We start from the raw sequence: 57671 nt of genomic DNA, 5'->3' as shown, positions 1-57671 counted from the left end.
CAAAAAAAAGCGGAGACCATCGTCTCCGCTTTTTTTATGTCTGATTTTCAGACTATCTCTTGTGCGTACTGGAACAGCGCTTTCAGCAGCGCCTGTTTCTCTGCATTCCCTTCGTACTGACCGTAAAGCATCTCCAGCTCCTGGGCGTAGTGGTGCAGATACTCTGGCGTAAACACGTTACGACGATGCTGCAGCCAGCGCTCCTGCTCTGTTTCATCCAGCGTGCCGGGGTAGTTACGTGCGCGGTAATTAAACATCAGCTTTTCGATGCGTTTATCGGCGAAAGTGATGTCCAGCGCCGGCAGGTTGCGCGGCTCGGTTTGCAGGACAATATTCATCGCTGCACGGTCGGCATCGCTGAAGAAGCCGTTGTAGAGCTGTGCATCGACGTTTTCCGACGGCACAAACGGCTCCGCTTCGGCGAAGATCGCGACCACTTTCTCGCGTACCTGCGGATTTTCGCGCAGCACTTTCAGGTTATCCAGGCAGTGCTGACGGTTAATGCCCAGCCTGTCAGCATCCTCCGGGCGCAGCGTATTCGCCTGCGCCAGTACCGGACATTTATTGATATGCACCAGTTTGACCGGCACCGCGGGCAGGTCACCAAGCTCATTTTTCGGGGTGTAGAGCCGTTCGCGCAGGGTATCGCTGTCAAGTTCCAGCAGCGGCGAAATATCGCCCGCTAAATCCACCATGATAACGGCGTTACGGTTGTCCGGATGCCACGCCAGCGGTGCCACCCAGCTTGTATTGCCGCGCCAGGCACCGAACATACCGGAGATATGCACCAGGGGTTTCATCTGCGGCACGTCGATAAGGGTCATGAGCTTCTGCTTGCTGCGATGGCTCAGCAAATACTCAAACAGCCGGGGCTGCGCGGCTTTCACCAGCTTCGCCATGGCAATAGTGGCATAGACGTCCGCCATTGCGTCGTGGGCATTGCTGTGCTCAATGCCATTAGCGCGCGTCAGGTGTTCCAGGCGGAAGCTCGTCAGACCTTCCTCATTTTCCGGCCAGTTGATGCCTTCAGGACGCAGGGCATAACAGGCGCGCATGATATCCAGCAGATCCCAGCGCGAGTTGCGGTTCTGCCAGCTCCAGGCGTACGGATCGTAGAAGTTGCGATAGAAAACGTTGCGGGTCACTTCGTCATCGAAACGGATGTTGTTGTAACCGACCACGCAGGTATTGGGGACGGTAAACAGATCGTGGATGCGGCGGGCGAATTCCGCCTCGTTCACCCCTTTCTCCCGCGCTTCCTGAGGGGTGATCCCGGTGACCATGACCGCGCCTGGCTGCGGCAGGTAATCATCAGCAGGTTTGCAGTAAAAGACCTCAGGCTCGCCAATGATGTTGAATTCGTCGTCGGTACGGATGGCGGCAAACTGCGCCGGTCGGTCCAGCGCCGGGTGCGTGCCAAAGGTTTCATAGTCGTGGAATAAAAAAGTGGGGCGTGCGGCAGAGTCAGACACCAGTAATACCATCCTGTTAAAAAATGACGCCACTATGGTAAACGATCGTGCGGGTCAGACCGAATAAAAAGCGCCGCCGTGGTGCAAATTTGCGAGACAGATTCAGCGTGAAACCTGCGTTCTGTCACATTTTTTTGCAATTAAGCCAGGTAACGACATCAGAACTCCCGTAAAAAGGTCATCGATTTTTAATGACCTGAGGATATACCGTTGAAACGCCGTCTGTTTATTGCTGTTTCTTTACTCGCTTCGAGTATCTCATCTGCTTTTGCGGCCGAACCGCTGGATTTTTCCCCGCAGCCTCCGGCCATTCAGGCGGGCTCCTGGGTGCTGATGGATTACACGACTGGTCAGATCTTAACGGCGGGCAACGAACATCAACAACGTAATCCGGCGAGCCTTACTAAGCTGATGACGGGTTATGTGGTTGATCGGGCCATTGATAGCCATCGCATTACGCCGGATGACATTGTCACCGTAGGCCGTGACGCATGGGCCAAAGGGAACCCGGTTTTTGACGGATCATCCCTGATGTTCCTGAAAGAGGGCGATCGCGTCTCCGTGCGGGACTTAAGCCGCGGGCTGATTGTGGATTCCGGCAACGACGCCTGCGTGGCGCTGGCCGATCACGTAGCGGGTGGGCAGCCGCAGTTTGTGAAGATGATGAACGACTATGTGCAGAAGCTGAACCTGCGCGATACGCACTTTGAAACCGTCCATGGGCTTGATGCGCCGGGTCAACACAGCTCGGCCTATGACCTGGCCGTTCTCTCCCGGGCTATCATTCACGGTGAGCCTGAGTTTTACCATATGTACAGCGAAAAGAGTCTCACCTGGAACGGGATCACCCAGCAAAACCGTAACGGCCTGCTGTGGGATAAAACCATGAACGTGGATGGCCTCAAAACGGGGCACACTTCTGGCGCGGGCTTTAACCTGATTGCTTCCGCCGTTGACGGTCAGCGCCGTTTAATCGCGGTGGTGATGGGGGCGGACAGCCCGAAAGGGCGCGAAGACCAGGCCCGGAAACTGCTGCACTGGGGTCAGCAGAATTTCGATACGGTGCAGATTCTGCACAGCGGTAAAAAAGTAGGGACAGAACGTATCTGGTACGGTGATAAAGAACAGGTAAATCTGGGTACGGATCAGGACTTCTGGCTGGCTTTACCGAAAGCGGAAGTGGCGAACATTAAGGCGAAATACGTTCTGGATAAAAAAGAGCTGGAAGCGCCGATTGCCGCACATCAGCGGGTTGGGGAGATCCAGCTCTATGACCGCGACAAAGTGGTGGCACACTGGCCGCTGGTCACGCTGGAACGTGTTGATAAGGGTGGGATTTTCTCTCGCCTCAGTGATTACCTGCACCAAAAAATCTAACCTTTCTGAGCAGACTGGCAGGGTTGCGAGTCTGCTCACATAATAAACACTCCTCGTTTGCCGATAATATTGTTCCTGTTTTATGGTGTATAAATATACAGTAATAAGCGGAGGCAGTATGGACTACAGCATCAAGCAGCAACAGAAGCGTAAGATTGCGGGTTTTCATCTTGTTGGGCCGTGGGAAAAAACGGTTAAGCAGGGATTTGAACAGCTGGTCATGTGGGTGGACGGACGTCACATTGAGCCGCTGGAGTGGGTGGCGGTCTACTACGATAATCCTGATGAGGTCCCGGCGGAAAAACTGCGCTGTGATACGGCCGTTACGGTACCGGAGGATTTTGTTATCCCGGATAACAGCGAAGGCGTCATGATGACGGAAATCGCGGCGGGTGATTATGCCGTGGCCACGGCGCGTGTGGAAAACTACGACTTTGCAACACCGTGGTATCAGTTCTTCAATTCCCTGTTGCAGGACAATAAATACCAGATGGCGCTCAAACCCTGCTTCGAACGCTATCTCAATGATGGCAACGCGGACGGTTACTGGGATATCGAAATGTTTATCGCGGTAGAGCACAAAACGGCTTAAGCCTGCTAAATGAAGGGTTTTTCAGCCGGGTGTGATCCGCCCGGCTGAAAACACAGTACAATTGTGATTTGCCGTGTAGCTGGAGAGCGGGTGTGCGTCCCGACAAATCATTAACGCCGTTTGAAATTCGTCTATACAAACATTACCGCGTGGTGCATGGGTGCCGCATTGCGCTGGCGTTCGTATTGACCTTTATACTGGTCCGACTGCTGGATGTTCCGGAGGGGACGTGGCCGCTGATCACGCTGGTGGTGGTGATGGGGCCTATCTCATTTTGGGGGAACGTTGTTCCTCGCGCCTTCGAGCGGATCGGCGGTACCGTTCTTGGCTCTGCGCTGGGGCTTATTGCCCTGAAGCTGGAGCTTATCTCATTTCCGGTCATGCTGGCATGGTGCGGTGCGGCCATGTTCCTCTGCGGTTGGCTGGCGTTGGGCAAACGCCCCTATCAGGCGCTGCTGATTGGTATCACCCTTGCGGTGGTGGTCGGCGCACCGGCCGGGGATATGACCACGGCGCTCTGGCGAAGCGGGGATGTCATCCTGGGCTCGCTGCTTGCCATGCTGTTTACCGGCATCTGGCCGCAGCGCGCTTTTTTGCACTGGCGTATCCAGATGGCCAGCTATGTCACCTCGTTTAACCGCGTTTACCAGGCCGGTTTTTCCCCCAATCTGGTTGAGCGCCCCCGGCTGGAAAAGCATCTGCAAACCATCCTTAATGACGTGGTCAAAATGCGCGGCCTGATTACCCCCGCCAGCAAAGAGACCCATATTCAGAAAGCGATTTTCGAGGCTATTCAGACCGTAAGCCGCAATCTGGTCTGCATGCTTGAGCTGCAGATTAACGCGCACTGGGCTTCTCGCCCAAGCCATCTGCTGATGCTCAACGCACATACGCTGAAAGAGACACAGCAGATGACGCAGCAAACCCTGTTGACCATCGCTCATGCGCTCTATGAAGGCAACCCGCAGCCGATACTGGCGAACAGCGAGCGTCTGAATGACATTGTGGCGGAGCTGAAAACGCTTATTAGCGAGCGGCAGGGTGATAACGTGGCGGAAACGCCCATTCATGGCTATGTCTGGTTGAGCCTGGAACTGGCCCGGCAGCTTGAACTGTTATCGCACCTCATTTGCCGGGCGCTGCGCAAATAAAACGCGGATGTGACGCCTGCTGCTTCGATTCAGCAGCAATTGGGGTTATGATAGCGTTAAACGATATAGTCATTGTCATTCGCAGCCGCTGTCAGTAAGGTTATTGATACAACGGTTGCTTTAACGAATCCGAATCTCACATTATCAGGGGTGTAAAAATGGAAACTACCAAGCCTTCGTTCCAGGATGTTCTGGAATTCGTCCGCCTGTTCCGTCGCAAAAACAAACTGCAGCGTGAAATCCAGGACGTTGAGAAGAAGATCCGTGACAACCAGAAACGTGTCCTGCTGCTCGACAACCTGAGCGACTACATCAAGCCAGGCATGAGCGTTGAAGCTATTCAGGGCATCATCGCCAGCATGAAGAGCGACTATGAAGACCGCGTGGATGACTACATCATCAAAAATGCTGAGCTGTCCAAAGAGCGTCGCGATATCTCTAAAAAGCTGAAAGTGATGGGCGAAATCAAAAACGGCGAAGCAAAAAGCGAGTAATCGCAGTGAATGGTGAAAAAGGCTCTCTGGTGACAGAGAGCCTTTTTTATTTTAGTAGGTCGGGTAAGGCGCAGCCGCCACCTGACAATTTTATCAGGCACAGAAAAGCAAAAAGCCTGCTTTAAAAGCAGGCTTTTTAAATTTGGCTCCTCTGACTGGACTCGAACCAGTGACATACGGATTAACAGTCCGCCGTTCTACCGACTGAACTACAGAGGAATCGTTGTGGAGGCTTATCTTAGCGGCGAAAAAACTTTTGTCAAACCTGATCTTAGAGAAAATCGACTGACTGCTGAATCTGTCGTCAGTTTGTTGTAAATCCACACATCTTTTTCAGGAAAATACTTTGCAGGATGAGCATTTCTCCCCCATCATTTGAAATGGAGTTTCAACTTTTCTCGCTAAGGTCCATTTTGAACGTCACTGCTCCTCTGCGCCAGGCGATCATGCGCACGCCCTGGTACGCAAAACGTAAAAGCTATCGTGTCCTCTTCTGGCGTGAAATCACCCCCCTTGCGGTGCCTATCTTTCTGGAGAATACCTGCGTACTGCTCATGGGGGTGTTGAGCACCTTCCTTGTCAGCTGGCTGGGGAAAGAGGCGATGGCGGGGGTTGGGCTGGCGGACAGCTTCAACATGGTGGTGATGTCCTTCTTCGCGGCTATCGACCTTGGGACAACGGTCGTGGTGGCCTTCAGCCTCGGCAAGCTTGACCCCAAACGGGCCCGCGAGGCGGCTCGCCAGTCGCTGATGATCATGACCATTTTTTCGATCGTTCTGGCGGCGGTGATCCACTATTTCGGTAAAGAGATTATCGACGTTGTCGCCGGGGAAGCCACGAACGAGGTGAAGGACCTGGCGCTAACCTACCTCGAAATGACCGTCATAAGCTATCCGGCCGCAGCCATCGCGCTGATTGGCAGTGGCGCGCTGCGCGGGGCAGGTAACACCAAAATCCCGCTGCTGATCAACGGCGGGATGAATATCCTGAATATCATCATCAGCAGCGTGCTGATCTACGGCGTGTTTTCATGGGATGGGTTGGGGTTCGTCGGTGCCGGTCTGGGGCTAACCATTTCTCGCTACATTGGTGCTGCGGCGATTATCGGGGTGCTGATGACGGGCATCACGCCTTCGCTGTGCCTTACGCTGAAAAGCTACTTCCGACCCTTTAACTTCGCCATTATCTGGGAAGTGATGGGGATTGGTATTCCCGCCAGTATTGAATCAGTGCTGTTTAACGGCGGTAAGCTGCTGACGCAGATGTTTGTCGCCGGTATGGGGACCGACGTTATCGCCGGTAACTTTATCGCCTTCTCCATCGCCTCGCTGATTAACCTGCCGGGTAACGCGCTGGGTTCTGCCTCGACCATCATCACGGGCAAACGGCTCGGGAAAGGGCAGATAGGCCAGGCGGAACGTCAGCTGCGCCACGTGTTCTGGCTGTCAACGATTGGCCTAACGGCGATCGCCTGGGGAACCGCCCCCTTTGCCGGGCTGATGGCCGCGTTTTATACCCATGAACAGGATGTGAAAGAGGTTGTTAAGATCCTTATCTGGCTCAATGCCGCGTTTATGCCCATCTGGGCGGCCTCATGGGTGCTACCCGCGGGTCTGAAAGGGGCGCGTGATGCTCGTTTTGCGATGTGGGTGTCGATGCTCGGCATGTGGGGATGTCGGGTTGTGGCGGGTTATACGTTAGGTGTGGTACTTGGCTGGGGCGTGGTGGGTGTCTGGCTGGGAATGTTCCTTGACTGGGCCGTGCGCGGGGCGCTGTTCTACTGGCGTATGGTCAGCGGGCGCTGGCTATGGAAATATCCGCGACAAAATGCCTGACAAATGTGCGAAATGGAGAATAAATCGGCAAACGATCGGAAATCTGCATTCTGCCTTTGACATCCCGGGGGAGCATCGATAATATGCGCCCCGTTCACACGATTCCTCTGTAGTTCAGTCGGTAGAACGGCGGACTGTTAATCCGTATGTCACTGGTTCGAGTCCAGTCAGAGGAGCCAAATTTAAAAAGCCTGCTTTTAAAGCAGGCTTTTTGCTTTTTAATCTCTGGAAGTATTGCCCGGTGGCGCTGCGCTTACCGGGCCTACTTGTTCCGTAGGCCGGGTAAGGCAAAGCCGCCATCCGGCAAAAGCCGCACTATCGAGCCAAACTAATCGGCGCCGTCGCCTCAATCAGCCACGGACGCGCCTCGCTATTCACCAGCGGTGACAGCGCCTCGCGAACCTGCTGATGATATTCATCCAGCCACTGCTTTTCCTGCCCGGTCAACAGCTGCAATTCCACCTGGCTTAAATCAATCGGGATCAGCGTTAGCGAAGAAAACGTGCAGAACCCCGGGCGGCTTTCAACAATTTCCACCTGGTTTTCAATGCGGATACCGTGGCTGCCGCCCAGATAATACCCCGGTTCAATGGTCATGATATTGCCCGCCACCAGTGGCCAGGGGTTAACCTTTTTGGCGATGCGGTGTGGGTTTTCATGGATAAGAAGCTGATGCCCCACGCCATGTCCCGTTCCGTGATCGTAATCCAGCCCCATTTCCCACAGCGGACGTCGCGCGAAAGCGTCCAGCTGATGCCCGTGTGTGCCGGATGGGAACTGCAGGGTTATCAGCGACAGAAAGCCTCTCAGTACGGCGGTATAATGCATACGCTGCTGCGGGGGAACATGACCCCAGGCAAGCGTGCGCGTGGCGTCGGTGGTGCCGTTAGTGTACTGACCGCCAGAATCATTCAGGTAAAAATGATCGTGGCCGATGGGTTTGTTGCTGGCCTCGCTGGAGTGATAGTGGCACATCGCCGCGTTGCTCGAAGAGGCGGAAATGGTCGCAAAGCTCTGCTCGATAAAGCCGGGCTGCTGTTTACGGAACGCGAGCTGTTGCGCCTGTACTTCGAGCTCGGTTAACGGATTCCCAGCCGCTTCACGTCGCGGCACTTCACGGCTCAGCCAGGCCAGGAAGTTGACCCACGCGGCGCCGTCCTGGTGATGACATTCACGATACCCTGCCAGCTCGACCGGGTTTTTGGTGGCTTTCAGCAGGGTGATCGGATCGGTCTGCCAGACGATCTCCCCCTGGGGTTCAATGGCGAAGCGCAGGGCTACCGGTGCGGAATCGGCATCGACCATCACTCGTTTACCTTCCGCAATTTCTCGGCAGCGTTCGATAAAGGCGTCCTGTGGCGCAGTGGCGAGCGTGTTACGCACGGCTTCGGGCAGGGCGCTGAGCTTAATGTCGTTAACAAACCACTCCACGTGACCGTCGCGACGCAACAGGGCAAAAGAGAGCGGTACCGGGCTGGTGGGGATATCTGACCCGCGTACGTTGAGCAGCCAGGCAATGTTATCCGGCAGCGTAACCGCCAGATAATCAGCATTGTTCGCGGCCAGCACGGCGGCAACGCGCTGACGTTTGTCTTCGCTGCTTTCACCGCTTACCGCAACCGGCATTTCACGGATCGGCCCCGCCGGTGCGGCAGGACGATCGATCCAGAGCGTGTCAAACGGTGAGGCATTCAGCGGGACGAGCTCACACGGCGTGGCAGAAAGTTGCGTAAACTCGGTATTTGTCATCAGCAGTGGATCAAAACCGATGCGCGTGACGGGCTCGACGTTTGCCGCCAGCCATGCTGCCAGCGGTTCATTGTGCAGATGATGAATTTCAATCTCATCCAGGTTGACCTGAACGCGGGCCTGCACCTGATAGCGCCCGTCGACGAACAGCAACGCCTTGTCTTTCAGAACCAGCGCCAGGCCAGCCGAGCCGTCAAAGCCCGTCAGCCAGGCCAGTTTTTCATCATACGGCGCGCAGTATTCACTCTGCCAGGCATCCGCGCGCGGGACGATCATCCCGTCGAGATGGTTTTCCTGAAGCCACCGGCGCAGGGCCGCTAAGGGTGATGAGGTTGACATGCATTTTCCTTAATAGTTATCAGCGGAACGGTGGCTCGTTGAAGGTACGCAACTTGCGGGAATGCAGTTTGTCACCTTCCGCCCGCAGCAAATCAATGGCGCGAATGCCAATTTGCAGATGTTCGGATATCGCCCCTTCATAGAAGCGGTTGGCCTGACCCGGCAGCTTGATTTCGCCATGCAGCGGCTTATCGGACACGCAGAGCAAGGTGCCGTAAGGCACGCGGAAGCGATACCCCTGCGCGGCAATGGTGGCGCTTTCCATATCAATCGCCACCGCACGGCTCAGGTTGAACCGCAGCGCGGAGGCGGAGTAACGCAGCTCCCAGTTACGGTCATCGGTAGTGACCACCGTACCGGTGCGCAGGCGCTGCTTAACCTCTTCACCGGGCATGCCGCTCACCTCTTTGGTGGCGTCATACAGCGCGCGCTGCACCTCAGCGATGCTCGGAATCGGAATGTCTGGCGGCAGCACGGCGTCGAGAACGTGGTCGTCGCGTAAGTAGGCGTGGGCCAGCACGTAATCGCCAATCAGCTGGCTTTCGCGCAGGCCGCCGCAATGGCCGATCATCAGCCAGACGTCCGGGCGCAGTACCGCCAGATGGTCGCAGATGGTTTTGGCGTTCGACGGCCCCACGCCGATGTTGATCAGCGTGATGCCCTGGCCGTCGGCGGTGATCAGGTGCCAGGCAGGCATCTGGTGCTTTTTCCATGCCAGGTCGGAAATGGCCTGCTCGGGCGCTTCGGTCTCTGCGGTGATCCAGATCCCGCCCGCACAGGAGAGCGCGATGTACGGGCTTTCCGGGTCAAGGATCTGGCTGCAGCCCCAGCGGACAAACTCATCGACGTAACGGGTGTAGTTGGTAAACAGCACGAACGGCTGGAAATGCTCGGCGGGCGTGCCGGTGTAGTGGCGCAGGCGTGCCAGCGAGAAATCCACCCGGCGGGCATCAAAGTGCGAGAGGGGAGAAAATTCTGCCGGGTGATAAATCCCGTCTGCCGTTTCATCGCCAATCTGTGAAAGCTCGGTGGTTGGGAAATGGCGGGTCAGTCCCGCGCTCATGGAACGATCAAGGGTTAGCGCCGAACCGTCAATCACGTAAGGATACGGGATCTCATGCTGTGAAGGTTCTACGGCAATGTGTGCGCCGTAATCCTGGTATAACAGCGTGAGTTGCTCTTCAAGATAAGGGCGGAACAGTGCAGGGCGGGTGACGGTGGTGCTGTAGCAGCCGGAGTGGGTAAAACGGGCATAGGCGCGGGTTTTTGGCGTCGTGCTGGCGCTGCCGTCCCAGGTCACAGAGAGCGATGGATAAACAAAAAGGCCCTCACTTCTGGCCTTTTCGTCGGGAAGTTTCCCTGTTTCGATATATTCGCTGATGGCGCTACGCAGCGCGTTGACGGACTGTTCATACAGTGCGTCGAGTTTTTCCAGCGCCTGAGCCGGGGTCAGGCTGGAGCCCTTATTATTCATCTCTGTCTCCTTGTTCCACAGGTGTGCGACTCTACCCGATAGTATGTCACACGCCTGTGAAACAAAAGGGAGATCAGCTGTGGCGCGTCTCTTTCATCAGTAGCGCCGTCGCCGCTGACAGCAGGCATCCTGCCAGCAGATAAATCGCCACGCTGTGCCAGTTTCCCCCGGAGAAGGTCACCAGCGCGGCGGCAATAAACGGCGTGAAGCCGCCGCCGACCACGCTGGCAACCTGGTAGCCCACGCCCGCGCCGCTGTAGCGATAGCTCGCGCCAAACAGTTCGGTAAACATCGGCTGTTGTACGCAGACCACCATATCGTGAGCGATGTTCGCGAGCATAATGGCGAAGAAGACAATCCAGAACACAGACTGCGCCTCCAGCGCCATAAAGAACGGCCAGGCGCTGAGGGTACCAATCAGCGCGCCGGTGATATAGACGCGACGGCGGCCAAATTTGTCCGCCAGCCAGGCGAAACAGGGGATAGTCAGGCAGCTGATCCCGCCGACCACCAGACCAATATTCAGGAATAGCTCACGCGGCAGACCGAGATTTTGCGTCGAGTAGTTCAGGGCAAACGCGGTGACGATGTACATCGTCAGCAGCTCACACAGGCGCAGGGCGATAATTTTCAGAAAAGCGCCAGGGTGCCGGACGAGGGCTTCCATAACCGGAAGGCGTTTTTTGACGGAAGGCTTTTCCTGCTGCTTTTCGAATTCTGCCGACTCCTCCATCCCGTTACGGATCCACAGCGCGGCAATGACCAGCACGATGCTGAAGATAAACGGAATGCGCCAGCCCCAGCTCAGGAACTGCTCGTCGGTGGTGTAATGGCTGATGAGTGACACCAGCCCGGTCGACAGCAGCAGCCCCACGCCATATCCCACCTGTACGCCGCTGCTGTAGAACGCTTTCCGGTTTTTCGGTGCGCTCTCAACGGACAACAGCGCCGCACCGCCCCATTCGCCGCCTACGGCGAAGCCCTGGATGGCGCGCAGTATCACCAGCAATACCGGTGCCCACCAGCCAATGGCGGAAAACGAAGGGAGAATGCCAATCAGCGCGGTGGCAATCCCCATCATCCAGACGGTAAGCATTAGCATGCGTTTGCGGCCCAGCCGGTCGCCGAAGTGGCCGAAGATCACCCCACCAAGCGGACGAAACAGGAACCCGACGCCGAAGGTGGCAAATGCGGCGAGGGTGCCCATCGCGGGGCTGACCTGGGGGAAGAATTCACGGTTAAACACCAGCGCGGCGGTGATACCGTAGAGCAGAAAATCATACCAGTCGACGACGGCGCCCGCGAAGCTGCCGAGGGCGGCACGACGGGCACGATTGAGCGAAGGGGTCTCCTCGCCGGGACGTTCGGAGATGAGGGTGGAGTCCATAGTTGTCCTGTCCATACTGATTTTAATTATTGGTATAAGAAAAGGTCACTCACATAGCAGCCGTCATATAAACGGAACCTATGAGACTACCGCGACAGAACGTCTGAGAAAACGTTTTTATCTTTCCGGATGGCGCTGAATAAAGAAATTTCATCAACACCTTCAGCGATATAATTATGTCTGCTTGACGCGGTTATCTGCTGAATGGTTTACAGTAATAGTGACCGCTGCGTGAGTTAAGCTGAGGGAATCACGATGCAACGCACCTTTTCGGCAATCTGGATGATCCTGTTTTTATTCGTCGCACCGCTTCACGCGGAGCCCAACGTCTACGGTGAACAGCGCATCAGCGGCTGGTGGAATGCGCTGACGGATGATATTTCGCAAACCTGGGAGCAGCCTCAACGTTACGATCTGTACCTGCCATTTTTGAGCTGGCATGCCCGCTTTATGTACGACAAAGAAAAAACCGACAATTACAATGAAATGCCGTGGGGCGGTGGCCTGGGCGTCTCCCGCTATAACGAAGAGGGCAACTGGAGCGCGCTTTTCGCAATGATGTTCAAAGACTCGCACAACGAATGGCAGCCCGCAATGGGCTATGGCTGGGAGAAGGGCTGGTATCTGGATGACGCCAACGATTTCCGGCTTGGGCTCGGCGCCGCGGCGGGGATCACGGCGCGAGATGATTTTGCAAACTATGTACCGCTACCGTTCATCTTCCCGCTGTTCTCGGCCAGCTATAAGCGCGTTACCGTTCAGTTCACCTATATTCCCGGAACCTATAACAACGGGAACGTGCTTTTTGCCTGGCTGCGCTTAGGCTTTTAAAGGGTGATCACCTTTTTTGCCACAGCGTTAGACAGTACCAGCATGGAGAAGAGAACTGAGCTGACGAACGTGAGCACAATCAGCGTCAGCTTCATGCCGAGAGACGTCACCGGTATCAGCGCCGTCAGCAGATGAAATACCGAGTAGTGCACAATGTACACGCCGGTCATCGTTTTGCTGATGGCGGCCAGGATGGACTCCTTCAGTTCAGCATTGCGGCGAAAGCGTACGCCGTTCGCCGCAATCACCAGCGCGACGATCAGAATGTAAATTTGAGAGCCGGTGAGGATAAAAGCGTTCCTGTCGGCCTTAAACAGGGCAAAAAAGAAGTGGCGCTCGTAAAACCAGGTAAAGAGGTAGATGAACGGGATGGCAATAACCGCTGCCCGAACCACCGATTTGCGGCTTATCCACTCGGCTATTTTGGGGTCGCAGAAGAGTTGCCCCGTCAGATAAAACAGCAGCCATGTCCACAGCCGATACTGCGGTGACAGAGAGAGGACGTGCGCGTCAGGATAAAGCGCCGATAATAGGTCGTATCCGTAAGAAAAGACCAGCAGTGCAGCAATCGCGGTGCAGAACAACGCTCGCCGCTGGCTGAGCCATTCCACCGCAGGGTGGAAGGCGTAAATCACGACAAACGCAAACACGAACCACGGCTGGATTAAATACCCGCGCTGATACGGCTCCCACAGGTAGTAGATCGTTATCCAGAAAAGAAAGACGGTCACCAGGCTTTTAATTTTGCCCAGCTGCCAGTGGCTGCCGTGCCGGGACTGTCCGTCGAGATAGCCTGACACCACAAAAAACAACGGTGTGGCAATCGTCGAGATAAAGGTTAAAAACCCCAGGATCCAGTGATAGTCATAATCATAACGATCCCAGGTGTTGTAGATGGTGAAGAAGGTAACCGCCGTCATACAGCCCAGCGTCTTGATAATGTTCAGTCCTGTCGCATTCATTGTTGTCTGGCTTCGTCCTTACGATGGAAACATGCATATATTACAGGAAGAACCAGCAGCGTCAGGATAGTCGCAAACCCCAGTCCAAACATAATCACAACGGCCATGCTCTGGAAGAAAACATCCAGCAGCAGCGGCGCCAGGCCCAGTACGGTCGTAAATGCGGTAAGCAGGATAGGCCGCAGGCGCGAGGTGGCGGCGTAAACGATCGCCTCGTGCTGACCTTTATGCGCCTTCTGCTGCTCGATCTCTTCCACCAACACGATGCCGTTGCGAATGAGCATTCCGCTCAGGCTCAGGAGACCAATCAGCGCCATAAAGCCGAACGGGATCCCGGTAATTAAGAATCCCGGCGTAACGCCAATCAGCGCCAGCGGCACGGTCAGCCAGATGGCGACGGCGTTTTTCACCGAGCTGAACATCAACACTGTGATAACAAACATGACCAGGAATCCGATCGGCAGCGTGGTGAAGAGCCCCTGCTGGGCTTCGCTGGAGTTTTCTGCATCGCCTCCCCACTCGATGCTGTAGCCGTGGGGCAGAGGGAGGGCGTCAATGTGCGGCTTCACCCGGGCGAGAATATCGCCGGAGGTTTGCTGGCTGAGGGGATCGGGGTCGGTCATAACCGTCAGCACCCGCGAGCGGTCGCGGCGCAGAATAAGCGGATCTTCCCACTCCAGCGAGAAACGGCTAACAACGTTACTTAGCGGGATATACTGCTGCCGCGTCTGGCTCCAGACCAGCACGTTGTTCAGGTGATTGGCGTCCAGCCGTTCGCTCTCCGGCGGGCGCACCACGACAGGGAGCAGGTCGCTGCCTTCCCGATATAATCCTGCCCGGCTGCCGGAAAAATTCATCTCCAGCGCGTTGTCGACGTCCTGCTTGTCCACGCCAAGCTCGCGTCCAAGCGCGGCGACGTACTGCGGACGGATCACCTTGCTGCGGTTTTGCCAGTCGTTTCTCACGCTGCTTGTCGCCGGGTCGCGCGCCAGAATATCGTCCACCTGGCTGGCAATCAGGCGCAGCCTGTCAGGATCGGGACCCTTGATGCGCACCTCAATGGCGCTGTCCCCGGAGGGGCCAAACATCACGCGTTTGGTGCTGGCGTTAACCTGCGGATAGTTTCGCGCAATGTACTCATCGACGTGACGCGTCAATGCGGAGATGTTGCGCTGGTCATCCATGCGCACCATGATCTGCGCGTAGTTGCTGTACTGCCGCTGTCCGCTGTAGGTCAGAATAAACCGCATGCTGCCCTGACCGATGGTTGAAACGGTGGTTTCCACGCCGGGCTGGCCGTTGATGGTTTTTTCGATATCACTGGTCATCTTCTCGGTCCATTTGATATCGGTGCCATACGGTAACCACAGGTCGACAAAGAAAATCGGCGTATTAGACGAGGGGAAAAAGTTTTGCCGCACGGCGCCAAAACCCCAGACTGACGCGACCAGCAGCGCAGCCATCACGATGAGTGTCGGCGTTTTCTGGAACAGCAGCGCGTTCAGGAGACGCTGATAAAGTCGGTAGAGGCGTTTGTCATAAGGATTTGACTCGTCGGGTTTCACAGCTGCGCCGTCGTTTTTAAACAACCACCACTTAATCAGCACCGGCGTGATGGTAAGCGCAGAGAACCAGCTCAGCATCAGGGAAATCAGCAGCACCTGGAACAGGGATTTACAATATTCCCCGGTAGAATCCTGCGACAGCCCGATAGGCGCAAAAGCCAGGATGGCGATCACCGTTGCCCCCAGCAGCGGCAGGGCGGAGCGACGGATGATGTAGCTAATGGCGGTCAATAGTGGCGAGCCCTGCTGACGCGCAATCAGTACCCCTTCAACTATCACGATGGCGTTATCCACCAGCATGCTGAGGGCGATGATCAGCGCGCCGAGCGAGATACGCTGCAGCTCAATGCCCCACAGATACATGATCAGCAGCGTGCCCAGCACGTTAAGCGCGAGGGAAAACGCGATGATAATCCCGCTGCGTACGCCCATAAAGATCAGCAGCACGCCGATGACAATCGCCAGCGCCATCAGAAAGTTAATGATAAAACCGTTAACAGAGTGGCCCACTTCGGCGGCCTGATCGTAGAACAGGTCGATGTGTATCCCCGCCGGTTTTTCCGCTGACATCTGGTTTAGCTTCGCCTCCAGCGCGTGGCCCACGTCGATCACGTTCACGCCGGGAATAAACGAGACGCCCATCGTGACGGCTTTTCTGCCGTTAGCATGGTAGATACTGGCGGGCGATTCGTTCAGCCCGCGCGACAGCGTGGCGATATCCCGTAGACGCGTCGCTGCCCCGGTGCCGGGAGGGGTGATGATGAGATCGGCCAGTTCATCCAGATTTTCAAACTCACCGGTTGGATGCAGGCGAATAGATTCCGTTCCCGAGGTGATTTCTCCGGCGCTGGATACCACGTTCAGCCTGCCGAGCAGGGCGGAAAGCTGGTTCAGCGTGATGCCGCGCGCGGCCATTTTGGTCAGGGAAATATCGATGTTGACCTGCTGGCTGATGGCCCCGCCGATGGCAACTTTACCGACGCCGGGGACCAGAATCAGTTCACGACGCAGCTGCTCGGCATACCTCACCAGTTCAGGATTGCTGAATTCATCCCCGGAAATCGCGAAGAAAAAGCCGAAGACATCGCCAAAATCATCATTTACAAAGGGCGTCACGACGCCGGGTGGGAACTGGCGCGCGGCATCGCCCACGCGACGGCGCAGTTCGTCCCAAATCTGCGGCAGTTCGTTCGAATGATAGCGCGAGGCAATGTTCACGGTGATTTGCGACAAGCCGTTTGATGAGATAGAGCTGACATTGTCCAGATAGGGCAGCTGCTGAAGGGCATTCTCGAGGGGCAGCGTGACCTCCTCTTCCACCTGCTGAGCAGAGGCCCCAGGATAGTGGGTAATGACCACGGCCGTTTTGATGGTAAAGGCCGGATCTTCCAGTCTGCCAATGTTCAGCAGGGCGAAAATGCCCCCCACGCCGAGCAGCAGGATCGTTAGCCAGACGCGAATGGGGTTATTAATAAACTGGCGAGAGATATCCATTATAGTCCCCGTTCACGCGTCCAGATACGCACCGGCTGGTTAGCATGAAGCTCACCCACGCCTGCAGCCACCACGCGTTCGCCCGCCTTGAGCCCATGCGTAATGACAACGCCCTCAGTGGTGACTTGCCCCACGCTGACCTTGCGGTCTTCAAGATGGAGCGCGTCGCCTTCTCTCACGACGACCCAGACGTGCGGCTCATTGCGCGGGCTGTTGTTTGGGTTAAAGACCGCCTCCACCGGGACGACCAGTGCCTCAGCGCCCGCACCTGCCGGGAGATTGGTTAAATTGATTGTCACCGTACCGCTGACGCCTCCCACGGCGGGAAAATCATCCGGGCGCGGCATGGTGAGGATCACCTGCCAGGTCAGGGTGTTGCTATCGCTGCTACCCGAGTGCTCTTTATAGACGGCGGTAAACTCCCGATCCGGGAAGGCGTTAATTCTCACCACGGGGCGATACTGCGCGTTACGAATATCAAAGGTCCTGAACAGGTTCTCAGGAATACTAAACACCACATCCAGCAGGTCTGTGCGGGTTAAAGTCACAACAGGCTGACCCGCAGACACCACCTGATGGTTTCGGACATGCACGCTGGCCACCGTTCCGCTGAAGGGGGCGACGAGCGTCATCTGATTGAGCTCTTCACGGGCAATCTTTAGCGCCGCATTCGCCGAATCACGGTTCGCGCGCTGTACGTCCATCTCTGCTTTAGAGATAGCCTGGCGGCCCGCCAGCGTCTGAAAGCGATCGAACTGCCGCTGGGCCAGCGTCGCCGCTGTTTGTCTGTCGTTAACCCGCTGCTGGGCTTCACGGGCATTTAATCTCGCAAGCTGTTGACCCTGCTTGATGGCTGCACCCTGACGTATATCGAGTGCCTCAATTTGACCTGCGCGCTTGAAGGAAAGGTCTGTGGCATCACCCGATTCAATGCGTGCGGGAAAAACGCGCTGCTGGGCGTGACCGGGGACCGTCACCTCCGCCACTTTTACCATTCTGGGCAGAGGGGGAGCTTGCTTAGGTTTCGGGTCACATGCCGTGAGCATTAACAAAACGAATGGTAAAAGAGAGAGGTAGCGGTTCACTGTATTCCCCTAATAAATAACTGTTTTATTTATTCCATAACCTGGGCAGGGGTGACACTATTCTGCCAGAACAGTGACGACCATATAGGTAAATAAACCAATCGCCGTACTGGCGATAATGGCAAGCGCAATAAACAGACCGAGGCGGAGCAGGCTTAAACCATACATAAATTCCTCCATGAGCCGGAAGAGGTGGCTGACTATGAGCATAGTCGGCGAAAAGATAAATGTTAAATAACCATTATCAGTGGGTGGCGCTAAACCTGATATTCATGTGCTACGTTTAATATCAATCATCTCTTTTTACCGTAACTGGCATTAAGGGCAACCCCCTGCATTTAATGCGCTTTTTGCTTCTCTCACTCTCGTGTTGGTTATAAAAAGGATGCTCGATATGTACAAAAACATTCTCGTTCCGGTGGATGTCTACGAGACAAGCCTGGCGGATAAAGCGTTGCAGCATGCCCATTTCCTGGCGCAAAGCGCATCGGGTGACATTCATTTGCTGCACGTTATGCCAAAATTTTCAGCCGAACTGACGCGTGGTTTTATTTCAGATGCGCGTAAGATGGATGAATATATGATTAATAATTCGAAGGAAAAACTGTCTGACCTGGTCAAAAAATTGAATTTGCCAGAAGAACGCGTTCACCTCCATGTCCGGAGCGGGAATGTTCGTGATGAGGTGATTAAGCTGGCGGATGAACTTGCCGTCGGCGCGATTATTGTCGGCTCTCGAAACCCCAATATTCAAACCCATTTGTTAGGCTCAGAGGCGGCAAGTATTGTTCGTTACGCCCATGTTCCTGTTTTCGTTATTCGTTAATTACATGAAAGCAAGGTGATTTCTGAATAGAACCTGAGGAAGGAACGATGAAAACAGGAAAACCTGACCGTCCGTATTATCAACAAACCGTTGACGAAACCCTGTCGAATATTCACTCCACCCTGGAAGGGCTTAGCGGCACTGAGGCATCCGTCCGACTTCAGCAGCATGGAGAGAATGCGTTACCGCAAAAAGAGGGCAAGCCTGCCTGGCTGCGCTTCCTGGCACATTTTAACGATGTGTTGATTTACGTTCTGCTGGTGGCCGCGTTGCTTAAGCTCTTTATGGGCCACTGGGTAGACATGCTGGTGATCCTTGGGGTTGCGATCGTCAACGCGCTGATTGGCCATATTCAGGAGAGCAATGCTGAAAAATCGTTGCAGAGTATTCGTAATATGCTCTCCAGCGAAGCCGTGGTGGTAAGACAGGGGAATCATGAAACAATCCCCACCACGGCGTTGGTACCGGGTGATATCGTGGTGATCCGCGCCGGGGATCGCATCCCTGCGGACCTGCGCGTGATTGAAGCGCATAACCTTCGCGTGGAGGAGGCCATCCTCACCGGTGAATCCACCGTTGTTGAGAAAAACAGCGATGCGTTAAGCGGGGAACTGCCTCTGGGCGATCGCTACAATTTGCTCTATTCAGGGACAACCGTCAGCTCTGGCGGCGGTAAAGGCGTGGTGGTGGCGACCGGGGGCGAGACCGAGCTGGGCCACATCAATCAGATGATGTCCGACATTGAAAAGCACCGCACGCCGCTGATGGTGCAGATGGATAAGCTTGGAAAAACCATCTTCATTACCATTCTGGTGATGATGGTGGCGCTGTTTGTTTTTAGCCTTCTGTTCCGGGATATGCCCGTTTCTGAACTGGTGCTGTCGCTTATCAGCTTAGCCGTTGCTGCCGTGCCGGAAGGCCTGCCTGCCATCATCTCCATTATCCTTTCGCTTGGCGTGCAGGCCATGGCGCGCCGTAAGGCCATCATTCGTAAGTTGCCTACGGTGGAAACCCTGGGCGCAATGACGGTCATCTGCTCGGATAAAACCGGCACCCTGACCATGAACGAAATGACGGTCAAGGCGGTGATTACCGCTGATACGATCTATCGCGTGGAGGGAGAAAGCTACGAGCCGGTCGGCAATATTCACCCTGTAGATGATCCGACGCCCGTCAGCGTGACGCAGGGTTCCGTGCTGGAACGCTACCTGCGGACCATCGACCTCTGTAACGACAGTCAGCTGATCAAAGACGAACAGGGACTGTGGAAAATAACCGGCGGCCCGACCGAAGGCGCGCTGAAGGTGCTGGCGGCGAAAATCCCGCTTCCCGCGCTGGATACCGAAATGCGCAGTAAAATCCCGTTTGATTCGCAGTATAAATACATGTCCAAGCTGTACCGTCTGGGCGAAGAAGAGGTGATTTTACTCACCGGCGCGCCGGACGTCCTGTTCCGTCTCTGCCAGTACCAGCAGACGAATGACGGACTGCAGCCGTTCGATCAGCCATACTGGGAAGGGAAGATTGAAGAGTATGCCCGCGAGGGGCTGCGCATGGTGGCTGCGGCCTGGAAACCCGCCCGCGAGGGACAGCGTGAGCTGGATCACCCTGACCTGCAGGATGGTGTTATTCTGCTCGGTATCGCCGGGATGATGGATCCCCCGCGTCCGGAGGCCATTACCGCCATTGCCGACTGCCTGCAGGCCGGGATCCGCGTGAAAATGATCACCGGCGACCACCCGCAAACGGCGATGAGCATTGGGCAAATGTTGGGGATTGGTAACGCCGCAAGCGCTATTACCGGACGTGAGCTGGAGGCGATGGACGATCGTCAGCTGAGCGACGCCGCGCAACAGTACGATATTTTCGCCCGCACCAGCCCGGAGGATAAATTCCGCCTCGTGCAGGCCCTGCAAAGTAAACAGGAAGTGGTAGGGATGACCGGGGATGGCGTGAATGACGCTCCGGCGCTCAAGCGGGCGGATGTGGGGATCGCCATGGGGATTAAGGGGACTGAAGTCACCAAGGAAGCCGCGGACATGGTGTTAACGGATGACAACTTTGCCACCATTGCCAGCGCGGTGCACGAGGGTCGTCGGGTTTACGATAACCTGAAAAAGACCATCCTGTTCGTTATCCCCAGCAACATCGCCCAGGCCCTGCTGATCATCATTGCGCTGCTGGCGGGGAACCTCATCCCGCTGACGCCGGTTCTGATCCTGTGGATGAACATGGCAACATCGGCAACGCTGTCGTTTGGCCTGGCGTTTGAAGCGGGTGAGAAGGACATCATGAACCGGCCACCGCGCAAGGCGAATTTGCATGTGATGGACGGCTATGCCATCTGGCGCGTAGTGTTTGTCGGCCTGATGATTGCCATCAGCGCCTTCGTGCTGGAAGCCTGGCTACAGCCGCGCGGTTACTCGGCGGAATTTATCCGCACCGTGCTGTTGCAAACCCTGGTGACCGCGCAGTGGTTCTACATGCTTAACTGCCGCGTTAATGACGGCTTCTCACTGAGCAAAGGCCTGCTGGAGAATAAAGGGATTTGGATCGTGAGCGGCGTACTGCTGGCGCTACAACTTCTTATTATTTACGCGCCGTTCATGCAGATGCTGTTTGGCACCGAAGCGCTGCCGTTCCGCTACTGGGTCATTACCTTCCTGATTGGTTTTGTGATGTTCCTGATTGTCGAGGCGGAAAAGGTGCTGACACGCAGGTGGCGCAAAACCGAGGTGAGATAGTATATGCTGAGAAAGCCTGACGGAGATCGGGCTTTCTCTTTTTTGAGCGCAGGAAACTATGATTCGATTTATCTGGTTCGTCCTTACGCTGTGTGCCGCTGTTCCCGGTGCGTTTGCCGTAACCTATACCCTACCGCCGGAAGGCAGTCGTCTGGTGGGAACGCCGATTATCGTCACCGTTCCGCAGGGCAACACGCTGCCTCTGGAGGCTTTCGCCGCGCAGCACGGACAGGGCCTAAGCAATATGCTTGAAGCAAACCCGGGCGTGGATCCTTTTCTGCCTACGTCCGGCACCCGGCTGGTGATCCCCCAGCAACTGATTTTGCCCGACACCGTCCGCGAGGGGATTGTCGTGAACGTGGCGGAAATGCGTCTCTACTATTATCCACCGGGCAGTAATACCGTTGACGTATTGCCCATCGGCATCGGTCAGGCCGGGCGTGAAACTCCGCGAAACTGGTTAACGGCCGTTGAGCGTAAGCAGGAAGGCCCCACCTGGTCTCCGACGCCGAATACGCGTCGCGCCTATGCGGCTGAGGGGAAAACGCTTCCGGCCTTCGTGCCCGCCGGGCCGGATAACCCGATGGGCCTGTATGCGATATATATCGGCAGGCTGTATGCGATTCACGGCACCAACTCGAATTTCGGTATCGGGCTACGGGTTAGCCAGGGATGTATTCGTCTGCGTAACGCCGATATCAAATATCTTTTCGATAATGTTCCCGTGGGCACCCGTGTGCAGATTATCGATCGCCCCGTTAAAGTGACGACAGAGCCGGACGGTAGCCGGTGGGTGGAGGTTCACGAACCGCTATCACGCAATCGGGCGGAATTCGAGTCAACCCGGAAAGTGCCTCTGCCCATTTCGGCCGCGCAGCGGACGCAGTTGATTAACGAGGGCGCGGGAGCGGAGCTGGAACGTCGGTCGGGGATGCCGGTTAAGATCGGTATGTGAGGCGAAGCCGCCACCCGACAATTTTACCAGATGCAGAAAAGCAAAAAGCCTGCTTAAAAGCAGGCTTTTCAAATTTGGCTCCTCTGACTGGACTCGAACCAGTGACATACGGATTAACAGTCCGCCGTTCTACCGACTGAACTACAGAGGAATCGTGTGAACGGGGCGCATATTATCGACGTCAGCCGCGCTTGTCAAAGGGTGGATCAACGCCTTTTGATCGTTTGCTGACAAAATCGGCAATGTGATGTTTTTGACAGCGTAATGCACCGCTTTGGTGCGTATATACCTCTAATGGGGCAGATCATAAACTGCTGTTTCAGTAATAAAACCCCCCTCCATGATTAGGTTTCCTTATTTTCAGGCGCTTAGCGAGGAATTCAGACCGCCCGGTAAAAGTGGCATTCATATTGCAAAACCTGTTCAACAACGATAGCCAGTACCGGCAAAGCATTTCGAACAGGGGGCAAAATGAACTTAAGACGACTGAAATACTTCGTAAAAATCGTCGATATCGGCAGCCTGACTCAAGCAGCAGAAGTGCTGCATATCGCGCAGCCTGCGCTGAGCCAGCAGGTGGCTACTCTGGAAGGCGAGATGGATCAGCAATTATTGATTCGTACCAAACGCGGCGTCACGCCAACGGAAGCCGGAAAAATTCTTTATACCCATGCCCGCACTATTCTGCGCCAGTGCGAACAGGCGCAACTGGCGGTCAACAACGTCGGCCAGACCCTCAGCGGGCACGTTTCCATTGGTCTTGCGCCGGGCACTGCGGCGTCTTCTATCACCATGCCGCTGCTGCAGGCCGTTCGTGCTGAGCTACCGGAAGTGCTGGTCTATCTGCACGAGAACAGCGGTTCGGTACTCAATGACAAACTGCTCAATGGCCAGCTGGATATGGCGGTCCTTTACGATCGTTCTCCGGTCGCCGGGATCACCAGCCAGCCGCTGCTGAAAGAAGATCTCTACCTCGTGGGCACCCGCGACTGTCCGGGGCAGAGCGTCGATCTTACCGCCGTGGCAGAAATGAACCTCTATCTGCCGCGTGATTACAGCGCCGTGCGTGTGCGCGTGGATGAAGCATTCTCCCTGCGTCGCCTGACGGCCAAAATCATCGGCGAGATCGACTCACTCTCCACGCTGACCGCGGCCATTGCCAGCGGAATGGGCGTCACCGTGTTGCCAGAATCCGCAGCGCGCTCGCTCTGCAGTGCGGCAAATGGCTGGATGGCACGGATCACTACGCCTTCGATGAGCCTGCCGCTGTCGCTCAACATGTCCGCACGCGGCTCGCTGACGCCACAGGCGCAGGCGGTAAAAGAGATTTTGATGTCGCTGGTCAGCAAGCCATCGCTTGAGAACCGTGAACTCCAGCTCGTGAGCTGATATTCCATAAAAGCATAAGTTGCGGGTTTTTATTATTTGTTCTGCAGTGCGGCTGACTCTAACAATAGCGTTATGTCAGATGCGCCGGAGTGAATCGTGAATTTCCAGCAACTTAAAATTATCCGTGAGGCGGCCAGGCGGGATTACAACCTGACCGAGGTCGCCAATATGCTTTATACCTCTCAGTCCGGCGTCAGTCGCCATATCCGCGAGCTGGAAGAAGAACTGGGGATAGAGATTTTTATCCGTCGCGGCAAACGTCTGCTTGGCATGACGGAGCCGGGCAAAGCCTTGCTGACCATTGCGGAGCGGATCCTCAACGAAGCCAGCAATGTGCGCCGCCTGGCGGATCTCTTCACGAATGACGCCTCGGGCGTCCTCACCATCGCCACCACCCACACCCAGGCGCGTTACAGCCTGCCGCCGGTGATTAAAGCTTTCCGTGAACTTTTCCCTGACGTCCGCCTGGAGCTTATCCAGGGGACGCCGCAGGAAATTGAAGTGCTGCTGCAAAACGGTGGGGCAGATATCGGCATTGCCAGTGAACGCCTGAGCAACGACCCGCTGCTGGTGGCTTTTCCCTGGTTCCGCTGGTATCACAGTTTGTTGCTCCCCGCCGATCATCCGTTGAATCAGGTTTCGCCCCTGACGCTGGAAGACATTGCCAAATGGCCGCTGATTACCTATCGCCAGGGCATTACCGGACGCTCGCGCATTGATGAAGCCTTCAACCGCAAAGGGCTCACGCCGGACGTGGTGCTGAGCGCACAGGACTCTGATGTAATCAAAACCTACGTCGAGCTCGGGCTGGGCATAGGTCTGGTGGCAGAACTAGTCCAGTGGCGAACGCGAGGGGGGAGATCTGGTGCGTCTTGATACACGTCATCTGTTTGATGCTAATACCGTATGGCTCGGCCTGAAGCGTGGACAGCTGCAGCGCAACTATGTGTGGCGCTTTATCGAACTTTGCAACGCCGGGCTGTCCGTTGATGAGATTAAACGTCAGGTGATGGAGCCAGAAGAAGTGGCGATTGATTATCAGATTTAAGCCCTTTCTAGCACCCGTCTCCGTCGACAAGAAGCACAAGCCTGCAATTAAAGCAGGCTTTTTTATTGAAACCGTTTAATTTCCTGACCGCTTATTCTTAAGAATACCCTGATTAACAACGATACTCTGTAACGTCATAAGGTTGTCTTATATTTAAATATTTCTCATATTTTCCATTGAGTTACATATAAAAATAAATAACGAAATATGATTCTTTTAGGTGAGGGTAATATTTGCGTGCGGTAAAAACTCGCGGTTAAATAAAAGAGTCATTATTTTAATACTCAGCTCATTTAATTGCCGTTATCTGCGGGAAATTTTCTGCCTTATTTATCATTTAATTTTATTAATTTAGATATTGATTGGTTAGCTGTGCTTACAGCTTATCCAGGAAATGCTTACTTAATTACCTGCTAAATTTCAGGTCAATTTTTTGTTATTTTTTCTGGACAAATTTGATTGGGTTGTAATATGTTTGTTTCACCCTGTGATGAAAGGCATGACATTGTGGAATCAAAAAGACTTATTACTTCTGGCAGCAGCTGGGAGGAGGCTTTCGGTTTCTCGCGAGCGGTAGAAGCAGACGGTTGGCTATATATTTCGAAAACGGGACCTCTTAATTCTTGTGGTGAGATTGAATCTGATGACATCTCACTGCAAACGGAATGCGTTCTGAATAAGATCAAGGGGATACTTGAATCCAGTGGTTATGCAATAGACGATGTAATACAAAGCAGGCTGTATCTGACTGAAATTGAAGAATGGCAGCAGGTAGCGCGTATCCATGGGCACTATTTCCGTGATTCCCGACCTGCATTTACGTTATTGCATGTCTTACCGTTTCCCGAGAAAAAAATGAAAGTAGCAATTGATATTGTGGCAAAAAAAAGACAGGGGGCGATTAATGAGTGATATCGCGCAAGAAAATCCGGTTTCGCCGTTATTTATCTGGTTCGCCAGCATCGCGGCGGGTACGGCTATGGCAAATAACTATATTCTTCAGCCCGTATTGCCCGCTATCGCGGCATCTTTGCAGTTGCCTCTGTTTTATACCGGCTTCATTGCGGCGAGCATGCAAATAGGTTATATGCTGGGAATACTGTTTCTTGTTCCGCTTGGAGACAGCGTTAACCGTAAGAAACTGATTATTTCTCAGTTTATTCTCCTCTCACTTGCGCTCTTCGCCGCTTCCCTGACCCGTCAGCCGTTGCTCCTTTTTAGCGCGGGAATAGTGACAGGCGCCATGGCGACAAGCGCAGTGCAACTGAATGCGCTTGGATTTCACATTACGCCAAAAGGCGCTACGGTCGGACTGATCACCATGGGCATTTCGGCAGGAATTTTGCTCGCGAGGCTCGTGGGCGGCAGTCTGGCCGATGCGCTTGGCTGGCGAGGGATGCTGGCCATCGTCGCAGCCGTTATGGCCTCCATGGCGCTACTGGCCATCAGATGCCTGCCTGATGTTAAACCCGCAAGGGAGACGGGGTATCTGAGCGTCATGGTGCAATTGCCGGGCTTGCTGCGTAACGTGCGGCTTATTGAATCTGCCGTCACCGGAGGGGCATGGTTTTTCGTCTTTAGCCTGTTATGGGTGACCATCATGCTTCATCTGCAAAGACCGCCACTCCATCTGCCAGCGGGAACAGCCGGATTATTTGGCCTGGCGGGTATCGTCGGTCTTGTACTGGCGAACTATGCGGGGAAACTGGCTGACCGCTTCGGGTGTCGCAGCGTGATTTTTGGCGGAATGGTATTTGTGGTTGCGGGAATAGCCATACTATTTCTTTTTCCTGCGTCCTTACCGGGAATTACGCTGGGCATTATATTATTCGATTTAGGGTGTTTTGCCGCGCAGGTGGCTAACCAGACGCGTGTTCTCGGATTACATCCGGATAAAAGAAGCAGCCTCTATGCGCTTTATATGTTCTTTTATTATGCATTGGGCGCAGCCGGATCCGTTACCGGTCCGTGGGTTTATGAAAGGTGGGACTGGCAGGGCATCTGTTTGCTGAGCCTCGTTATGGTGATGATAGCGATGATAACCACCGCGATGGGGTATTTTAACGAGAACAGCGTCGCCCACGTTTCGAACTAAACACTTTTAATATCATTAAACTCAACGCTAGCATTGGCGGGGATACCCATGTTTATTATTCAGCTTTCGGTCATTGTTTTTGCCTGCTATGTCGTCGGCAAACTTATGGAGCAAATAGGTCAAACACAGGTTATTGGCCATATTGCTGCAGGCGTTTTATTGGGACCGACTTTCTTTCCCGGAATAATGTCTCTGTTCTCATTTCAAACGTCTTTATTTAGCCAGGAGTCGCTGACCACCATAGATAAGCTGGCGAATCTGGGCATGATTCTGCTCATGTTCGATATTGGGTTGTCGCATTTTCATGGTCATAATCATGGCCGTCGAAAGCAGACTATCGCTGCATTGAAAATAGCGTTCCTGGGTATGCTGCTGCCGTTTATCGGTGGCATGTTAGCGGGAAATTCGGTACATGCCGAACTGGCGCCACAAACCGATCGTCTTTTATTTAATATCTTTATGGGAACGGCGCTGGCGGTATCCGCTCTGCCGGTCATTGTGCGAATCATTGAAGATTTAAAAATGCTTCACCTGGCCATCATTCCTCCCGTCATTACCGCTGCCATTCTTACCGATGTGACAGGCTGGGGGATTTTGGCTTTGGACAGCGTATTTGCCGCGGTTGAAGGAAAATCTGATTCGCTGTGGTCGTATTTGGCGGTCGTGACGGCAGCCCTGGTACTTTATGGGTTGGTGACCGGCAAAGTCGTGGTCCCCCTGCTTATACGGTATGCGCACAGGCCGGAGATGAGATTTCCGGCGATCATTTTTTGGATTTTGGTCAGCGCGTGGGGAGCGGAGTATCTTCACCTGCACAGTGGTTTCGGTGCCTTGCTGGCGGGCAGCATGTTCGCGCGGATCCCCGGGTTAGCGAAGCAATGGCATGCGAGTATGAACGGTTTCATGCACTATCTTTTACTTCCCGTATTGTTTGTCAGCGCCGGCCTGAAAACGCATTTCGACTTCAGTATGGCAACGCAGGACATTGCCTGGATAATTGGGTTCACCTTACTGGCATTTATAACCAAATTCAGTGGTGCTCTGCTCGGGGCGCGTATTTCAGGATATTCCCTTCGTGAAGCCTCCATGATTGGCGCGCTCATGAATACGCGTGGTCTGATGGAGCTGGTTGTGCTGTCTATCGGGCTCGAATTGCATCTTATTTCACAACGCGTCTACTCCATTATGGTCATCGTGGCGCTCGTGGTAACGGCAACCACACCGCCAATATTACGTTGGTTAAATAAAGAATCATCTTCCGCTGTAGTAAATAAAACACTTGAAAACATTAAAGGGTAAAATTATGAAACTGGATATGCCTGTAATTGTCGATCGTATTAAAGAAATCATCGCTGAACGTATTGGTCTGGATGTCGAGCGCGAAGATATTGCTGACGAGACCGGTCTCGCCTCAATGGTAGGAATGGATTCTATTGGATTTGTAGAATTACGCTTCCAGTGTGAGGAAGAGTTTAATATTAAAGTTGAAGATAAAGAGTTTTCGCCCGCGAATTTTTATTCGTGCCAAACCCTTTCGCGTTTCATTATGAATAAGCTTGGAGCCTGAGAATGTTAACGCGAGCAGAAGAATGTGCCGCATTTGTTCCCTATGAGCCTGCCGGTTTATTTTCTCCGGTGCAGGCAACGTCTGCGGTGGGGACCAGCGGCACTGAAGGAGAGAGTTATCAATACTATGTCGATTACTGGCAGCGGCAGAGTCTGGAACCCGGTCGGGTGGTGCTGATAGCGATGCCGAACTGCCCGGACTTGATGTATATGTTCTTTGCTGTCCTCAACAGTGGCTTTGTGCCTGCGCTGATCCCGCCGCTCACGCCAGCAGAACGCATCCTGCAGATGCTTGAGGACTTTGCGGCGGGGGCGCTGGTGCGTACGCCGGTTCAGCCAGGACGATGGCAGGAGCTGGGCGTAAGCGCAGCTGAACCCCTCGGGCGCTGGCAGGTGGGAAAATGCCGTGATGGCGGACCCGTACAGACACAGCCGGGGCAGGTCGTGATAGCCACGTCCGGCACGTCGTCGTCGTTCAGCAGCGGCTGTGTCCATCATTTTGATTCGCTGCGGCGTAACGCGCTGCGTCATGCCAAAAGTATCGGCATGAGCGCCAGCGACAGGGTATTGATCAGTTTGCCGATGTGCTATTCCACCGCGCTGGTTGCCCAGATGATTGCTGCCCTGGAGACGGGCTGCGAAATTGTTATCAGTGGACCTCCGTTTTCTGTACCCCATTATCTGGATGATTTACAGCGATACGGCGTGACCCTCAGTTCGCTCACGCCCGTATTGCTGCGACAGTTGAACGCCTGGGAAACAACGCTTCCGCCGGGGTTAAACAAACTGACGATTGGGGGCGATTTGGCTGCGCCGAATGAGGTGGAAGCCTTTTTACTCCGACAGCCATGGCTTGAGTTATATCTGACTTATGGCATCAGTGAGGCCGGACCGCGGGTGTCGACATGCCCGGCTCATCTGCTGGGGAGAGGATATTATGCGTCAGCCGGACGTCCTATTGACCAGACGGACGTCCGTATCCTGCCCGGTGCAGACGGCCAGGACGGGCAGGGGGAGTTGCTAATTAGTTCTGATACGTTGCTCGTCAAGCGCATTGGGCGCGGTAACCGACAAACGTTCATTGAGCTTGATGGCAAACGCTGGCTTCGCACCGGAGACATCTTCTTCCAGGACGCTGATGGGTTCCTGTTTTTCAAAGGCAGAATCAGTGATTTTATTGTTATCAGGGATGAGAAAGTCAATATCGGCGCCGTTAAGCAGCTGTGCCGGGAAATTAAAGGGGTGATGACCTGCAAGACCCAAATTGTCAATGAAGGGGATCAAATTGCGGGATTCGATATTGTTTTGACCTGCGATGAATCAGTGATCAATGAAACTAATTGCCAGCAGCACAGTGCCAGCCTGCTGAAAAAGCTCAAACGCCACGAACGGCCACGTAATATAAACTTTGTTTATTGTGGCGCGGCCTCTTTAACACAATATAAGTAAGGTGATGTTATGAATGATGAACTTCGGGAACTGGCACGGGCAGTCATTGAAAAATATCACCTGGCGAGCCTTGATGATATTCTACGTGAAGTTCCAAAAACAATGTGCCATGTCCTTCAGGAATCAGATGTGTTTGAAACATGGCCGGCAGACATCGTTCGCCTCAAATTTCCTGAGGAGCATTGGGATTATTATATTTCACGTTACGAGCATTTTCGCGACGAGGTCATACGTAACCTGACACCTCAGGATTATCTTCGTGAAATGCTGGGTCAAACACAGCGCTTGCCCTGCTTCTGTTCGGAAATGGCCGATGTCTCGGCAATACTGTATAGCCAGATAATCAACAAGCCAGTGTATTCTCTTCGGAATATTTTTGTGAATTATCTTTATTTGCCCCGCCCCTGGCATTGTATTAATGCAGTGGTGGAAGATGATCGCATTCGATATTTTGATATTTCTGCTTATGCACAGGTTCTGGACCGTAAAAGAAGGAAAGTGGTTAAGCCTGCCGAGCTCGAAGGATTTGATGCGACAGACATCGCATTTGATTTTATTGAAAGTCCACGCTGGCTACAAAAAGAACCTTATCAACGAAAGATAGAATTAACTGCAGGCGAGATTAAAGATAATTTTTCTCCTTCTCCGCTTGAAGATAAACCTTCAAACGAATTTTTGCGCGCGTTCCACTGATATATCGTTAATTCACTTTAACCAGCTTACCGTACTATTTTGCGGTAAAGGAAAAAATGATGACTACTACAACGTATGTCGCCAATGTTGTCGGCATGGGATGGACAACTGCGTCTGGCGATCGTATCGAGGATGTTTTCCAGACTTTACTGGAAAAACAAACCGGTATTGCGCCTGCGCCATCGGATCGAGGCTTGCGTACCGATCTGGCCGCCATGCTGCCGGGTGAATGGCCTGCCGAAATGCGCGAAAAATTGATCGCTCTGACGAAACGCACGGCCCGCCAGGCGCTAGAGGATTCGGGTGCAGCAGAACCTGTGCCGGAGGAGCGACGCTTTTTGATTGTCGGAACCAGTCTGGGATTCCGCCTCGACAGCGAGGCGTTTTGCCGGGAGCCGCTCGACGGCTGGGTCAACGAGGTAGCGGAGTCGCTGGGAATGGAAGGGATAGCCCTTTCTACCGCCTGCTCCTCGGGCTCGGATGCTCTTCTTCTGGGGGCGCATTTAATTGCAACGGGGCAAGCCGATCTGTGCGTGTGCGGCGGCGCCGATATTCTTACTGATTCAAAACGTCTGGCCCATAGCGCATTAGGCACGCTCTCACTTTCTACCCTGAAATCGTTCGATGCTACACACGAAGGAACCATTCTCGGAGAAGGGGCCGGTTTTCTGGTGCTGCAACGAGAAGGCGGCTCTGCACCACGCGTGCTGGCAAGGCTTGTCGGTGCTGGGGCGTCTAACGATGCGGCAGGCTTGACCGCGCCGGATGAGCAAGGCAATGGTATCCGCCTGGCATTGCAGCGTGCCCTGACGCAGGCGGGACTTGAACCTGGCGATATTGCGCTTATTAATGCGCACGGTTCGGGTACCCTGACCAACGATCGGGTTGAAAGCAATGCCTATAACCAGTTTTTCACACATCGTCCCTGGGTCTTCGCGACGAAGGGCAATTTTGGCCATACGCTGGGGGCGACAGGGGCGCTGGAAGCCATCGCGCTCATTCATAGCCTCAATGCGGGCACGATCCCCCCGGTGTATGAACTGAAAAAGCCGATTGATGGCCTGCGTTTTAATTTACCTGCCGCGCAGCCTCAGCCCTTAACGGGAAAGACCGGGTTAAGCATGACGATTGGGTTTGGTGGTTTTAACACCTGCCTGATATTTACCGTAATGTAAAAGGTGGGGCAGCTAATGAAGATCGTTTCTACGAGTACCGCACGCTCATTAATCTGGTCAGATTTAGATGAGACCTTGCGCCGGGGGCTAAAAACAGCCGACCCATTGTCTTTAAATGTGCTGTTTACTGTCGATGAACTTTATCAACAGCACCAGGCATTGCTGGATAATCATCTTGAAAGCGTCGGGATTATTCAGTTTGGCACGGCATTCCCGGTGAATACCAGTGAGAAAATTATTCATGACATGGCAATAAAATCGCGCGTCTCTCCGGTCGATTTTATTAATGCCAATGTTGGGGCACCTATTTCCATTTGCTGTACGCGCTATCGCTTTCAGGGACCCACCATGGTGCTGACAATGCCGCAGCGCACTGGCAAAGAAATTGCCCTGTCTCTGGCGAGAGAATGGTTAACACAACAGGCAACATATCTTTTTCTGATTCAGGCAGATCACACGCGTGAACATGAAATCGAAATAACAACTCAGTTAGTCACTCAGTAATATTATTAAGGGTAAAGCAATGAAACAAAGTCATTATGATGTGGCCATCATCGGAAGCGGTATTGCAGGAACCATGCTCGGCGCTATTCTGGCAAAACAGAAATTAAACGTGGTAATTATTGATGCCGGTACCCATCCTCGCTTTGCCGTCGGAGAATCGATGGTGCCGGAAAGTGCTGTACTGTTGAAAATTCTGGCGCGTCAGTACAATATTCCTGAGCTGGCGTGGCCGGGGGAAATTCACGCGCTGATGGAAAATATTGGTACGTCGAGCGCCGGTATTAAACTGGCGTTCAGCTTTGCATGGAACGGTAAGAATAAAGCGCATAATCCCCAGGACGTTGTGTCGACACCGGTATTGTCGCCGGAAGCGCATCTGTTCCGTCAGGATGTTGATGCCTATTATCTGGCGCTGGCCGCACGTCTGGGGGCCGATATTCGCCAGCAAACCCGCATCCAGTCGATTGAAGAAACCGGCGACGGGATGCTGCTGGATCTGGGAAAAGAGCAGATAAAAGCCAGGTACGTCGTGGATGCAGCAGGCTATCGTTCACCGGTTGCCGATAAGTTTGGCCTGCGCGAAGGTGCTCGTGAGATGCAGAGCCGTACGCGTTCGTTGTTCACCCATATGACAGGGGTCAAACTGTATGAAGACGTCATCGCCTCAACGGACGTGACCGGTTCGCCGACCCCGCTCTCACAGAGCACGCTGCACCACATGTTTGAAGGCGGATGGCTGTGGATTATTCCGTTCAACAACCACCCCTATTCGACCAATACCTTATGCAGCGTCGGCCTGCAGTTCGATATTGATAAACATGGTCCCGCAGGCGATCCGGAAGAAGAGTTTACCCGTTTTCTCGATGAGCACCCCTCCGTTGCCCGTCACTTTGAGAGCGCGGCACGGGTACGCGAATGGACCGTTGCACCTCGTCTGAATTACACCAGCCGCGAAAGCGTAGGGGAGCGTTATTGCCTTTTAGGCCATGCAGTGGGCTTTGTCGATCCGCTGTTCTCGCGCGGGTTGGTGAATACGTTCGAATCGATTCTGCGCGTCGCGCCTAAAATTGTTCGTGCCGTCAGACAGGATGACTGGTCAGCAGCGAATTTCGCCAGCTATCAGGATTACAGCCTGGAAGTGGTGAAGGTAAACGACAGGCTGGTGGCAAATTCATTCACCGCATTTGATAGCTTCCCACTGTGGAATGCGTGGTTCCGTATCTGGATTAGCGGCAGTTACATCGGCGTGTTGCGTCTGCGTAAAATCCTCAGCGACTATCAGCAGCACGGTGATGACGAGCGGCTTGAGAAGGAATTTGAAAGCGCAACCTATCCGGGACATCTTTCCATTGAGAGCCCTTACTATGAGGCTATTTTCGATAAGGCCTGCGAAACAATGGAAGCCTATCGCGCCGGTAGCCTTCCAGAAAAAGAGGTGATTGCTACGCTTCATTCGCTTTTTGCTGACAACCGCGAGCATTTCCCCATCGATTTCTCTGATTTCACCAATCGTTACCTGTCCCGGGCAACGGAGGAATTTGCCGATTCTCTGTTCTACTGGGCTCATAACGCGCCTGGCGGAATCGGGCACTTGTTCGACCGCGGAGATAAACCGGTCCGTTTCGATTTCCTCGATCCTTACCGCTATGGCGATCGTCAGCAGTTAAACCAGCATGCAGATGCCATGTTGCAACAGGCGCGTCATCAATAACCTGACGGGCGGTTGTTCCGACCGCCCCCTGAGGAGAGCGTTATGGATACTGTAGTCGAGCAGCTTTTGCAGCGACGGGAGGGTGCCGTCGCCCGTGGTATTAACCAGATGCATCCGGTTTATATTCAACGAGCGGAAAATGCGGTGATGTATGACGTCAACAACCGTCGCTACATTGATTTTTCCGGCGGCATTGCCGCGCTCAATACCGGCCATCTTCATCCCAACGTCATCGCGGCCGTTGAGCGCCAGCTGCACCAGTTTACCCACAGCTGTTTTGCCGCCACCCCTTATGAATCGTATATCGCGGTGTGTGAACGTATTAACGCCTTAATGCCTGGAGATTTTGACCGACGGAGTTTTCTCCTGACGACGGGGTCCGAAGCGGTGGAAAGCGCGCTTAAGGTTGCCCGCGCGGCCACGCGGCGAAGCGGTGTGATTGTTTTCAGCGGTGCCTATCACGGGCGTACGTTTATGACCCTCGCGATGAACGGCAAAATTGCGCCCTACAGCCAGGGGATGGGGATTATGCCCGGCCCGGTCTTCCGGGCACCCTTCCCGCAGGGAGAGACGGAGCGTGATATTGCTCAGGCGCTGGCGGGCCTCAAGACGATATTAACGAGCGACATTGCCCCCCAGGATGTGGCCGCCATCGTCATTGAGCCCGTTCAGGGAGAGGGCGGGTTTTACGTCGTGCCGCCTGCGTTTATGCGTGCTCTGCGTGAACTCTGTGACCGGGAAGGCATCGTGTTAATCGCGGATGAAGTTCAGTCTGGCGCGGGACGCACGGGGACGTTCTTTGCTATGGAACAAACCGGTGTTGACGCCGATTTAATTGTGTTCGGTAAATCCGTTGCCGGCGGGCTTCCGCTGTCTGGCGTGGTGGGCCGTGAGTCGCTTATCAACCAGGTGGCACCGGGAGGTCTTGGTGGAACCTGGGCAGGCAACCCGCTTTCCTGCGCGGCGGCGCTGGCGGTACTTAAGCTCTTTGAAGAGACGGACCTGCTGGGCGCAGCCCGGCGTCTGGGTCAACGTCTGCGCTCCGCCTTAGTATCCATTGTCAGCCCTCTGTCGATTGGCTATGAGATACGCGGGACTGGCGCCATGATTGCGCTGGAGCTTTTTTCTCTGGAGCATGGAGAGCGAACGCCGGCGACCGGGCTTATCGATCGGTTAGTCAAAAGCTGTGCCCGTGAGGGGCTTATTCTTCTTAAATGCGGCAAACAGGCAAATGCTATCCGCTTTTTAATGCCGCTAACGATTGAAGACAGCGTTCTGGATGAAGGGCTGACAATTTTTGCCGGCGCGCTGCAGCAGCAGGTCGCGTCTTCAGGCTTAGCAGAGGTGAAATAAAATGGCGCAGTTTGATAGCCGAACATTACGGAACGTATTTGGTCAATTCGCAACTGGCGTGTGTGTCGTAACCATGATGGATAAAGATAACAATTTCCATGGGCTAACCATCAGCAGCTTTAACACCGTCTCCCTGGAACCCCCGCTGGTGCTCTGGAGCCTGCGCAAGCAATCCTGGTACGCTCAGCATTTTCTGGAGGCGGACGCCTTTGCGATAAATGTCCTGTCGGGCCATCAGCATCAGGTTAGCGATATTTTTGCCAGCGCGGGGAGCGACAAATTTCATCGCGTCGATCACCGGGTCAGCGGCTTTAAACTGCCTTTGATTGACGGGGCACTCGCGCATCTTGAGTGCAAAATGTGGCGTCAGGTAGACGGTGGCGATCACTGGATATTCATCGGTGAGGTGGTGGATTCGTTACATACTGAAGGTGAACCGCTCATCTTTTTCAACGGTCGCTATGCCACCACCGCGGGTCTGTCGATTCCTGCCTAAAAAAAAGGGGCTGAAAAGCCCCATAACACGCCGAGCGAAGCGTTAACTAAAAGGGTATTTTTTAAATGCCGCCTGGTTTTCGAAAACGTCGGCAACCGCCTGAATCTTTTTAAAATCCCCGGCGTTAACGACGTGAGGGATCATTGACTGAATAAATGTCCAGATAACCGTACTGGTGACAGCAACCTGATCGGCCACTGCATTTTCCGGACGGGCTTCCAGCAGCGCGTTCCATTCCCGACAGGCAGCCAGCAGCTGGACGGTAATACGTTCTATCCACGGATTATGTTGTTTCTCCGCCGGGCGCAGGTTGTGTTCGTACACATTTTGCACAGCTTTCTCCGCGGCGGCGAGGATAAAGCCCAGCGTCTGGAGATCGTTCGCCAGTGCATCCGGCGTCACGGGCAGGAGTCTCCGTTCAGGCGCGGCCTGAGCCTCAAAATAATTCAGTATGAGAGACGAGTCCATCAGACGTGTTCCATTCTCCAGAACCAGCGTTGGCGCTTTTACCGCAGGGTTAATCCGGGAAAATTCCTCAAATGTGCTGAATACGGACAACGGCTGGCTTTCAAACGCAACGCCATAAAGTTCCAGGGAGACCGCCACGCGGCGTACATAAGGAGAATCCATCATGCCAATCAGCTTTATCATGATTCCAGTTTTCCTGTCTGTGTGAAAAAACGCTTCATTGAAGATGATAAACAGACATTACAATAAATTCGTTATGGCGAATATCATCAGTATCTTACGGCCTGAGTTAGTATTACTGACAGATTGGCCGGTTAGCGTTTATCAGATTCAGTCTATGAGGGAGTGGTTTCATGTCGGATTTTCCACCTATCGCAAGTTTGCGTAGTTTTGAAGCTGTGGCTCGCCTTGGCAGCGTAACGCTTGCGGCGAAAGAGCTTCACGTTACCCATTCCGCCATCAGCCAGCAGATTAAAGTGCTGGAGGAAATGGTGGGGGTGAAGCTGTTTATCCGTCATGGGCGAGGGGTGCAGATCAACGAAGAGGGGCGTCTCTACGCGTTACAGGTGCGCGAAGCGCTGAATCATATCGCAGATGCCACCCGGTTAGTGCAGGTGAAACCGAGAATACTGGAACTGACGCTGGCGATGGTGCCGTCTTTTGGTTGTCACTGGTTGTTGCCGCGTCTGGAGCGGTTTCGGGAAAAATATCCACACATCACGCTGCGGATCCAGGCCAGTCTGACGATCACCAGCATGCAGCAGGAAGGGATAGATGTGGCGATACGCATGGGGAAAGGTAACTGGGAAGGAAGCGACTGCCATTATCTGTTTTCAGATGAACTGATTGTGGTTGCAGCACCCGGTTATAACGGCGGCATCCTCCCGGCAACGCCAGCAGAGGTGGCAAAGAGTAAAATCATATTCTCCATGGAGTCGTGGAAAACCTGGTGTTTCAATGCGGGACTGGAAAAAGATATTGTGCCCGGCGGGTTATGCATTAACGACTCAAATTTAGTCCTTGAGGCTGTCAGACTCGGTAAAGGTATCGCGCTGGAACGTCGCTCTCTGGTACAGGATGCCATCACCCGGGGCGAACTGGTCCAGCTTACCCCTTTCACTGCACCTTATCCCTGGCCTTACTGGCTGGTGACATCGCAGTTAACGGAAGCGAAACCGGAGGTGGCTCTCTTTAGTGAGTGGCTGGATGAGGAAGTGGCGGCCTGGCGTCAGTTGACAGGGGCTGTGGAAAGTAACGGCTAACAGAAAAGCAAAAAGCCTGCTCAAAAAGCAGGCTTTTCAAATGTGGCTCCTCTGACTGGGATCGCCTTTGCCATTAACTAGCTGATTGGTAAGTTAAACCTAAAAATTGAGGTTATCAAGACCATCACAATGACCACTTATTTATTACTGATTTTTCTTGCCGTCATGCAAGCCAACTACAATGAACCGGCATATCATCTATACCATATCTGCCTACTTATCCAGACGTAGCTCAGCGGTGAGATATGAGCCAAATTGAAGCAAATCAATCAGCATCAGCCAGGAATTTTTCCATATAAAAAATATGGGATTAAGTTTCTGATGTTTGCATAATGTCAGGTAAAATACGCACTTAACTGCCATCACAGTTGCGATTGAGCGTAGCATAATAAGTGCCCGTACAACCTCTCGAATACAAGCCGTCTCAGCGAGTATTTCACATAGCCCTCTAACGCTGTGTTTGGTGCGTTAATACGTCCATACCCGATTTTCAAATTGCAGTTGTGCCAGAAGGAATTGAAGACATGCAATCCGAACAAAATCAAAACATTCGACATCTTCCATTACCACACAGTGTCAGAGAAGCCATTACCGCAGCAAGAAAACAGGCCGGTACGTTTTACTCCTTTACCGAAGCAGATACACCACTACTGATTCAGTCCCAGGATGGTACGGCGAGTGGCAAAAGCTATAACGTTTTCGCTCAATACATCGAAAGCGTAAATCCAGCAATCAACCTAGGCAATAGCCATCGCAATCTGGTGTTTATCACACCGCTGAAATCACAAATTGACATCCCGGAACAACTTATCGCTCGCGCCCGAGATAAGAAGATTGAATTGTTACCTTATCTTTCGCAAGGGGATATCGCAGATCTTGGTTTTACTTCATGGGTGAAATCTCCTGAAGGGAAAACACCTACAAACCGGGAACGGTATCGCCGCTGGATCAAGCAAGCCGACAAATTGATGTCGGGTGACATTCAGCTCATTTTTCAACGTCTGAAAGCGGAAGTTGATGCTCGTAATAGTCTGGAAGTACGTCTGGAAACAGAGATTAAAGTGGGGGCAACGTTTGAGCAAAAACGTCTGGAGGATGAGTTACGTCTCAATAGTTTTCATTTAGCCGGTCGCTTACAGGAAGCGACTGTGGCGATGCTTAATGCCCTGAATCAGGATCTGGCGGCTTTACTTGATGGGGAAGCGACTAACCCTCGATATGCACTGGCGACGGAAATGGTTAAACATCTTTTCCCGTTTCAGATTGCACTGTATCGCCGATGTATCCTGCTGGCCACGACGAAAAAGTTCGATGGCAGTGTGCTGTTACTGAAACGCGATAAAGAAGGCGGCTATCACCGGAGTTCACAACAACTGGACCACGTTCTGGGTCAGAAAAAAAGCCTCAAAGTGAATCCGTTAGGCGAGATTGCTAACCAGACTAATCCGCAGCGAATTGAGAGCTTAAAAGAGCAATATTGGATAACCGATGAAGACTCACCTTTCGCACAACGTGATATTCGTTTTACATTAGTTCTGGACGAAGAGCACGAAGCCTACCGTATCTTCCAGCAGAATGTTTGCCAGACATTAATGAACGACGATCAGCAGCTTCCTTCGTTACTGGCAATTTTACATCGTGTACTGGAATATGTGGATGAATGTTCTTCCGATGAAAGAGCGCCAGGGTATATCCCTCTGAAAAATTATGTCGATGAGATCAACAAAGCCTTATTACAATGTGATTTACGACCAGATTTCGATCTTAAGAAGCTGACCAGACTCTTTAGAAATAGTTTGCTTGATATCGTCGTCGATAGTCGTAATGCTGAGCAGGTTATCGCGTTAATTGGTAATGTTTTCAGTTATCAGATTCAGCGATTTTACCGTGAGTCAGATCTTCGTCGTATTCATTTACGTAGTCACGGGCGTCATTCATACACTGAAGTCTATGTTTCTGAAGATGACAAAAAAGTTCCAGATGAATTTACCCTATATGAAATGTATCAGACACTGACTGCTCTATTATTAGCCTCTGCCCGGTTGGAAACACCCAAACATGTCTGCGATTTGCTTGCACAGCAGGAGATGGCAAATCAGAATAACCCATTGTCTGTTTTCATTCGTAAAGCCCAAAGTATTAAAGGAGATATAGATCATTTATCTTCCAGTGAGCCTCAGAAAGAACAGTTGATAGATGACTTTTTTACCTATTTTCAACCCAAGACATTGTTTTCCCTTTCGCCACGTGAACAGGTAAGAATTGAGGCTGAACAACTGAGGGGATGGGTATTACTCAAATTTCGGATGGAGTTAATTAAGGAGTTACCCGAAATAGCATTATTACGTGTGCTTTATAATACACGTAATACTATTATTTTACTGTCTGCTACAGCAGGATTTCCTGCAACGTATAATGGACAGTACAGCCGCCCGTTTCTGGATAAATACGCCCGTGACTTGAACTATCGCATCAGGCAGCGGGATGTTAATTCTGCTTCGCCCCTGTCGGCGATCCGCGACAACAGAAACCTTCATCGTCCTGTAGCGCTGGAGGTATTTGACGATCAGGTACTGGAGTTTTTACCACAAAACGAGGAGCCTGAGTTCAGGAATGCATATCGTTTGTGGCTCAAAATGCTCGAACCATACTCTACAGCCGTTCAGTTTAATCGCTATCATAAACGAGAGTTTCATCGCCAGTTACAGAGTATGTTACTTGCGGCCTATACTGGTCGGCACATTCTATGTATTGGGATCAGTAGCCGTTTTTTTGCGATTATCGGGAATTTTCTTCGTGCCAATAAGTTAAGTGCAAATCCCTATCGTGGGGTCGCTATTCTTGACAATGAAACACGTCGGGGGAACGATTTATCTCGTGTATTTGAAATCACTCCTTTTGCTGAGCGGCATAGATTACGTGTCGTCATGTTTGATTCAAAACTCAACCGGGAAGATCCGGTAAGAGACTATCTGCAAATTGATCACCAAAGCTTAGCAATATGCATGGTTTCCCACTTCCAGGGGGCTGGCACAGGGCTTAATTATTATGTCACTTATCCGGTACCGTCAGAACCTACAGGAGCAGATTCAGAGCAAATCGACTTTGATGAATTAGCAATGGTCTGCGGTAGCTACTGGAGTCAGATTAATGCAACTCCATCGCGAAACACGCTGGAAAATTATATTACCTTACTCAAGCATTATGCTCATGGAAGCGTGCCTCGTCAGGTTGGTGATTTCGATACGGATCTAGTTGATTCTGATGCTGCCCAATTGCTGGATACTGAACATACCGTCGAGCTTCATAAAATTGCAATGCAAACTATTGGCCGTACAGAACGGCGTGATGCCCAAATGGATGGCATTATTCGTTTACCTTCTGGTGTTCATCATAATGCATTGTGTGTTTTTCGGGATTTGGATCGTCATCCAAATGCACAACCGTTACTTGCTTCCCTGAGTCTGCATAACCACCTATGGTTCAAACGCGTAAAAGAGGATTTATTAAAAGCCAGCTTTTCTTCCGATAGTCAGCGTAGCGAATTTGAAAATAAAGTTGTTAAAGCAATAAATATGTATAGTGACTTTGAAGCCGAACTGAAAAATAAAATTCTGCCACTGGCAAGACAAGGTGATCGAAATGCAATTGAGTTAAATGAAGCATTACGTCACCGGGACTGTTTTACCGATCCTCAGTCATATATGAAGCGTCTTAAACGCAACGCGATTATTAAGAAAAATGCTTACCTTAGCGACTGTGTAAGCCATTTTTATCTGGAGCGCACTGCCGATTGGGAAAATGTGATACTAGCTAAAACCTTAGATGGTTATGGATTAACAGATATTTCAGCTGGGGCAAATCCATACAAACCGGAATATTGTTTACCCCAATATCATGAAGCCATGGCTGAAGAGTCATCCGGAACTGAACAGCGTATTTTTGCGAAGATTCTGGGATTAGAGGCCACGCCTTTACAACAATACATTCCCATCCCTTCATTGATGCCACTTTTGATTGGCAACATTGGTGAATGGCAATTACACCTTGTGCTCCAGGAAATGAATATTACGCCCATCCTACCACAAGAGCTGTCACACTATCTGGATAGCCATTGTTATGAGCTGTTTGATGTGTACTGCATTAACAAGAACCGGATTGTTGCAATCGATGTAAAAAACTGGCGAATGCAAGGAAATAACCGCCAATTAGCGAAAAAAATGCATAATAACTCATTGGGGAAAGTCAGTGAGTTGCAGAAAATCGTTGCAGAAAAAACACAGTTTGATGGTGTTGATGTTGTTTATCTTAATACCCGATATGCTTTAAACAGCCTCAACATTCGTGCCGAACATTCTAACCATAAGGGGATCTGTTATTATAACCTTTTTAAAAGTATTTCATGTTATGAAAAAGATAATGGCAAAAATCCTTATGATGCAAAAATAAAATCAGAATTAAGAATAAATGAATACTTACTTAATCTTTTAGGAGTGAATTATGACTGATGTAACTGATAGTCTACAGCATAATGAAACGGATGTTGTGATGGCTGCCGAATGGGACCTTCAGCCTTCAGATTATGCACCTAAAGCACGAACACAGCTCTTTGATATTCATGATGCTGCTGATGTAATGTTGGAAAAACTTCTGCAATTACCCTCGGCAAATGGTTGGGGAATTGATGCAATCTGTATCAACAAGGTAAAAGAATACACCATGAAATGGGATGATTTTTTTATTGAGTTGCACAGGGAAATTCAAAATACATTATCCTTAAAGCTGGGAGTGAAAAATAACAGGGAGTTTCAGTATCAAACATTAAGAAAAGCAAACAGCTATCTTGTGATGTTTCTGTCACCAGATGCCCGTCCGTATCATCAATGGGTTAATGAACTAAAAATAAAGGGCTTTGATCAATATAAAATTGCTCAAACTGTGCTCGGGTTGCGTCTGAAACTACATTTTTTAGAGAATTCCGGGAAGTATTTTGAGGTGAGTTATGGGGCCTATAATAGCGAAGTTTTTCTGGGTGCTGTCGTACAAAAAGAAGAACCAGACAAGAGAGGAAACTATTACGTAGATGCATTGCAAAGTGACCTCTTTTACAGCCCGGATTATGGTGACCTCACCTTTACTCTGAAAGGGATCTGCTTCAGAGCTAAAGCGGAAGAGCTTGGTGTACTCAGCGATTATGGTCGGATTCTGATTAAGGGTAAAAAATCATTGCAGTTGCTTGAGAAAGTAGATGGTAGAAAATACCGGAAAATGCCCTATATGCGTTTTGCCAGTAAGGATTATTCTGGCTGCAAAAATCACGCAGAGAATCTGGTTCAGCGCGTGCTCGGTGATATCCTGTCTCAGGCTAATATCACTTTCTCGCCACGTGTTTTTTATGCTACCCACTGCCAGTTAAACTTTTTGACGACCAATAGTAAAATACTTCAGCGTCCGTTAGTTATTATAGATAATATTAATAGTGGAGAAAATCCAGAGGCGCATCAGCTATTTATTCACTATCTGAAAAAAGAATTAGGTGCAGTAGTTATAATGCCACCTCGAGAACTTATTGAACTGGATAAAAATGTTAACTATCTGGTGCTGAATCAGTCTAAAAAAATAAACGGGTCCAGCATTTCTCTTGGTGAAGATACCTTCTTAAACTCTACCTGGCAGGCATTGAATGAAGCAAAAGCGGGTAAAAAAGAGCTATTGGATTATTATTCAAGGCTAAAAGTGGATTTCATCCTTGATTTTGAGAATAATCATCAGCGAGTCTTTCAGGGATGTAATATTGAATCTATAGAGCAGAATAAAAAAGATCCTGTTACCCAGTCGGTTAAAAAAGTGCTTAATCCAGTACCTGTCGCTAAGCTGGAAATGATCCGCAGTGAACTTTGGCTAAAAGAAGCAGTGCTGGTGAGAAAGAAACTTACCGGTTTTAACATTAACGATGGTGAGTATATTCTTGTCTCAATTCGTTGCTCCTCTTCCGGAAACAGAAGAGGGAATGATTTTTATGGCGTTGCCACGCCCGTAATATTCAGTCATGGCGTAATGAACATCGCAGAGCCAAAAATGTATACAAATGAGGTGGCTTTCCGTAATAATGTTCCGGGGATGAATATCAACTGTATTGATAAATTGCGTGATGATAATTTCTATCTTGTTGATACAATAAATAAGATTGTGATTAAGCGATACAATACTGTTCGTATTCCGAGATTATTAGGTTCTGCGGAGCGTTGTTCTCTTCAGGTAGCAGAAAATAATCAGGATAAAATTAATAAATTTGGTGCAGCGGATAAAACATGTTTGCCTTACTACTTAACGCCAAAACCTAAAAGTCATGCTGTCAGCCAGTATCAACAACTCTTTATTGAAAAACGAGGTAATGAAGCATTACTTTTTTGTACTAAAAGCAACCAGCCCAACCAGATTATGGACAGGGCTACCTTAGTTTATAATTTGGTGGCGACAACATTTGACGGTAAGGAGGCTGATGTGATGACGCAACCAGCAACTGAATTACTGTTGCGAACTTTAACTTACGATACCACCCGTTATAATGAAGTCAGTCAGACATCTCTTCTGGAAAAAATATCGCGTTTGATGCTGCATAACTAATTTTATCAGCTTTTAACGTGGGTTATTCTTTATCAGGCCATATGCTATGGCCTGAATATCTTTAAACCGGATAATATCGAGCCTGTTCATTCACTGAATCAACTCCGGCAACCTATAAAGCAAACGCCTGGCAGATGGCCAGCCTGCATCCATAAAAATATCCAGGCTTTCTATCAAACAGGTACGTCGGTGTTCCTCTTCAAAAATGATTTTATAGTCAGCAAGAAACATCCCCATCATTTTTACCAACTGTTCCATTCCCATATGTTCATTCTGGAAACCAAACCTTGTTCCGTGACGTAATGCATGGGCCATCAGATCAAAACATTTTGCAGGATCGACAGGAACAAGCGTTTCCAGCAGTTCCAGGAGGTAGTAAATAGTGTGTGGCGTACTGCAATCACCAATGCGCCGCATGTGCAGTTCAGTTTCGTTTATAAATCTCTTAACTTCTTCTTTTTCTAATGGTTTCTCAGGATTATGTTTCCCTTCACAAACAAAGCGAAGTTGCAGACATGCTCCGTCTATAATTGCAAAACAGCGCCTTACGTCTTCCAGTTCAATCTCTGTCAGATCAGTGCGGGATGAATACTCTTCCAGTTTTTTTCCTGCAGCATCAATAATGCTATAGGCTATATCTAACGCCCGTCGTCTGATTCCAATGTCCTTCGGTGTACTCTGTTCGGTAAAGCCAAGAATGAATTCATCCCTTAATGTAAATAAAATTTGTTTAAGTTCATGGCTATAAATAGTGGGATCGACAATCCAGCCTTGAAGAATATCGTATGCTTCCCTGATTTCATGGACTCCCCAGAGAATTGCCAGATCGATGCTAACTATCTTGCGAATACGGTGCTGACGTCCAGGATCGTTACTAAAACGTCCCAGCAGTTTCTGGATAAGACAGAAGGAATGCGTCGGGTCGTTATATAGCAGACGTCTGATTCCATCCCCAACTATATGCTCTATTATGCCGGTATTGATTTCCTGCTCCACGCGTTCATTCAGGTAATGCCATACGCTATCCGGAGCAATATCCCACAACCTTAACAGGCGTGTTGATGCCTGAAGACGAACGGCCGGGTGAGGGTCAACCAGCATCCTTTCGATATCAGGTTTCAGTAGATCATACAGATCGGGACGTAAAGGCATTACATCCAGAAAAATTCGTGCAGCATCAATCCTCGGTGAAGGAGAGCCCCAGCTAACGCTGTTGGCAAAATTATCCTCGGTATCTTCATTGATAGTTGGAGATATTGCGCGAGAAGTCATATGCAATAAGTCCAAAAAATGAGGGGTCAGCTCATCTGCCCGATGGTCATTTACAGGCGGTAATAATTTCTGTTCAACAGCCGCAGCGCAGGCCCGAACAATAACATCCTCTGCAGTTGTGCGCACATAGGTATGAATATTTACAGCATTGAGTTGTTCACTAAGCGGCTCGAGAATGCCAAAAACATCTTCCAGCGATAATTCAGAGGAGAGTGTATTATTTGTCGTTAACCCCAGTGCAGTTTTCGCTGTTTTGACAGCACTGATAACCATGGCATTGACTGGCTCATTTTGATCCAGACCTTCGATAAAATCATAAGGTATACCCGTGCTAACATTGACCGGAGAAATATCGAAAAGCCTTTTATTGCCTGATATTTCATCATCTCCCTGCGTGTTTTTCAGAAAGTCCCGGGCGGCTTCAGTAGAAAGATTATCTGAGCCAATCGCGTTGAAAAGGCGATATAACAGTCGTTTCTTTGCTTCTTCCGGGTAAATATAGCCAGAGAAATTATACTGGAATGCTGCATTCTCCAGCATTTGCCGTTCCTCCACTGGACGCCGTGCAATTCCTTTGCTGACCAAATCGATAGCATCTTTACGGGTGTCTTCGTTCCGGATAAACGCTTCCTGCGCGGCAATGGGCCAGAGAAAATCAACCAGGCTATCATTACGTTCATTTGCCGCCAGAAAGAGCCTGGCCCAGAAGATTGCCAGTGAGGCTTTTTGACGAAAAAGTTCTGCGAGAACTAACACGTCTGGTTCAGTCGCGCTTTTCAAATGCTGAAATAGTTTCTTAACCAGTACTTCTCCGTCATGCGCGTGTTCGCCTGTAGGATTGTACGCCCAGATGTGGCTGTGATCGGCTTTAAGAGAGATATCATTCCCGGAAATGGATAAATGCATCACTGGGGAATCGACAGGATGGTGCCGGGCAACATATCCATTTAAAGCGTTAACGGCAGCATCAACAGCCTGCTCTGGATGTTGTTCGAGAAAATGGGAGAAAAACTCACCGAGGGAATAACGAGCCGATTCATAGTCCTGTCGGGCGTTTGATCTCAGAGGGAGAATTCGGCTGTTCCCCAGCGTTGTTTCCCGTTCTTCGGTGACATCGTAGCTGTAGACAAACTCGAATACGCTGGCAACAAACTCAGGAGCATAATCTGCGATTTTCTTGATGTTGTAACAGAGAATGGGAATTTCCTCTGAACCAAAATGCTGGAGACGTTTGACGGAAATAATTTGCTCCAGTAAACGGCAAGATGCATCAACATCGGTATTGATCGTATCTGCAACGAAAGGTATAGCACTTCTGACAAAATAGCCCGGCTGACTCTGCTCAAGGCCATAAGAAAGCACGGCGCGGCAGGCTGTACCCAGAATATTGCGTAGATCAGGATCAGTCACCTGCTTAGTAATCGGATGCAGCAAAAATCGCAATGTCTCCGCGACTTTATTGATGTCAGGCGTTAAAGCAGAGACCAGATATACCCACGGAAGCAGAGCCACGTCTTTTTCATCTTCAAACCGAATTGCCAGCGCGCCGCAGAGATGACTGAGTGTGGAAATAACGTTCTGATCGTCCATTGCCACACGTTTAGCGAGCCAGAGCAGGTCGTTTTGTGCAACAGGATATTCAGCCGCAATCCGGCCTGTTGCACTACGGATAATGGGATCGCCATCGCTATCATTAACCAGATGACTTACCGCTTGCCAGAAACCGTGATGATCTTCGTTATAATCCCAGATCTCCTGGAGCACAAAACCCAGTGCGGGAGAAAGCAACAATCCCTGAGCCTGCTGTTTAGGGAAACGCAAGGTTCCCGCAATGAGTGCGTCAGGATCGAATGATATTTTTGCCGCAGCATAGTCAAAGAGCAGATGATGACGAAACTGTACCCAGCGATCGCTAGCCTCCCTGACGACAACGCCTTCACGAGAGAGTGTATCAATCATATCGGCATCTGTGCCTGTCAACAGAGATGGAGCCCTGAGTGAACGAGTGGCAATCATATGATCAACCAGAGCCTTAAGACACTGCCGGGCATTCAGCCCATGTTTCTCAACGCGATACTGCCAGTAGAGTTTTAATAATTCGCTCTGGGATGAAATACGACTCAGATTAATATCCGCATATTGCGAAACCAGGTCGGCCAGCAATCGTGTATTAAACGGTACTTTTGCTAAATCGCGAAGCCTGTCAGAAAGCTGCTTAAGTGCTGCTGTCAGCGCCGAAGATTGTTCCAGTAACTGGCTGAATTCGTTATCTGACCAGCGTGGAATAACAATATGGCGAACCGAAGAAAACTGCGTATCGGCACGTTCCGTCACTGGAGGATGCCCCTTAAACAGATCGCGAAGCTTCACCCCCATACGCAAATCGAAACTGCGAATAGAGGCAATAACGCGCCATCGCCCCTTTTGATTCAGTACCTGTTCAATCAGGGGACGAAAAACAGCCTCACCTTTACCCCCACGGGTCGCATCCAGTGCATCAATAATCAGCCAGCCGTGAGACGTACCATCCCATGCTTCAAGCACTTCAGTCAGACAATGATCCAGCCGGAGTTCACGGCTCAGTCCTTCGAGTGACTCAACCGAATAGTGATCAACCGCCAGTTCAAGAACATCGTCCCCACGATTGCGCAGGCTACGTGCCAGCGCATTCAGTACGCCGCTTTTACCGGCTCCGGGTTCACCAATAATTAATAGCGAGCCGGACTGCACAGCTTGCTCAACCGCATCCTGGCATTCCCTGCGCAAGGTAATCGGCTGGCCGGAGGGATTATCGATGGTTTCATACTGCTGCAAGGCATTGGCAACGTGCTGAGAGTGGCGGATAAGTTGATGAATATCCGCCTGATATTGTGGCGGTGCGGCCAGTTTAATCCCTTTTCCTGCCAGCAGGTTACGTAATAATAATGCATCACAGCCACCACGTCGGGACATTATCTCCCCACAGGTGGTGACAAGAATACTCAGGGCTGCTGCTGAGTCAGTTTCTCTGGCAAGACTGCGGCTAAGTCGCATCTGAAGTGTTGATGCGATATTTTCAACATCAACAACGTGAACGACAATCAGACGGGCAAGTTCGGCTAACAGATCTGATGGCCGGGGCTCCGTGGTAATTCGGCACCACGCCGTCAACACACAGCGTTCGAAAATATCAGACGCTGATTTCTGTTTCCTGTTCATAGCTCCGCGGCCTTGCTGGGAAAGATGGCGTAACGCGGCGGAAAGATCGGTCCGAACAGTCGCTGATGCTTTGATACTTACGGCTAAAATCAGCCGATCTTTCTCCGGCGACAGAGGGCGGTTCCATTCCAGAGAACCATCACCATCCCGACAGGTTAGCCAGTGTTGGACGAACTGTTCAATTGTCCGGTAAAAAGGACTCTTTTCTTTATCTGAAAGTGGGACCGTTGTTTTTGCCTGAATTGCAAGAAATCCGCCCACAGAAGTTGCCACAAGAATATCGTCAACTGGCGCTTCAGTTTCGAAACGAAGCCGAACAGGTGCTGCATCACCCAGTACTAATGAAGGATCCAACGGGTCATTACTCAGGATCTGAGCGGCGAAAAACGCGCCTAATTGTTGTTGAAAGATAATACCGCTGCTGGTTGCCGCGCCACCACCGTTTGAGGGACCGCTCATATTCGTATCAGACAAGTTTCACCTTCATAGCATGAATTCCGTGTTGGCGTTTATTTTACGGACAGGCGATTGGTAAAACAAAGAGATAAAAGTACAGTACCCGGGTAAAACCGTCATTGCGACATAATGGCGCATTCGCACTTTTTTTATGTCGTGCGTTCGGCTACATCTCTATTGGCGGCTGGGGGGTATCGCAAGGTGCATCGGTGTAGGTATGACCGGTAAGACCAACTCCGTTCAGTTCACCATCCGTAAGATTGGTCTCTTCGGTGGTGGAATTTAAATTCACATACCGGAGGTTGCCTTATGGCTATACTCCTCACTCAGACACACCCGTCACTTGTTGTTCCCTTTAATGCCACCACGGATTTCACCATACACACCAGTCACTACGAAACCTTTGTCGAAACCCTGATTGAAAGCAACGATCCCTCGTTGAAAATGGCGCTTTGCGGGAGAATCAACACCTGTCTGACGCTGCTGTAACCCACACTGTTAGAGCCAGTTCCTCCCCATCTGGTTGAAAGCCTGACCGTTGACACGCTTCCTGCGACCACTCCCCGTTTTGAGCCTGAATGTACGGAGCTTTGTAGTTACTGCCTTGCTATCACGCAAACCCTGTCGGGGCTGGGATTTGCCTCTGAAACGGAGAAGCACCTTTGCTGGCTGCTGTACGACCTGATTAATTACTTCGCAGCGAAAATGAAAGCCCCGCGTTGGTTGCGTACTGCCGGTGGCATGAAGTTTATCGACGGTGTGGAGGTCAAAGTATGACGCAGCCTGACTGGCATCCTGCCGACATCATCGCCGGGCTGAAAAAACGTGGCATTTCGCTGTCAGCGCTTTCGCGTCAGGCGGGGCTGGCATCCTCCACGCTGGCAAATGCGCTTACCCGCCGCTGGCCTAAAGGCGAAAGATTGATTGCTGGAGCGTTAGATGTTGCGCCTGAAAAAATCTGGCCTTCACGCTATCTCTGATGTCCCTACGGCGCAGCCCATATACGGAAGCTGCGCCGCATTTCGTTTATCTGATCCGTCATAATCCTTTGAATCGCAAAAACAGTTTTCTATTATCGGCCTTCTTACCACGAATTAAGCTACCGCCTGCATGAAATGCTTCATGACCTGAAAGAAGCGACTGATGTATCAGGAGGGTCGCCGTTTTACCGGCAATGCCGCCTTTGAAAACTGTCGGATCCATCCTTCGATGGATTAATGCTTTCTTCTCGCATTATTACGCTAAGGAAATCGCAATGAATCTGATGAATAATTGTGCATCGGCTGCCTCAGATGTTATATTAAAATATAATATTCGGAGGTGCTCTATGTATACCACTCGCCTGAAAAAGGTTGGCGGATCCGTCATGCTGGCGGTTCCTCCCGCCGTGCTGAAAACGCTTGGGTTGTCAACGGACAGCGAAGTCGGCATGACCATAAATAATGGCTGCCTGATTATTGAACCCCAGAAACGGCCCCGTTATTCGCTTGAGGAACTGCTTGCACAGTGCGATCCGCACGCCGAAATGAGCGACGAGGGTCGGGAATGGATTGATGCGCCTGTGGTGGGCAAGGAGATCCTGTAAATGGACAGAGGGGAAATTTGGCTCGTCTCACTGGATCCTACAGCTGGACATGAACAAAGCGGAAAACGTCCGGTGCTTATCGTATCGAAGGCATCTTTTAACAAGCTGACCCGGTTACCCGTTGTTGTTCCCATCACCAGCGGTGGAAACTTTGCACGTACAGCCGGTTTTACCGTCTCCCTGGACGGTGCGGGAACAAAAACGATGGGCGCTATTCGCTGCGACCAGCCCAGAACCATTGATATGGCTGCCCGGAGCGGCAAGCGGCTGGAACGCATACCAGACGCTGTGGTGAATGAGGTGCTTGCCAGGCTGGATGCGATTCTGAATTAACATCTGAGACGCAGAAAAGCAAAAAGCCTGCTCTAAAAGCAGGCTTTTCAAATTTGGCTCCTCTGACTGGACTCGAACCAGTGACATACGGATTAACAGTCCGCCGTTCTACCGACTGAACTACAGAGGAATCGTGTGAACGAGGCGCATAGTAGCGACCTCAGTTCGTCTTGTCAAAGGGGGAAAACGTACTTTTCGTTCGTTTGCCGACAATTTCAGCAAATCGCTGATTTTATAGCAAATTCGCGCTGAAATTACGCAGCAAATTGCGCCGCCCGCAGGCGGCGCACAGGATTAGAACAGTACGGAGTAGTTCAGACCAAACGTACGGCCACGGCCTTTATAGGTATACAGACCTGGTGCACCGTAGGTTGGGCTATACAGCCCCGGCGCGCGCTGGCCCCAGGCGGTGGTGTAGTCTTTGTCCAGCACGTTCTCCACGCTGAAGCTCACTTTACCCACCGGCAGGGCGTAGCTGCCCAGGAAGTCGACCGTGTTATAGCCATCGATCTTCTTGCCGTCCGCATCTGACACGTCAAAGGTCTGCGTGCTCTGCACGCGCAGGGTCCAGTCGCCCGGTGCCCAGTTGACCCATGCGCTGGCTTTTGACGGGCTGGCGCTGTCTACCGTCAGCTTCTCCCATTTACCGTTTTCGCGGGTTTCAGACTTAATGGCGTTAAAGTTCGCGCCCGTGCTCCAGTCGCTGTCGGTGAAGAAATAGTCCACCTGGCCTTCAATCCCGTAGATACGACGCTTGTCGTCTTCGAGGTTGATGGTCATGTCCGTCTTGTTGATGGTGATCGTTTTGTCCGAGAGCGAGTAATACGCCGCGACCTGGGTACGCAGGTTATCGCCGGTGTAGCGCCAGCCCAGCTCGTATGCGTTGACCTTGATGCCGTCAAGCGTCGAGTCGTTCACGTTCACGCTGTTCAGCAGGCGATAGTGACCGTTGCTGAGCTGATAAGTCCCGGAACCGTAGTACTTCGCCAGATCCGGAATTTCAAAGCCTTGGGAGAAGTTAAACCACAGCTGCTGCTGTTCGGTCAGACGACCGAGGATCCCGGCGTTAAACAGGAAGTTGTTGTAATCGGTTTTCCCGCCCGGCACCGCGTCTGCGGAGGTGGCTTTCCCGGTTGCAATGGCCTGCTGCTGGGCGTAACCCACAAAATCGTCCACCTTGTTTTCGGTGTACTGGTAGCGCACGCCGCCGCTCAGGGTGATGGCGTCAATGTCGTAGCTGGCCTGCAGGAACGGGGCGAGGTTGGTAATGCTGTAACCCGGGTAGCGGCCCACGTTATAGGCGTTATCAAGCTCCATGCCGCCGCTCGCCGCTGCTTTGCTCAGATCAAAGAACTGCTGATTGGCATCGAAGGTTTCATGGTCGGCATCCACACCCCAGGTCAGGGTTAAATCATCCATCGGTTTGCTGTTCAGCGTCAGCTTGCCGCCGTAAAAATCGGTTTTCTGCTGCGACGCACCGATGCTGCTCACGACGCCTTTGGTCAGGGTCGGGAAGGGGTAGTAGGTCAGGCTTTCGTCACGATAGTAAATCTGCGCAACCAGATCCTGGCCCCAGAAGTCGGTATTGGAGTATTGCAGGTTAATCAGATGACGCTCGGTACCCGGTATACGGTCAGAATCAAGATTACCTTTGTTATAGGCAGTCGCATCGCCCGTGACCGCCGAGAAGTTTTTCCCGAGGTACAGGCCATGCTTGCCGTCGGACTCGCTCTTATAGTACTGCGTCGTGAGCTGAAGCTGCTGGTGTTCGTCAATGTTGAGGGTGCCGGTCCCCATCACATCAATACGGTCGGAATACTGTAAGCCGGTCTGGGTGTTATCAATGATCACCTCGTCGCCGTTGCCGTCATACCAGCCGCCGTAACGCTGATACGACACCGACAGACGACCCGAGGCGTTGTCGTTGCCGCCGCTGACCGCCGCCGACACGTTCTCATCGTGGTCGTTGTGGCTGTTAAAGCCGCTTTTTGCTCCGGTCTGGAACTCAACTTCGGTCTCCGGCTGGCCTTTTTTGGTGACGATGTTCACCAGGCCGCCGGTGCTGCCGCCGCCGTAGAGGGACGTGGCGCCGGAGATCACTTCGATACGGTCAATGTTGAACGGATCGATGGAGTCGAGCTGGCGGCTGTCGCTGCGGGAGGAGTTCAGGCGCACGCCGTCCACCATCACCATCATCGAGCGGCCGCGCAGGTTCATACCGTAGTTGGTACGCCCCTGGCTGCTGACGTCCATGCCCGGGATCAGCTGCGCCAGGACTTCTTTAATCTCCTTTCCGCCCTGAACCTGCTGCTCAATTTCAGACCGTTCAATAACCCACGTGGTCTGCGCCATCTCGGCCACGCTGCGGTGTGCACGGCTGGCGGAGACCACGATATTTTCTTCCTTTTGTTCTTCCGCCCACGCAGAGGTAGAAAGCATTGCAAGCAAGCAAGGATTTAAAACCCAAAGATGAGAACGTTTCATTGTTATGTTGATCCTGATTGTGTGTGTCAGTACTCGGTCGTTTTCTCTAACGCGTTAAAAACCGGGCTGCTGTCCTGGCTGGCGGTGGTGCGCCAGTGGATAACGCCGGGTGTGGTAGCCAGCTCAAATGGCTCGTCAGGATGCGCGCGGTTAAGAATGCGTGCGGCACGCCAGGCCATCAGGCTGAGCTGGGGTTCAGCAATGCCGAGACGGTGCATCCCGGCATTGACGGCAAACAGTCGGTTGCTCTGCGGGCCGTCCCATTCGAGGGTGAAATCGTTATTGATGCAGAAGGCTTCATCCGCATCCAGATGCAGGCGGTGAGACAGCGGGGCAAGGAACGCAGGCTGCACGGCGCGGTAACCGGTGGCAAAGATCACCACGTCGGTATCCAGCTGTTCGCGACCGCCGTCGAGATGATGCTGTATGCTCAGACGCTGACCGTTTTCCTGACGCGCCAGTGACGTCACCGAGCGGGACGGCAGAAGGTGCGCCCACGGTTTTTCACGCAGCACCTCAAAGCGGTGATACATGGCGCGGTAAATTGCCAGCAGGGACTCGGTGGTAATGCCGTCAGAGGTCATCTTCTGCTCGTGCAGCATCTGACGACGGGCCTCTTCGCCGAGCGTGGAGAAGCTGTCCACATACTCCGGCGTGAAGTACTCGTTGGCGAAGGCGGCTTCATCCAGCGCGTTGTAGTTGTTGCGGCGCGAGACCCAGTTCAGGCTTAGCGGCTGGCCCCATTCCCCGCGGAAGATATTTAAGAACAGGTCGGCACCGCTCTGGCCGCCACCGACGACGGTCACGCGCTTGCCCGCTAAATTTGGCGTGCGCAGCATCATCTCGCTGGCGTGGAAACAGGTGTCGTCCTGCACCGTCACGCAATCCGGGAGGTTAATCTGTTTGCCAATCCCCACGCAGACGTGGCGGGCAAAGAACCGATCCCGCTGTGTCACGACCTCAAACAGACCGCTTGTCTCATCAAAGCTCACCTGCTGCACCTGCTGGCTGAAGGCGAGGTTGGTGAGGTTTTCTGCCGCCCAGCACAGGTAATCGGCAAACTCTTCGCGAGACACCGTGCGCTGTTCGGTGGTCAGGAAGCGGTAGAACTTTTTACGCTGCACCAGGTAGTTCAGGAAGCTGTGGCGGTTGGTCGGCTCCACGGCGCTGACCAGATCCTTCAGGAAGCTGGTCTGCATGTGGCAGTCCGGCACCATCATCCCCGGGTGCCAGGAGAAGTGCGGCTTGCGCTCAAGGAACAGCGAGCTAAAACCGTCCAGTCCTTCTGCCAGGGCGGCGATGCTGAGGTTAAACGGGCCAATACCAATGCCGATGAAATCATAGGTTTTCATTGCGCTGACTCCCGGGAGGCCAGAAAAAGAGGGTTATCAAGGTCGGTAACGTAGTTCGGCAGCATGCGGCTGCCGCCGTCATGCTCGGAGAAGGTCAGTTTGACCGGGTTGAGGATCACGCGAATAATTTGCGGCTTAAACAGGTCGAACATCGCGAAACGTTCCGCAAGCTCGGGGTGCGCAGCCATATACCGGCGCAATACCCCCGCCAGGATTTGATAGAAACGGATTTCGCTCACGCCGCATTGCAGGGTGAGACGCGAGATAAAGCGCAGCACCGTCACAAAGTTACCGGTTTGCAGGTCGTGGATGATGTAATCCGCGCTCAGACGTGCCGTAACGTCCTTCACCTGCGCCGGCAGGCTCTGCGCCTGCGGGAAATCTTCGTCCACCAGACGCATATCACCCTGGAAATCCTTCAGCAGGATGCGCTGCGGCACGTAGTTTTTCATCACCAGCGTCACGTTCTGACCGTGGGCGATCAGCGCCACGCCGTAGCGGCAGAGCAGGTGATAGAACGGGATCACCGTCGCGTCGAACAGCTTTTCCAGCCACGCGTCGGCGCTTAGCCCCGAGCGCTTAATCCACGCGTCGATCAGCGGACGCCCGGCGTTATCGGTTTCCATCAGCGCCGCCATCAGCACCGCCTGTTCACCGTCTTCTAAATAACAGGACGGATTCTCGCGCCAGATCACCCCCAGCATCTCCTGATAGCGGTAGGGCGCTTTCGGTAATGCGGCATAGCCCGGATGCGACAGATATCCGGCGGCGGGTTCACCCAGTACCTGCGCGCCGCAGCGAATCAGCGTGGCGTCAGAGGCGAACTGCTGCTGCAGCCAGCGTGAGGCCAGCGGCCCGGCGGCAATGTATTTGCCCGGAATGCCGCGATAGCAGGAGGTGTTGTAGATGGTCAGCGGCAGCTTGATGTCAAACGGCGCGCGACGGCTGGCGTTGGTGAGCGTGCGCAGGGACTGCTGCGCCAGATACTCATCGCCAAATTCGCCCAGCTCCACCATCTCACCGCGCGCCAGCTGCGCCAGGAAGTGAATGGCAATTTTCTGCTGCCACTGCCACGGGTGTAGCGGCACGGGCAGCCAGCTTTCGTCGAGCCCCAGCGCCTGCCAGCGATGCTCAAACCGGACGTGCTCGGCGTTGTCCATGGTACTGGCAAGCAGATTCTGAATGTCGCAATCGGCGTCGCTGCTCCAGACCAGGTGTTCACGCTGAACGGCAACCCAGTGCAGACGAAAACGTCCGCGATACTCAGGCGCGTACTGATGCAGGGCATCCAGCCCCCATCCGCGGCGGCCTTTGTTGAAAATAAACTTAGGATGACCGCTCATCAGACACTGTAATTCATCCGGGTCGAGGTGGATCAGCGCGTCGGCATCCAGCGCTTCACGCGCCTGGAGCAGCTGAATATCACCGCGCAGCGTGGCGTAAAGATCTTCCATATGCTCCGCCGTTTGCGCGTCGCTCATCTCCAGCACGGTCGCCAGCTGCAGCAGCGCGCTTTCCGCTTCCACGGCGGCGCCGCTGGCGGTGGTCAGGGTATCAGGATCGATATGCAGCCAGCCCCAGATCCCGCGCGTGGCGCGAAACTGCCAGGATTCCGTGCCCATGGTGATGTGCCAGCCGTCCGATGAAACCGGCTCAGCGCGCAGGGTACGTTCGTATTCCAGTTCGGCGAGGATCTTCGCCACCATCTCGCGGTTTACTTTCTGCCAGAGCGCGTTCACAGTTTCACCTCATGGAAGAAGCGGTGACGCTCGCTCACGATCAGGCGCGAGCGCTTGTGCGGGAAGTCGAACTCTTTTGCGGTGTCGAAACCGGCGGACGCTAGGTGGCGGAACAGGCGTTGGTTGTCGAAGCGCGGCTCGGCCACAATGCGCGTCGTGCGCGGTTCATCCAGATACAGGTAGTGGCTCAGACCGCGCAGCCAGCTGCGAATGTACTGCGCGCCGCGCCAGTGCTCTTCGCCCACCAGCATATGCAGCCCGCGGTCGAACGGCTGCCAGCGGTAGTGGCGGCCAATGCGGTCTTCTGGCGCCCAGTAGAGTTCAAAGTAGCCGAACGGCTGGTCGTCGAAGCAGCCGATAACCGGGTAGCAGTAGGTCGAGTCAAGCTGACGGCGCAGGTAGTTTTCCTGTTCGGCCTGCGGGCCGGCCATCTCCCAGAAGGCGTTCACGCGCGGGTTGTTCATCCATTGAGTGAATCGTTCGCCGTCCAGCGCCACGTCGGCCACGCGGAAGCTCAGCGTGCGTTTAATTTGCGGATCGTAACGGCGATACACCTCACCCTGGGGGCGGCGAGGGCGCTGCGGGAAGTACAGCTGACGGCTCTCATCAAACTGCATACCGTTGCTCGCCTGCGGTCGTTCGCCTTTCAGCCAGAGCGGCAATTGCCAGAAGGTTTCACGCGCCAGGTAATCCCCGTGGGCCAGGCTAAACAGCGCCTTTGCCTGAGGTTCATCCTGCCAGGTTGCCCACGGCAGCGTAATGCCGGTCAGCGTGGGGGCGGCGACAAACAGCTGATCCAGCGCTTCCACCAGCCAGCCCGCCGGGATAGCCCCGAGACGCTCCAGCACCGCGCTGCCGTCGAGACCTAACGTCAGCGGCAGCGCGGTATCCGTTGCGGTGCAGCGAAAGCCGAAGCCAGAATGGACGATATTCGCGATGGCCATTACGCCTTCTCCTTGTAGAACGGGTTGCTAAAGTCGAAATAGATCACCGCCGGATCGGCGATGGTGTTTTCGTTGCGATCGTGCAGATAACAGAAGAAGTTGCCTTTGCAGTTCCAGGTCGGGCTGTCCAGCACGTAGTC

The 57671-nt window shown here is 52.5% G+C and carries 41 protein-coding genes, 4 tRNA genes and 2 pseudogenes (1 of these 47 only partly in view); 30 read left to right on the top strand and 17 right to left on the bottom strand.

Annotated elements, in window-relative coordinates; translation table 11 throughout:
* Positions 1-47 precede the first annotated feature (47 nt).
* On the bottom strand, positions 48-1484 hold the full coding sequence (gene sbcB, locus ACMGGM_RS05605) for an exodeoxyribonuclease I (RefSeq protein WP_372585058.1): 1437 nt from the start codon (positions 1482-1484) through the stop codon (positions 48-50).
* Between the two features lie 198 nt (positions 1485-1682).
* Between sbcB and dacD the strand changes: the two genes are divergently transcribed.
* The 4 genes from dacD (at position 1683) to ACMGGM_RS05585 (ending at position 5086) form a co-directional block, all read left to right on the top strand.
* A complete protein-coding gene (gene dacD, locus ACMGGM_RS05600; RefSeq protein ID WP_014884461.1) occupies positions 1683-2849 on the top strand; it encodes a serine-type D-Ala-D-Ala carboxypeptidase DacD in 1167 nt (388 codons plus the stop codon).
* A 118-nt stretch (positions 2850-2967) separates the two neighbouring features.
* A complete protein-coding gene (gene sbmC, locus ACMGGM_RS05595) occupies positions 2968-3441 on the top strand; it encodes a DNA gyrase inhibitor SbmC (RefSeq protein ID WP_014884460.1) in 474 nt (157 codons plus the stop codon).
* A 92-nt stretch (positions 3442-3533) separates the two neighbouring features.
* Positions 3534-4592, top strand: a complete 1059-nt coding sequence (locus ACMGGM_RS05590) for an FUSC family protein (RefSeq protein WP_045134942.1) — start codon at positions 3534-3536, stop codon at positions 4590-4592.
* Between the two features lie 158 nt (positions 4593-4750).
* Positions 4751-5086, top strand: a complete 336-nt coding sequence (locus tag ACMGGM_RS05585) for a DUF496 family protein (protein WP_008499467.1) — start codon at positions 4751-4753, stop codon at positions 5084-5086.
* 143 nt (positions 5087-5229) lie between these two features.
* Here ACMGGM_RS05585 and ACMGGM_RS05580 read toward each other — a convergent pair.
* A tRNA-Asn gene (locus tag ACMGGM_RS05580) sits at positions 5230-5305 on the bottom strand.
* A 161-nt stretch (positions 5306-5466) separates the two neighbouring features.
* Here ACMGGM_RS05580 and emmdR point away from each other — a divergent pair.
* Positions 5467-6921 carry a multidrug efflux MATE transporter EmmdR gene (gene emmdR, locus ACMGGM_RS05575; protein WP_127312419.1) on the top strand — a complete coding sequence of 485 codons (1455 nt, stop codon included), beginning with the start codon at positions 5467-5469 and terminating at the stop codon, positions 6919-6921.
* A gap of 103 nt (positions 6922-7024) precedes the next feature.
* Positions 7025-7100: transfer RNA gene (locus ACMGGM_RS05570), tRNA-Asn, on the top strand.
* 136 nt (positions 7101-7236) lie between these two features.
* Here ACMGGM_RS05570 and ACMGGM_RS05565 read toward each other — a convergent pair.
* The 3 genes from ACMGGM_RS05565 to shiA form a co-directional block, all read right to left on the bottom strand.
* On the bottom strand, positions 7237-9009 hold the full coding sequence (locus tag ACMGGM_RS05565; protein WP_045134944.1) for an aminopeptidase P family protein: 1773 nt from the start codon (positions 9007-9009) through the stop codon (positions 7237-7239).
* A 19-nt stretch (positions 9010-9028) separates the two neighbouring features.
* Positions 9029-10483: an AMP nucleosidase gene (locus ACMGGM_RS05560; RefSeq protein ID WP_014884456.1), complete on the bottom strand. Its 1455-nt coding sequence runs from the start codon at positions 10481-10483 to the stop codon at positions 9029-9031.
* A 73-nt stretch (positions 10484-10556) separates the two neighbouring features.
* Complete coding sequence (shiA, locus tag ACMGGM_RS05555) at positions 10557-11870, bottom strand: shikimate transporter (RefSeq protein ID WP_014884455.1); 1314 nt, start codon at positions 11868-11870, stop codon at positions 10557-10559.
* A 255-nt stretch (positions 11871-12125) separates the two neighbouring features.
* Here shiA and pagP point away from each other — a divergent pair, with 255 nt between their 5' ends.
* The gene (gene pagP, locus ACMGGM_RS05550; protein ID WP_014884454.1) at positions 12126-12701 is read left to right on the top strand and encodes a lipid IV(A) palmitoyltransferase PagP; all 576 of its coding nucleotides are present in this window, start codon (positions 12126-12128) and stop codon (positions 12699-12701) included.
* On the opposite strand, the gene ACMGGM_RS05545 is transcribed toward pagP, so the two are convergent.
* The 3 genes from ACMGGM_RS05545 to ACMGGM_RS05535 are packed head-to-tail and all read right to left on the bottom strand — an operon-like array spanning position 12698 to position 17807.
* The gene (locus tag ACMGGM_RS05545; protein ID WP_014884453.1) at positions 12698-13663 is read right to left on the bottom strand and encodes an acyltransferase; all 966 of its coding nucleotides are present in this window, start codon (positions 13661-13663) and stop codon (positions 12698-12700) included. The two genes, pagP and ACMGGM_RS05545, sit on opposite strands and share 4 nt — an antisense overlap.
* A complete protein-coding gene (locus ACMGGM_RS05540) occupies positions 13660-16722 on the bottom strand; it encodes an efflux RND transporter permease subunit (protein WP_214600053.1) in 3063 nt (1020 codons plus the stop codon). Before ACMGGM_RS05540 ends, ACMGGM_RS05545 begins: the two co-directional genes overlap by 4 nt.
* On the bottom strand, positions 16722-17807 hold the full coding sequence (locus tag ACMGGM_RS05535) for an efflux RND transporter periplasmic adaptor subunit (RefSeq protein WP_047028203.1): 1086 nt from the start codon (positions 17805-17807) through the stop codon (positions 16722-16724). The genes ACMGGM_RS05540 and ACMGGM_RS05535 overlap by 1 nt, the downstream gene beginning before the upstream one ends.
* A gap of 394 nt (positions 17808-18201) precedes the next feature.
* Between ACMGGM_RS05535 and ACMGGM_RS05530 the strand changes: the two genes are divergently transcribed.
* From ACMGGM_RS05530 to ldtA, 3 genes are read left to right on the top strand one after another with little or no spacing between them, the layout of a single operon-like run.
* Complete coding sequence (locus ACMGGM_RS05530; protein WP_014884449.1) at positions 18202-18633, top strand: universal stress protein; 432 nt, start codon at positions 18202-18204, stop codon at positions 18631-18633.
* 47 nt (positions 18634-18680) lie between these two features.
* Positions 18681-21377, top strand: a complete 2697-nt coding sequence (locus ACMGGM_RS05525; RefSeq protein ID WP_414149157.1) for a cation-transporting P-type ATPase — start codon at positions 18681-18683, stop codon at positions 21375-21377.
* A 58-nt stretch (positions 21378-21435) separates the two neighbouring features.
* Positions 21436-22332, top strand: a complete 897-nt coding sequence (ldtA, locus tag ACMGGM_RS05520) for a L,D-transpeptidase (protein WP_250365870.1) — start codon at positions 21436-21438, stop codon at positions 22330-22332.
* Between the two features lie 75 nt (positions 22333-22407).
* On the opposite strand, the gene ACMGGM_RS05515 is transcribed toward ldtA, so the two are convergent.
* Positions 22408-22483 (bottom strand) — tRNA-Asn (locus tag ACMGGM_RS05515).
* A 320-nt stretch (positions 22484-22803) separates the two neighbouring features.
* Here ACMGGM_RS05515 and nac point away from each other — a divergent pair.
* The 13 genes and pseudogenes from nac (at position 22804) to ACMGGM_RS05450 (ending at position 35811) form a co-directional block, all read left to right on the top strand.
* Positions 22804-23721, top strand: coding sequence for a nitrogen assimilation transcriptional regulator NAC (gene nac, locus ACMGGM_RS05510; RefSeq protein ID WP_014884446.1), 918 nt, complete (start codon positions 22804-22806; stop codon positions 23719-23721).
* Between the two features lie 96 nt (positions 23722-23817).
* A pseudogene (cbl, locus tag ACMGGM_RS05505) lies at positions 23818-24769 on the top strand (HTH-type transcriptional regulator Cbl).
* A gap of 507 nt (positions 24770-25276) precedes the next feature.
* The gene (locus ACMGGM_RS05500; RefSeq protein WP_032629102.1) at positions 25277-25681 is read left to right on the top strand and encodes a Rid family hydrolase; all 405 of its coding nucleotides are present in this window, start codon (positions 25277-25279) and stop codon (positions 25679-25681) included.
* A complete protein-coding gene (locus tag ACMGGM_RS05495; RefSeq protein WP_023330847.1) occupies positions 25674-26864 on the top strand; it encodes an MFS transporter in 1191 nt (396 codons plus the stop codon). The genes ACMGGM_RS05500 and ACMGGM_RS05495 overlap by 8 nt, the downstream gene beginning before the upstream one ends.
* Positions 26865-26912: 48 nt before the next feature.
* Positions 26913-28163, top strand: coding sequence for a cation:proton antiporter (locus tag ACMGGM_RS05490; RefSeq protein WP_014884443.1), 1251 nt, complete (start codon positions 26913-26915; stop codon positions 28161-28163).
* A gap of 4 nt (positions 28164-28167) precedes the next feature.
* Positions 28168-28431 carry an acyl carrier protein gene (locus tag ACMGGM_RS05485; RefSeq protein ID WP_014884442.1) on the top strand — a complete coding sequence of 88 codons (264 nt, stop codon included), beginning with the start codon at positions 28168-28170 and terminating at the stop codon, positions 28429-28431.
* 2 nt (positions 28432-28433) lie between these two features.
* The gene (locus tag ACMGGM_RS05480) at positions 28434-29879 is read left to right on the top strand and encodes a class I adenylate-forming enzyme family protein (protein ID WP_014884441.1); all 1446 of its coding nucleotides are present in this window, start codon (positions 28434-28436) and stop codon (positions 29877-29879) included.
* A gap of 9 nt (positions 29880-29888) precedes the next feature.
* Positions 29889-30572, top strand: a complete 684-nt coding sequence (locus ACMGGM_RS05475; protein WP_014884440.1) for a hypothetical protein — start codon at positions 29889-29891, stop codon at positions 30570-30572.
* Between the two features lie 59 nt (positions 30573-30631).
* Positions 30632-31747 (top strand): beta-ketoacyl synthase N-terminal-like domain-containing protein, encoded by a 1116-nt coding sequence (locus tag ACMGGM_RS05470; RefSeq protein ID WP_045134949.1) that lies wholly within the window; start codon positions 30632-30634, stop codon positions 31745-31747.
* Between the two features lie 15 nt (positions 31748-31762).
* Entirely contained in the window at positions 31763-32251 is a 489-nt protein-coding gene (locus tag ACMGGM_RS05465) for a hypothetical protein (RefSeq protein WP_045134950.1), read from the top strand.
* Positions 32252-32270: 19 nt separating this feature from the next.
* Positions 32271-33962, top strand: a complete 1692-nt coding sequence (locus ACMGGM_RS05460) for an NAD(P)/FAD-dependent oxidoreductase (protein ID WP_045134951.1) — start codon at positions 32271-32273, stop codon at positions 33960-33962.
* 42 nt (positions 33963-34004) lie between these two features.
* A complete protein-coding gene (locus tag ACMGGM_RS05455; protein WP_023338514.1) occupies positions 34005-35315 on the top strand; it encodes an aminotransferase class III-fold pyridoxal phosphate-dependent enzyme in 1311 nt (436 codons plus the stop codon).
* A 1-nt stretch (position 35316) separates the two neighbouring features.
* Positions 35317-35811, top strand: coding sequence for a flavin reductase family protein (locus tag ACMGGM_RS05450; RefSeq protein WP_023337497.1), 495 nt, complete (start codon positions 35317-35319; stop codon positions 35809-35811).
* A 42-nt stretch (positions 35812-35853) separates the two neighbouring features.
* Here ACMGGM_RS05450 and ACMGGM_RS05445 read toward each other — a convergent pair whose 3' ends face one another.
* Positions 35854-36462 (bottom strand): glutathione S-transferase family protein, encoded by a 609-nt coding sequence (locus ACMGGM_RS05445; RefSeq protein ID WP_014884434.1) that lies wholly within the window; start codon positions 36460-36462, stop codon positions 35854-35856.
* 170 nt (positions 36463-36632) lie between these two features.
* Between ACMGGM_RS05445 and ACMGGM_RS05440 the strand changes: the two genes are divergently transcribed.
* The 3 genes from ACMGGM_RS05440 (at position 36633) to ACMGGM_RS05430 (ending at position 44168) form a co-directional block, all read left to right on the top strand.
* Entirely contained in the window at positions 36633-37541 is a 909-nt protein-coding gene (locus ACMGGM_RS05440; RefSeq protein WP_014884433.1) for a LysR substrate-binding domain-containing protein, read from the top strand.
* A 524-nt stretch (positions 37542-38065) separates the two neighbouring features.
* Complete coding sequence (locus tag ACMGGM_RS05435) at positions 38066-42049, top strand: hypothetical protein (protein ID WP_045134952.1); 3984 nt, start codon at positions 38066-38068, stop codon at positions 42047-42049.
* Positions 42042-44168: a hypothetical protein gene (locus ACMGGM_RS05430; RefSeq protein WP_045134953.1), complete on the top strand. Its 2127-nt coding sequence runs from the start codon at positions 42042-42044 to the stop codon at positions 44166-44168. The genes ACMGGM_RS05435 and ACMGGM_RS05430 overlap by 8 nt, the downstream gene beginning before the upstream one ends.
* A gap of 90 nt (positions 44169-44258) precedes the next feature.
* On the opposite strand, the gene ACMGGM_RS05425 is transcribed toward ACMGGM_RS05430, so the two are convergent.
* Positions 44259-49112 carry an ATP-binding protein gene (locus ACMGGM_RS05425; protein WP_414149156.1) on the bottom strand — a complete coding sequence of 1618 codons (4854 nt, stop codon included), beginning with the start codon at positions 49110-49112 and terminating at the stop codon, positions 44259-44261.
* Between the two features lie 291 nt (positions 49113-49403).
* On the opposite strand from ACMGGM_RS05425, the pseudogene ACMGGM_RS05420 reads away from it, so the two are divergent.
* The 4 genes and pseudogenes from ACMGGM_RS05420 (at position 49404) to ACMGGM_RS05405 (ending at position 51012) form a co-directional block, all read left to right on the top strand.
* Positions 49404-49871, top strand: a pseudogene (locus ACMGGM_RS05420) (hypothetical protein).
* Entirely contained in the window at positions 49868-50074 is a 207-nt protein-coding gene (locus ACMGGM_RS05415) for a helix-turn-helix domain-containing protein (protein WP_045134955.1), read from the top strand. The pseudogene ACMGGM_RS05420 and the gene ACMGGM_RS05415 overlap by 4 nt, the downstream one beginning before the upstream one ends.
* A gap of 347 nt (positions 50075-50421) precedes the next feature.
* Complete coding sequence (locus tag ACMGGM_RS05410; protein ID WP_045134956.1) at positions 50422-50679, top strand: AbrB/MazE/SpoVT family DNA-binding domain-containing protein; 258 nt, start codon at positions 50422-50424, stop codon at positions 50677-50679.
* The gene (locus ACMGGM_RS05405; protein ID WP_045134957.1) at positions 50680-51012 is read left to right on the top strand and encodes a type II toxin-antitoxin system PemK/MazF family toxin; all 333 of its coding nucleotides are present in this window, start codon (positions 50680-50682) and stop codon (positions 51010-51012) included.
* 54 nt (positions 51013-51066) lie between these two features.
* Here the strand turns inward: ACMGGM_RS05405 and ACMGGM_RS05400 are convergent.
* The 6 genes from ACMGGM_RS05400 to ACMGGM_RS05375 form a co-directional block, all read right to left on the bottom strand.
* A tRNA-Asn gene (locus tag ACMGGM_RS05400) sits at positions 51067-51142 on the bottom strand.
* A gap of 164 nt (positions 51143-51306) precedes the next feature.
* On the bottom strand, positions 51307-53496 hold the full coding sequence (locus tag ACMGGM_RS05395) for a TonB-dependent siderophore receptor (RefSeq protein WP_023330840.1): 2190 nt from the start codon (positions 53494-53496) through the stop codon (positions 51307-51309).
* Positions 53497-53522: 26 nt separating this feature from the next.
* Positions 53523-54848 carry a lysine N(6)-hydroxylase/L-ornithine N(5)-oxygenase family protein gene (locus ACMGGM_RS05390; RefSeq protein WP_045134958.1) on the bottom strand — a complete coding sequence of 442 codons (1326 nt, stop codon included), beginning with the start codon at positions 54846-54848 and terminating at the stop codon, positions 53523-53525.
* Positions 54845-56587 (bottom strand): IucA/IucC family protein, encoded by a 1743-nt coding sequence (gene iucC, locus ACMGGM_RS05385; protein WP_045134959.1) that lies wholly within the window; start codon positions 56585-56587, stop codon positions 54845-54847. The genes ACMGGM_RS05390 and iucC overlap by 4 nt, the downstream gene beginning before the upstream one ends.
* A complete protein-coding gene (locus ACMGGM_RS05380) occupies positions 56584-57531 on the bottom strand; it encodes a GNAT family N-acetyltransferase (protein ID WP_045134960.1) in 948 nt (315 codons plus the stop codon). Before ACMGGM_RS05380 ends, iucC begins: the two co-directional genes overlap by 4 nt.
* Positions 57531-57671, bottom strand: the 3' portion of a protein-coding gene (locus tag ACMGGM_RS05375) for an IucA/IucC family protein (protein ID WP_023338509.1). The gene runs 1602 nt beyond the window's last position; the window shows 141 of its 1743 coding nt (coding positions 1603-1743); its start codon lies off the right edge, out of view — the gene reads right to left on this strand; it ends in the stop codon at positions 57531-57533. The genes ACMGGM_RS05380 and ACMGGM_RS05375 overlap by 1 nt, the downstream gene beginning before the upstream one ends.

Origin of the sequence: Enterobacter sp. BNK-14 (genome assembly GCF_047456095.1) — a bacterium.
In the GTDB taxonomy this organism is placed as follows: Bacteria; Pseudomonadota; Gammaproteobacteria; order Enterobacterales; family Enterobacteriaceae; genus Enterobacter; species Enterobacter kobei.
Note: the sequence above shows the minus strand (reverse complement) of the source record. Positions and strands in the feature narration are given on the sequence as shown.

What these genes read in the sequence shown, in the direction of transcription:
- ACMGGM_RS05435 (WP_045134952.1), top strand. Translation starts at nt 38,066, where the DNA reads ATGCAATCCGAACAAAATCAAAACATTCGACATCTTCCATTACCACAC.
- emmdR (WP_127312419.1), top strand. Translation starts at nt 5,467, where the DNA reads ATGGAGTTTCAACTTTTCTCGCTAAGGTCCATTTTGAACGTCACTGCT.
- ACMGGM_RS05415 (WP_045134955.1), top strand. Translation starts at nt 49,868, where the DNA reads ATGACGCAGCCTGACTGGCATCCTGCCGACATCATCGCCGGGCTGAAA.
- ACMGGM_RS05440 (WP_014884433.1), top strand. Translation starts at nt 36,633, where the DNA reads ATGTCGGATTTTCCACCTATCGCAAGTTTGCGTAGTTTTGAAGCTGTG.
- ACMGGM_RS05540 (WP_214600053.1), bottom strand. Translation starts at nt 16,722, where the DNA reads ATGGATATCTCTCGCCAGTTTATTAATAACCCCATTCGCGTCTGGCTA.
- ACMGGM_RS05485 (WP_014884442.1), top strand. Translation starts at nt 28,168, where the DNA reads ATGAAACTGGATATGCCTGTAATTGTCGATCGTATTAAAGAAATCATC.
- ACMGGM_RS05490 (WP_014884443.1), top strand. Translation starts at nt 26,913, where the DNA reads ATGTTTATTATTCAGCTTTCGGTCATTGTTTTTGCCTGCTATGTCGTC.
- ACMGGM_RS05460 (WP_045134951.1), top strand. Translation starts at nt 32,271, where the DNA reads ATGAAACAAAGTCATTATGATGTGGCCATCATCGGAAGCGGTATTGCA.
- ACMGGM_RS05450 (WP_023337497.1), top strand. Translation starts at nt 35,317, where the DNA reads ATGGCGCAGTTTGATAGCCGAACATTACGGAACGTATTTGGTCAATTC.
- pagP (WP_014884454.1), top strand. Translation starts at nt 12,126, where the DNA reads ATGCAACGCACCTTTTCGGCAATCTGGATGATCCTGTTTTTATTCGTC.
- ACMGGM_RS05480 (WP_014884441.1), top strand. Translation starts at nt 28,434, where the DNA reads ATGTTAACGCGAGCAGAAGAATGTGCCGCATTTGTTCCCTATGAGCCT.
- ACMGGM_RS05390 (WP_045134958.1), bottom strand. Translation starts at nt 54,848, where the DNA reads ATGAAAACCTATGATTTCATCGGCATTGGTATTGGCCCGTTTAACCTC.
- ACMGGM_RS05495 (WP_023330847.1), top strand. Translation starts at nt 25,674, where the DNA reads ATGAGTGATATCGCGCAAGAAAATCCGGTTTCGCCGTTATTTATCTGG.
- ACMGGM_RS05585 (WP_008499467.1), top strand. Translation starts at nt 4,751, where the DNA reads ATGGAAACTACCAAGCCTTCGTTCCAGGATGTTCTGGAATTCGTCCGC.
- ACMGGM_RS05380 (WP_045134960.1), bottom strand. Translation starts at nt 57,531, where the DNA reads ATGGCCATCGCGAATATCGTCCATTCTGGCTTCGGCTTTCGCTGCACC.
- ACMGGM_RS05475 (WP_014884440.1), top strand. Translation starts at nt 29,889, where the DNA reads ATGAATGATGAACTTCGGGAACTGGCACGGGCAGTCATTGAAAAATAT.
- ACMGGM_RS05395 (WP_023330840.1), bottom strand. Translation starts at nt 53,496, where the DNA reads ATGAAACGTTCTCATCTTTGGGTTTTAAATCCTTGCTTGCTTGCAATG.
- ACMGGM_RS05445 (WP_014884434.1), bottom strand. Translation starts at nt 36,462, where the DNA reads ATGATAAAGCTGATTGGCATGATGGATTCTCCTTATGTACGCCGCGTG.
- nac (WP_014884446.1), top strand. Translation starts at nt 22,804, where the DNA reads ATGAACTTAAGACGACTGAAATACTTCGTAAAAATCGTCGATATCGGC.
- ACMGGM_RS05410 (WP_045134956.1), top strand. Translation starts at nt 50,422, where the DNA reads ATGTATACCACTCGCCTGAAAAAGGTTGGCGGATCCGTCATGCTGGCG.
- ACMGGM_RS05565 (WP_045134944.1), bottom strand. Translation starts at nt 9,009, where the DNA reads ATGTCAACCTCATCACCCTTAGCGGCCCTGCGCCGGTGGCTTCAGGAA.
- ACMGGM_RS05525 (WP_414149157.1), top strand. Translation starts at nt 18,681, where the DNA reads ATGAAAACAGGAAAACCTGACCGTCCGTATTATCAACAAACCGTTGAC.
- ldtA (WP_250365870.1), top strand. Translation starts at nt 21,436, where the DNA reads ATGATTCGATTTATCTGGTTCGTCCTTACGCTGTGTGCCGCTGTTCCC.
- shiA (WP_014884455.1), bottom strand. Translation starts at nt 11,870, where the DNA reads ATGGACTCCACCCTCATCTCCGAACGTCCCGGCGAGGAGACCCCTTCG.
- ACMGGM_RS05430 (WP_045134953.1), top strand. Translation starts at nt 42,042, where the DNA reads ATGACTGATGTAACTGATAGTCTACAGCATAATGAAACGGATGTTGTG.
- ACMGGM_RS05455 (WP_023338514.1), top strand. Translation starts at nt 34,005, where the DNA reads ATGGATACTGTAGTCGAGCAGCTTTTGCAGCGACGGGAGGGTGCCGTC.
- sbmC (WP_014884460.1), top strand. Translation starts at nt 2,968, where the DNA reads ATGGACTACAGCATCAAGCAGCAACAGAAGCGTAAGATTGCGGGTTTT.
- ACMGGM_RS05470 (WP_045134949.1), top strand. Translation starts at nt 30,632, where the DNA reads ATGACTACTACAACGTATGTCGCCAATGTTGTCGGCATGGGATGGACA.
- ACMGGM_RS05545 (WP_014884453.1), bottom strand. Translation starts at nt 13,663, where the DNA reads ATGAATGCGACAGGACTGAACATTATCAAGACGCTGGGCTGTATGACG.
- ACMGGM_RS05560 (WP_014884456.1), bottom strand. Translation starts at nt 10,483, where the DNA reads ATGAATAATAAGGGCTCCAGCCTGACCCCGGCTCAGGCGCTGGAAAAA.
- ACMGGM_RS05530 (WP_014884449.1), top strand. Translation starts at nt 18,202, where the DNA reads ATGTACAAAAACATTCTCGTTCCGGTGGATGTCTACGAGACAAGCCTG.
- sbcB (WP_372585058.1), bottom strand. Translation starts at nt 1,484, where the DNA reads ATGGTATTACTGGTGTCTGACTCTGCCGCACGCCCCACTTTTTTATTC.
- ACMGGM_RS05465 (WP_045134950.1), top strand. Translation starts at nt 31,763, where the DNA reads ATGAAGATCGTTTCTACGAGTACCGCACGCTCATTAATCTGGTCAGAT.
- ACMGGM_RS05405 (WP_045134957.1), top strand. Translation starts at nt 50,680, where the DNA reads ATGGACAGAGGGGAAATTTGGCTCGTCTCACTGGATCCTACAGCTGGA.